Consider the following 57,671-nt stretch of genomic DNA (forward strand, 5'->3'; position numbering starts at 1 on the left):
TAGGTCATTGCCAAGCGCCAATTTAGTGGAGCGGTAGTTCAGTTGGTTAGAATACCGGCCTGTCACGCCGGGGGTCGCGGGTTCGAGTCCCGTCCGCTCCGCCACTTACAATGAAGCCTCGTCAGAAATGACGAGGCTTTTTTGTATTTTCAGAATTACACGAGCGGTAGTTCAGTTGGTTAGGCTCTTTGTTTAGAGAAAGTCGGTCTGTCACGCGTGCCGAAGGCACACGGGTTCGAGTCCCGTCCGCTCCGCCAACTTAAGATGAAAGCCTCTGCAGCAATGCAGAGGCTTTTTTCGTTTATCCGGTCTTTGTACTCGGTGTTGTGGCGTCGCGGATAAATCCGCCCCAGCTACGCGCTGATCTACACGGATGTAGAGAATGTAGAAAACGTCTGGAACGGTTTTCTGCCGTAAGCTTGTGGCTGCGCCACACTCGCCCACAAACTTAAGTGAAAAGCCTCATCTTCGGATGGGGCTTTTTGCGTTTTGTTTCCCACGACGGAGCCCTGCGGACTCCTGTCCGCTCCAGCCTTTCTTCATCCGTACTTTTGTTTACAGTCTGCTTTATGTAGATGTCGTCATACTCTATTGCTATCTGTCATAGCCTCTCTTACCTTTACCTCAATTAAATCATTCAGGGACAGACAATGAAGCTTGAAATGATCTGCACCGGCGAAGAGGTGCTGTCGGGACAAATAGTGGATACCAACGCCGCCTGGTTTGCCGATACCATGATGGATGAGGGTATTGAGGTTGCCCGCCGTATTACTGTGGGCGACAGATTGGAAGATCTGGTAGAGGTGTTTCGTGAACGTAGCTTACATGCTGATGTAATTCTGGTTAACGGTGGCCTGGGTCCTACCACTGATGACCTGTCAGCACAGGCCATGGCTGAGGCCAAGGGCGAACCCTTGGTGGAGAACACTGAGTGGCGTCAACGGCTCGAGGATTGGTTCAGCAAACACAATCGTGTGATGGCCAGGAGTAACCTCAAACAGGCCATGCTTCCAGAATCAGCGGTTATGGTGGATAACCCTGTGGGGACTGCCTGTGGCTTCAGAGTTAAGCTTAATCGTGCCTGGTTGTTCTTTACGCCTGGCGTACCATTTGAGCTTAAGCACATGATTCCCGAGCAGTTCATTCCTTTTATCAAGCAGGAGTTTCAGCTTGATACCGCCACTAAGGTAAAGAAGCTGCTGACTCTTGGTCAAGGCGAGTCCATGTTGCAGGACAAGCTGTCTGAGTTGGAACTGCCTGAAGGTGTCACTCTGGGATATCGCTCCAGTATGCCCTACATCGAGATCAAGCTGTTTGCCCGTGGTGAAGCTGCGATCGCTGCATTGGATGCTTTGGTTGGCAAGATACACTCTATTCTGGGGACAGGTGTTGTTGCTGAAGATAAGCCATCACTGGCGGAAGAGCTCCATCATCTGCTGTTGGCCAAAGGGAAAACTCTCAGTGCCGCAGAATCCTGTACCGGGGGCATGTTAACCAGTCAGTTGGTGGCCTTTCCCGGTAGCAGCGCCTATTTGATGCAAGGCCTGGTGACCTACAGCAATGAAGCCAAGGTCAAAATCCTGGGGGTGAAGCCTCAGACGCTGGATGATTTTGGGGCTGTGTCTATTGAAACCGTTGAAGAGATGGCTGCAGGTGCCAGAGCGTTACTGGACAGCGACTATGCGCTGTCCACCAGTGGTATTGCCGGCCCCGATGGCGGCACTGACGCCAAGCCTGTCGGTACTGTGGCCATTGCTCTGGCGACCCGCTATGGCGTATACAGTCAGATGATTAAGTTACCCAGACGATCCCGTGAACTTGTCAGGCAACTCAGTAGCGCCGTTGCCTACGATATGCTGCGTCGTGAACTGCTCGGCGAAGCGCCAATTGTTGATTACGACTCCATTGGCCGTTTTGCCAAGTAAGTCGTTACTCACTGTTTTATAAGCTAACAGATAATAAAAAAGCACAGTCCTTTCTATTTCGAGAGTGACTGTGCTTTTTGTTATAAGACTTAACCTGTTTGGCTGGCCAGCCATACTAAAAGCGCTTATTTAAAGCCTTACTTAAATACCAATACCAGCTTACCGGGTTTCACCTTAATCTCTTCGGTGAGATTGGCCAGCATGGCCTGGTTGGTCTCCTGACGGTTCAACACATAGACAGGCTGAGTTTCCAAAAAGCCTCTGATATATCGCATCAACTCAGGCGCGACGCCCTTGATAGCCACTTCCAGATCTCTGGGGTTGGATGCCACCTTGGTCAGCTGCAAATCTTTCAGGTAGATCCCCTGGTTGTGCTTGTCATACCAGGGCTTGGCCTCAAACTCAGCTGTCAGGGTCGCTCTCAGCGGCAGCAAAGGGTTGCTGATGGTAATGCTGGAGTCAGCCAGCACTGTCATGGTATCCGGCTTTTCACCTAAACGTACCTCAACCTGGTTTAGTTTGAGGTTGGCTGAGACTATGCCGCTGCCCTGTTTAACGTCGAAACTGATCTCCTTGTTGAGATAGTCTGTCAGTTCCTGTTGGCTGATACTGTACTGAGTGGCACAGCCGGATAAGAGCATTAATCCGGCAGCCATCAGTGGTAGTAAAACTCGCTTCATCCTGTGTTTCTCATTCCCGCGGCAACACCCGCAATAGTTAGCATCAGTGCCAATTGTACATTGTCTGAGGCATCTTCTTTACGGGTACGGGCCAGAAGTTCCGTCTGCAGGAAGTTCAATGGGTCGATATAGGGGTTTCTCAGCTGCACTGACTCACGGTTCCATGGAGTGTGAGACATCAGCTCATCTGTGCCTGTCAGCTCCATAACCGCTTCGATACCCAGCTGCAGACGCTCTCTCAGAGTAATGCCAAGATGATGCAGCGCTTGAGGGACCAATACGGTTTCATAGTAACGGGCCAGATTAGGTTCTGCTTTGGCATACACCATCTCCAACATGGAGAGACGGGTATCGAAAAATGGCCAGGCAGCCATCTCCTTCAGCAGGTCGGCTTCGCCACGTTCCATGGCACTGCGCAGTGCTTCGCCGGCTCCCAGCCAGGCAGGGAGCATAAGTCGGTTCTGAGACCAGGCAAAAATCCACGGAATAGCACGCAGGCTTTCGATACCACCATCGACTCTGCGCTTGGCCGGACGACTGCCCAGCGGCAGTTGACCCAACTCCACCTCAGGTGTCGCGGCGCGGAAGTAGGCGACAAAGTCAGGCTCTTCGCGCACTACCTTGCGGTAAGCGCCTACTGACTCATCGGCAATGCGCTGCATGCAGTCGCGCCACTCTGGCTTTGGCTCTGGTGGAGGCAGCAAGGTCGCTTCCATTACTGCCGAGGTATACAGGGCCAATGATTGAACCGCCAGTTTAGGCAGGCCAAATTTAAAGCGGATCATCTCACCCTGTTCGGTCACCCTAATACGGCCATCCACTGAGCCCGGAGGCTGGGACAGAATTGCCTGGTGAGCAGGACCGCCGCCCCGGCCAATGGTGCCACCGCGGCCATGGAACAGATTGAGCTTCACCTGAGCATCGCGGCATACCTGTACCAATTGCTCCTGCGCTTGATATTGGGCCCAGGCTGCCGCCATCACACCGGCATCTTTTGCAGAGTCAGAGTAACCAATCATTACTTCCTGCATGCCTTTGGTATAGCCTCGGTACCAGTCAATCGCCAGTAGCTCACGGATACAGTCGGCGGCATTGTTCAGATCATCCAGGGTCTCAAACAGTGGGACTACACGGATAGGGTGGCGACAGCCGGTTTCTTTCAGCAGCAGCAGTACTGACAGTACATCCGATGGCTTGCCAGCCATGGAGATAACATAGGATCCCAGAGCGCTTGCTGGTTGAGAGGCGACTTCACGACAGGTCGCCAGTACTTCTGCAACTTCGTCTGAAGGGCACCAGTCAGCAGGTAGCAATGGGCGTTTGCTGGAGAGTTCACGCAGCAAGAAGGCCTGTTTTTCGGTTTCTGACCAATGGGCATAGTCGCCCATACCCAGATAACGGGTCAGCTCAGCAATGGCATCGCTGTGACGCTCAGCATCCTGACGAATATCCAGTCTCAGCATATGAATGCCAAAACAGGCCAGACGACGCAGCATATCCAGCAGCAAGCCATTGGCGATCAGGCTCATACCGCAGTCGCACAGACTCTGATAGATCTGATTCAGCGGTGTTTTCAGATCATCTTCCTGCCAGATGATGGTAGCCATATCCACTTCAGGCTTGTGACCTTCGAGGCGCAGGTTCAAATAATCTATGGTGTTACGCAGCTTTTGGCGCAGATCTCTGAGAATGTCCCGGTACGGCTCATGGCTGTTATTGGTCAGCGCTTTGAGCTCTTCGTTGGCTTCTTCCATCGACAGTTCGTTGACCAGCAGTACCACGTCTTTCAGATACAGGCGGGCCGCGGTATGACGATTACGATCCAGTACTTCGGCGGTGACTTTTGCGGTCACGAATGGGTTGCCGTCGCGGTCGCCCCCCATCCAACTGGAGAAGCGAACCGGAGCGATATCTATAGGGATCTTTTTGCCGGTACGCTCTTCAATCTGATCGTTCAACTGACGCAAAAAGTCAGGTACAGCCTGCCACAGTGAGTTTTCCACAGTGGCCAGCCCCCAGCGGGCTTCATCCACTGGCGTGGGGCGTTCATTACGGATCTCATTGGTGTGCCAGATCTGGGCGATCAACTGACGAAGTCTCAGGTTCTGAGCCTTGCGTTCGCGATCGCTCAGTTGCTCGTTTTCCAGGTTGGTGAGGCAATCAACCACAGCGGTATATTTTTGGATAAGAGTGCGACGGGACACTTCTGTCGGGTGCGCCGTCAGTACCAGATCGATATCCATGTTGCCGAGGCATTCCAGCATCTTGTCTTCATCTATGCGGCCATTGAGCATGCGGCCCAGCAGCAGATCCACAGGATCCGGTACACAGATGATCTCGTCACAATTGCGGCTGATGGTGTGGAACTGCTCGGCAATGTTGGCCAGGTTCAGGAACTGGTTAAAGGCTTTGGCAAAAGGCACCAGTTCGTCATCTGGCATAGCGGTCAGGAGATTCAGCATCTCCTCACGAGCCGCTTCATCACCCTGACGGGATTGCTTGGCCAATTGGCGGATCAACTCAATCTTTTCGAGGAAGGTCTCACCCAGATCGCCCTTCATGGTATCGCCCAGGATCTGCCCCAACATACTGACGTTGGATCTCAGTGAGGCGTACATATCTGTCATATTTGCTCCAGAAATATCACATGCGTTGCTTAGGTTCAGGCACTGGCCTGAAGCAGGATACAATTCGCAACTGCTTTTGGTTTTCAGATCATCATACCTCGCTGCGACGCCCTGTACAGCGGCGAATGCGGTCTCAAGATTATTTCATGCAAGCGTTATAAATCAGCTCCTTAAGTAAGCTAATGGTGGGCTTGATAAAAGCGGTATCCAGATACTCATCAGGCTGGTGTGCCTGCTCTATGCTGCCCGGCCCAAGCACCAAAGTTTGGCAACCCAACTGCTTAAGGTAGGGGGCTTCTGTAGCGTAGTTAACCACTTCTGGCTGATGGCCGGAAAGTCTGGCGACATCATGTACCCATGGGGTGTCGCAATTGCCATGAAATGCTTCCGAACCTGGATATAGGTTGAAGATATCCAAAGTGCCCGGGTACTCATCCTGAATTGGGGACAGATACTGGCGCAGCAACACTTCGAGGTCTTCCAACGGAATGCCGGGAACAGGACGGATATCCATATGCAGTTCACAGCAGCCACAAATTCGGTTGGCGGCATCCCCGCCATGGATATGCCCCAGGTTCAATGTTGGGTAGGGGACACTGAATACTGATTCATTGTAGTTGGCCTTGAGGTGCTCCCTAAGTTTCAGCAACTGACTAATTGCCAGGTTCATCACTTCAATGGCATTCAGTCCTCTTTCCGGATCTGATGAGTGACCACTGCGACCGGTAATACGTATACCTTTGGCCAGGTGCCCCTTGTGCATATACACAGGGCGCAGGCCGGTGGGTTCACCGATAACGGCATAGTCCGGCTGAATGCGACCTTCAGCGGCAAAGGCCTTGGCACCGTTCATAGTGGTTTCCTCGTCGGCGCTGGCGAGAATATAGAGAGGCTTCTTCAGCTCAGTCAGTGGCAGTTCCTGCACAGCAGCCAGCACCAGAGCGAAGAAACCTTTCATATCGCAGGTCCCAAGCCCATACCAACGTCCGTCTTTCTCTGTCAGGGTGAAGGGGTCACTGCTCCAGCGAGCATCATCATAAGGGACGGTATCAGTGTGACCGCTGAGCAGTAGCCCGCCAGTGGGATTGCTCGGTGGTACTATGCTGGCCAGCAAATTGTGCTTGCCGCGGCTGTTAAATACGCTTTGTACCTGGCACTGAAACCCCAAATCTGTCAGCCACTGATGCAGGAGTTCAATAACAACCTGGTTGGATTGATCCTGCTCAGCCTCCAGTGAGCTGATGGAGGGGGCTGCGATCAGAGACTGAAAACAGCTCTGCAGATCCGGAATTTTTTTCATAGGGTCATTCCAAATAATGATAAAAATAGTTATTCACTTGTGTTGAATAATTAGTTTTCTGTGTTAGTCTGTCAACCAGATTGAATATTTACCATCTTTGAGGCTGTAAAGTGAACATGGAATTTTGCTGCCTGGCGCTGTTAAACACTGCCAGTACAAAAGCGGACTTCAACAAAGAATCTACCTTCCTGCGACGATAATCCTTGTCATCGGCACTTTGCCATGGGCTTTTGCTGTGCCCACTATTTTTTTCCTTTCTACCCTATTGATAAACAAGAAATACTAAATGAAAAACATAGCCATTATTGGGGCCAGCGGCTACACAGGTGCGCAGTTGGCAGCCCTTTTGTCTCAGGAAAGTGAGTTCTCTATCCAAGGCTTGTATGTCTCTGAGCAAAGTCAGGATTTGGGTAAGTCTTTGAGTCAGCTGTATCCGGCATACCAGACTCTGAAGCAGCCACTGAAGCCGCTGAGCAAAGAGAATAAAGCGACCATTATTGAACAGGCTGATGCTGTTGCATTGGCCACCGACCATAAGGTCAGTGCGGATTTGGTGGCCTGGCTGGCTGAGCAGGGCAAGCCGGTATTTGACCTCAGTGGGGCATATCGGTTCAACGATGCCAGCGTGTATCCCCATTGGTATGGCTTTGACCACCCGCATCCACAGCTGCTTTCCAGTGCAGTGTATGGCCTGGCTGAATGGCAAGAGGAAGAGATTGCCAAAGCCGATTTAATCGCCGTTCCAGGCTGTTACCCCACCGCATCATTGCTGGCATTAAAGCCGCTGGCAGGTTTGCTGGACAAACAGATTCGCCCGGTGATTAACGCTGTCAGCGGCGTTAGCGGTGCCGGTCGTAAAGCTCAAATGAATACCAGCTTCTGCGAAGTCAGCCTGACGCCTTATGGTGTGCTGGGCCATAGACACCAACCGGAAATCTCCAGTCAACTGGGCTGCGAAGTGATCTTTACTCCGCATCTGGGCAATTTCAAACGGGGCATTCTTGCCACCATCACCACCAAGCTGGAAGCAGGAGTTACTGCCGCTGATGTCGCTCAGGCTCTGAGCTGTTATGACGATGCTGAGCTGGTGCATGTGTTGCCGCAGAGCTTCCCCAAAGTGGACGACGTCGCTGGCACTTCTCAGTGTTTGCTCGGTTGGAAGTATGACGAACAGAGCCAGTACCTGGTGATTGTCAGTGCCATAGATAATTTGATGAAGGGGGCTGCCAGTCAGGCTTTCCAGTGCATAAAAATTCATTTTGGTAAAGTTGGTAAATAGACCGCCACTGGGCAGTCAGTCATAGGCATAGGTTGAGGAATTCAGGATGTCATCAGCGAAACAAAAAACACTGGTGTTGAAGGTTGGCGGCGCTTTGCTTGAGTGCGATATGGGTATTGCTCGTTTAATGCAGACTGCGGCCAGTTTACTGGAGCAAGGCAAGTCCTTGGTCATAGTCCATGGGGGCGGCTGTATTGTAGATAAGCAGCTGCAGCTCAATGGCATGACCACAGAAAAGAAAGAGGGATTGCGAGTGACTCCGCCAGAGCAGATGCCGATTATTGCCGGCGCGTTGGCAGGCAGTGCCAACAAATTACTGCAGTCGGCTGCCAGGGCTGCCGGGATTCACAGTGTTGGCTTGTGTCTGGGCGATGGCGATCTGCTTAATGCCGAAATCAAAGATGAGCAACTGGGTGCCGTGGGCCAGGTCACTGGCGGCAATCCGGCTTACCTGAATTTTATTCTTGCGCAGGGCTGGTTGCCCATTATCAGCTCCATTGCATTGGATATCGATGGACAGCTGCTGAACGTCAATGCGGATCAGGCAGCGACAGCAGTGGCCAAACTGGTGGATGGCAAGCTGGTACTGCTGTCCGATGTGTCAGGTGTCCTTGATGGTAAAGGCCAATTGATCCCAAGTTTGAATGCCGCCGAGATTGCTGATTTGGTGAAGCTGGGAGTCATTGAGAAGGGCATGAAGGTCAAGGTTGAAGCAGCGTTGGAAGTCGCCCAGTGGATGGGGGAGGCGGTACAGGTCGCTTCCTGGCGGGATGCGGCTCAGATGCTGGCACTGACCAAAGGCGAATTGATAGGTACTCAAATTCAGCCACAGCTGTAAGCCGGTATCGGTCAGATTGAATCACAACTTAAGAATGCAAAATCAACAGACAAGAAAAGCGTAAGGGCAAAGAGGGAGAGAGGCATGGATCACCTGCTGACATTGAAAGACTTAACTCAAAAACAGTTTCTGGATCTTCTGGCTCTTGCCAAAGAGATCAAAGCCAATCCGCAGGATTACAGTCAGGCGCTGGCCGGTAAAAGTGTGGTGATGCTGTTTGAAAAGCCTTCCCTGCGAACCCGGGTCAGCTTTGATATCGGCATTAGCAAGCTGGGCGGCCATTGCCTGTATTTGGACCAGCAAAATGGAGCCCTGGGAAAGCGTGAATCTGTCGCGGACTTTGCCGGCAATATCTCCTGCTGGGCCGATGCCATTGTTGCCCGTACCTTTAGCCACAAGACAATCGAGGGTCTGGCTGAGCACGGCAGTGTACCTGTGGTGAATGCCCTGTCAGATCTCTATCACCCCTGTCAGGGGCTGGCAGATTACCTAAGTCTGGCTGAGAACATGGATGATCTGAGTCAGCTTAAGCTGGCCTATGTGGGTGATGGCAACAATGTGACTCATTCATTGATGTTTGGCGCGGCGCTGTTGGGTGCAAAGATGACAGTGATCTGTCCTGAAGGTCATTTCCCCGATGGTCTGGTGGTCACTCAGGCTCAGGAGCTGGCGGCAAAGTACGGTGGTGAGTTGGTGCTGACCTCTGATGTCAATGAGATTGAAGGTCACGATGCTGTGTACACGGATACCTGGATCTCTATGGGCGACAACACCTCCATGGAAGAGATAGAGGGCAAATTCGCTCCGCTGCAGGTGAACGCTGCACTGATGACCAAGGCTGGTGCCAAATTCTTTATGCACTGCTTGCCTGCTCACAGAGGTGTAGAGGTAACAGATGAGGTGATGGATGGTGAAGGTTCACTGATCCTGACCCAGGCGGAAAACCGCATGCACGCTCAGAATGCTCTGCTGGTGACTTTGCTGGCGGCTAAGTAACGGCACAACACAAATAACAATATTCAGTCGGACGCAAAGACGAACGGCCCCTACAAGTAAAGGATAGAAAGACGATGAACGATAAGGTGAAAGTCAAAAAGGTAGTACTGGCTTACTCCGGTGGACTGGATACTTCGGCCATCATTCCCTGGCTGAAAGAGACCTATGACAACTGTGAGATTGTGGCCTTCTGCGCTGATGTAGGGCAGGGGGAGGAGGAGCTGCAGGGGTTGGAGGCCAAGGCGCTGGCGTCAGGTGCTTCTGAGTGTCATATCGTGGATCTGAAAGAAGCCTTCGTCGAGGAGTATATCTATCCCACCATAGCAACAGGTGCGATCTACGAGGGCACTTATCTGCTGGGAACCTCAATGGCCCGGCCGATTATCGCCAAAGCGCAGGTGGAAGTGGCCCGCAAGGTGGGCGCTGATGCCCTGTGTCATGGTTGCACCGGTAAGGGTAATGATCAGGTTCGTTTTGAGGGCTGTTTCGCTGCGCTGGCACCTGATCTGAAAGTGATCGCCCCATGGCGTGAGTGGGAAATGGTTAGCCGTGAAGATTTGCTGGCCTACCTGGCTGAGCGTGACATTCCGACCACAGCCTCTGCCACCAAGATCTACAGCCGTGATGCCAATGCCTGGCATATCTCCCACGAAGGTGGCGAGCTGGAAGATCCCTGGAATGAGCCGTCCAAGCAGGTATGGACCATGACAGTTGACCCGCAGGATGCGCCGGACGCACCTGCTTATGTGACTCTTAAGGTGGAAAACTGCCGTATAACCCAGGTGAATGGCGAAGCTATGAACCCTTATCAGGCATTGATGACACTGAATGAGATCGCCGCAGCCCACGGTGTGGGACGTATTGATATTACTGAAAACCGTCTGGTGGGCATGAAATCCCGTGGCTGCTACGAAACGCCGGGAGGTACAGTGATGTATGCCGGTCTGCGTGCCATTGAGGAGCTGGTGTTGGACAAGTCCAGCCGTGAGTGGCGCGAGCAGATCGCTGCGCGTATGGCGCACCTTGTGTATGACGGTCGCTGGTTTACGCCTTTATGTGAGTCACTGCTGGCAGCTTCAGAGTCGCTGGCTGCACTGGTAAACGGTGAAGTTGTCGTGAAGCTCTATAAGGGTCAGGCAACTGCCGTTAAGAAGCGCTCTCCCAACAGCCTGTACTCCGAAGCCTTTGCTACATTTGGTGAAGATGATGTGTACGATCAAAAGCATGCTGAAGGCTTTATCCGCCTTTACTCTCTCGCCAGTCGCATTCGTGCCCTGAACGAGAAGTAACCCAGTAAGCATCAAAAGCATAGGAGACAGTCATGGCATTATGGGGCGGTAGGTTCAGCGGTGAGAGCAGTGCTCTTTTCAAATTATTTAACGACTCCTTGCCGGTGGATTACCGCCTGGTGGAGCAGGATATTCAGGGCTCAGTGGCCTGGGCGGCAGCTCTGGTCAAGGTTGGGGTACTGACCGAAGCTGAAGGTCAGGATCTTAAAGCGGCATTGGGTGCCTTGTTGGTGGAGGTTGCTGAAGATCCTCAGCAAATCATTGCCAGCGGCGCTGAGGATATCCACAGCTTTGTGGAGCAGGCGCTTATCGACAAGGTGGGCGATCTGGGCAAGAAACTGCACACAGGGCGTTCCCGTAATGATCAGGTCGCCACAGACCTTAAGCTCTGGTGTAAGGCTGAAGGTGAGGGGATTAGCGAGCGTTTGACCAAAGTCAGATCTGAACTGATTGAGCTGGCTAAACGTGAACAGCAAGCCGTGATGCCGGGTTATACCCATTTGCAGCGCGCCCAGCCTGTAACCTTTGCTCATTGGGCGTTGGCCTATGTGGAGATGTTGGAGCGGGATATCAGCCGTCTTGATGACGCTTTGAGCCGGCTTAATACCTGTCCGCTGGGATGTGGCGCCCTGGCTGGTACAGCCTATCCGATCGACCGTTATGAGCTGGCTGCCAGTCTGGGGTTTGCAGCGCCAACCCTGAACAGTCTGGACTCGGTTTCCGACCGTGACCATGTGGTGGAGTTGTGCTCCGCTGCCTCCATCAGCCTGATGCACTTAAGCCGGATGGCGGAAGATTTGATCTTCTTTAACTCTGGAGAAGCTGGATTTATTGAGCTGGCAGATGATGTCACCTCAGGTTCATCCCTGATGCCACAGAAGAAGAATCCGGATGCACTGGAGCTTATCCGCGGCAAGGCGGGTCGGGTCTATGGCAGCCTGGTGGGAATCCTGACCACAATGAAAGCTTTGCCACTGGCCTATAACAAGGATATGCAGGAAGACAAAGAGGGGCTGTTTGACGTGATGGATACCTGGAGTATCTGTCTTGATATGACGGCGCTGGTACTCTCCGGTCTTAAGGTGAAGCGTGACAACACCAAAGCGGCTGCTCAACAGGGCTACGCCAATGCCACAGAGCTGGCGGACTATCTGGTCGCCAAGGGCATGCCGTTCCGTCAGGCGCACCATGTAGTGGGTGAGGTTGTGGTTAAGGCGATCGCCGATGGCGTGGCCATTGAGGATATGACACTGACGACACTGCAGGGCTTTGCCGATGTGATTGAGCAGGACGTGTATGAGATCCTGACGATAGAATCCTGTCTGAATAAGCGGGACGTGCTCGGCGGCACTGCACCCAATCAGGTCGCTGCCGCCCTGGCTGCTAAGGCTCGTTAATTTTGTCAATAACGCGATAAAGAAAGCGCACCTTATGGTGCGCTTTTTAATTGCGGTTTATCAGGGGGACGATCAGCGTTTGGCCTGGTCAACCTCATCTTCCCAAACAACCTTGGCTCCACGAACACCGTCAACTTTCTCGCTGAAGAGTTTTTCCAGCACGTGGCGTTTGATTTTCAGTGTTGGCGTCAGCACATCGTTTTCAATCGTCCATGGCTCATTGACGACCACCACAGCATCTACGGTTTCATGTGATTCCAGATGCGGGTTAACACTATCCAGGGTTTCTTTAAGTGACGCGCAAACATGGTCTCTCGCCTGGCTGGAAGCTCCCTCAGACAGCTGCACCAGAGCGACAGGGTGAGGCAGACCTGAACCGATGACACAAATAAGTTCAACGTGCTCATCTTGGGCCAGCATGCGCTCGATAGGCACAGGTGCAACATACTTACCTTTGGCCGTTTTGAAGTTGTCTTTCACTCGGCCAGTAATGCTGATGCATCCATCTTCATCTATGGCGCAAACATCACCTGTATGGAAGAAACCATCGGCGTCGAATGCGGCTTCAGTGGCCTCTGGCTGCAGGTAATACTCCCGCATCAGTCCCGGGCTCTTGATCATCAATTCATCTTTTTCCCCCATCTTCACCTGGCAGCCCTCTACCGGCTTACCCACGGTGCCCAGCTTATTAACGTTGAAGGGATGGTTGATGATTGAATAAGCGCAGTTTTCTGTCATACCCCAGGCTTCACAAATATCTATACCGATACTGTGGTACCACTCCAGCAGTGAAGGGGGAATCGGTGCACTACCGGAACCGTGCAAACGACATTGCTCCAGACCAAGGCCTTTTTGGATTTTGCGTTTAACCAGAGAGCTGAGCAATGGGATTTTCAGGAACAGCTCCAGCTTTTTGGCACTGCCCACTTTGGTAATAATGTTCTGCTGGAACAGACTCCACAAACGTGGCACCGAGAAGAATACGGTTGGGCGGCAGCGCTGTACGTCAGCCACAAAAGAATCCAGACTTTCCACAAAGGCGACACTGGAACCCGAGTAGAAAGAGGAGCCTTCAATGGCAACTCTTTCAGTAATATGTGCCAGTGGCAGATAGGACAAAAGTCTATCTTCACCATGGGTTTTCAGATCTCTTACGACAGTTTGGCAGGTCCAGGCATAGGCACTGAAGGTTTGCACTGCACCCTTGGGTTTACCGGTCGAGCCAGAGGTATAGATGATGGTCATCACCTGCTCAGGCGTTGGCAAAGGCGCTTCTGTCAGAGGGGTACCCAGCTCCAGTAAACGCTCCCAGCTATATTGTGCTGGCATGGTGTCGTAAGGCATAGCCAGGCGCAGAATCTCGCCCCCCACGCCATGCTCCTGATCTTTCCAGTAATCCAGCTTGCCAACGAATATCGCCTTGGCGCCACTGTGCTCCAACACATACTGGATGGTATCGGCATTGGCCGTAGGGTAGATGGGAACACTTATGTAGCCGCCATGCATCAGCGCCAGATCGGTAATAAACCATTCTGCACAGTTTTTGGAAAGCACAGCCACCTTGTCACCGGGCTGCAATCCCAAATGTCTTAATGCGCCGGCAATCTGCTGCATTTGGGTTTGAACATCCCGCCAGCTGAACTCTTTGTACTGGCCATTGATGGGTTGCTTTAGATAAATGCTGTCGCCCTGGATATCGACCCAGTGTGACAACATCTCTACCGGTGTCTTGATTGCAGTTTCCATTAGCAGGTCTCTTTGTGGTTTCTTGTTGTTTTTATTGGTATTAGCTGACTGTCAGTGTCACCGAAACAGTATGGCGATTTTTGTGATCGACCGCAAACTTTTGGTCTGACCAGATGAATTCGGGTTAGTCTGCAGCGAGCCAATAATAGCTTGTATATACAAGCTGATGGGTCAGACCTCTGTAGGCTGTACCTGCCTCATCTGTGCCCACCAATCATCATCTGCGGCTATCTGGCCATGTTCATCCAGCTCAGGGTAGGGCAGTGATTTTCGACGGCAGGCTTTGGCATAGATGGGGTGACCATTTTCAAACAGCATTTTATGGCAGTAGGCGTCATCCAACTTACGTTGGCCATACATACCGGCGGCAAGACGCTGACTCTGGGCTTCATACATCAGCAGGGCTGCTGCGACGGAAACATTGAGTGATTGCACCATACCTACCATGGGAATAGTGATGTGGTAGTCGGCACGGCTGGTGGCGCACTCGCTGACGCCGTCTCTCTCATGCCCCAGTACAAAGGCGGTGGGCTTGGTGTAATCCAGCTCTCGATAGTCGACGGCATCCGGTGTCATACCTGTAGTGACTATCTGCATGCCCTGACCCTGAATCACATCCAGCGCCTGATGAATGTCCTGGTACTTGTGGGTCTTTACCCATTGCTGACTGCCGGAAGCGGTATTACCTGAAACCCACATAGCGGGATCGGGCCAAACAGCGTGGACTTGATGGATACCAACGGCATCTGCGGTTCGCACCAGGGCGGCGATATTGTTGTTCTTGTGGACCTGATCCAGACATATGGTCAGATCAGGCTGCCGGTTGTCCAGCATCTCGTTGATGCGGGCGAAGCGTTCCGGGCTCATGACAAAATCCTTCTAAACGACAGATAAACAAAAGGGCGCCAATGCGCCCTTTAAATATACAGTATTACCTACAGCTCCATCACGCCGTCCATTTCGACCAGCGAGTCCTTCGGTAGTTGCTTTACACCAATGGCGGCGCGTGCAGGATAAGGCTGCTGGAAATAGCGGCCCATGACTTCATTGACAGTGGCAAAGTTGCTCAGGTCTGTCATAAAGATATTCAGCTTAACGATATCGGCCAGCGAGCCTCCGGCGGCTTCGCAAACGGCAGTCAGGTTTTCAAATACCTGTACCACCTGAGCTTCAAACTCGTCGGAGACCATCTGCATGGTAGCGGGATCCAGCGGAATTTGACCGGACAGGTAGACGGTTGAACCGACTTTAACCGCCTGGGAGTAGGTGCCGATAGCCTGGGGAGCCTTGTCAGTTGCGATGATGATCTTTTCTGCCATTGGATATTATCCTTGTTATCAACGGTTTCGAGAGGTACGCAATACTTCCGGTAATACCCGGATCCGGCGCATTACGTTGGCCAGATGGACCCTGTCATGAACAGAGATCCTCAAATTAATCAGATAGACACGACCGTCGCGCTCTTCCGTGCTCAGGTTGTGAATATTGGAGCCTTCGGCGGCAATAATTGAGGTGATCTTGGCCAGTGCGCCCTGATGGTTAACGATCTCAATACGCAGGTTGGCCTGATATTCTGCGCCGTCCACATTGTCCCACTGCACTGGAATATACTTTTCCGGCTCCAGCTGGTAGCCACGAATGTTGGCGCAGTTTTCCATATGCACCACCAAACCTTTACCTGGGCTCACGTGGGCAATCACAGTATCGCCGGGAATGGGGCGGCAGCAGTTGGCAAAGGTCACCAGCATGCCTTCAGCGCCACGGATCGGCATCAGGTTTTGCTCGCCTTTTGACTCAGGCTCAGACTTACCAAGTAAACGTTGGGCGATCACTACGCTCATGGCGTTGCCCAGCCCGATATCCGACAGTAACTCTTCAAAGGTCTCGTGTTTGGTTTCAGCTACCACCTTGGTGATCTGCTCTGGGTCGATCTCTTCCAGTTTCACTCCATCCAGAGCGTGGTTGAGCAAACGTTTACCCAATGCCACAGCGTCGTCGGCAGTCAGGCTCTTTAGCAGCTGACGTATCTTGGAGCGGGCTTTGGCAGTCACCACAAAGTTCAGCCAGGCCGCGTTGGGGCGACTGTGCTTGGAGGTAATAATCTCGACTGTCTGACCACTTTTGAGCGGCTGACTCAGCGGATAAGCCTGACGGTTGACCCTGGCGCCGACACAGGAGTTACCCACATCGGTATGAACTTCATAGGCGAAGTCCACGGGGGTCGCACCCAGAGGCAGTTCAAGGATGCGGCCGTCCGGCGTAAATACGTAGATCTCTTCCGGGAAGAGTTCAGTTTTAACGTTTTCCACAAATTCGTAGGAGTTGGTCGCGCTTTGCTGCAACTCCAGCAGGCTCTGCATCCATTTACGGGCGCGAACCTGAGTAGTGGTACCTTCCTCTGCCTGTGGACTACCGTTTTTATAGATCCAGTGAGCAGCAACCCCTTTGTCGGCCATCTGATCCATATCTTCGGTACGGATCTGAATTTCAATAGGGATACCACGGGAGCCAATCAGCGAGGTATGCAGTGATTGGTAACCGTTGGCTTTGGGGATGGCGATATAGTCTTTGAAGCGTTTCAGCTTGGGCTTGTACAGGCTGTGCATGGCACCCAGTACCCGATAACAGGTATCAACGCTGTCGACGATAATACGAAACGCATACAGATCGGCAATCTCGGTGAAGGACAGCTCTTTGTGACGCATCTTGTTGTAGATGGAAAAGAGGTTCTTCTCCCGGCCCTTAACATCGGCTTTGATACCGTTGTCTTCCAGGCGGGTGACAATCGCGTCGTAGATATTGTCGATGATCGCTTTGCGATTGCCACGGGCACTGGTGAGTGCACCTTTGAGTGCGCGGTATCGCATGGGGTAATAAGCCTGAAAACCCAGGTCTTCCAGCTCATTTTTAATATTGTGAATGCCAAGACGGTTGGCAATGGGGGCGTAGATCTCCAGCGTTTCTCTGGCAATACGGCGACGTTTGTCAGGGCGCAGAGCGCCGAGGGTGCGCATATTGTGAGTGCGGTCAGCCAGCTTGATCAGAATGACCCGGATATCCTGGGTCATGGCCATCACCATCTTGCGGAAGTTTTCCGCCTGGGCTTCTTTCTTGTCGCGGAATTTCAGCTTATCCAGTTTGGATACGCCTTCCACCAACTCTGCCACCGAGGCACCAAAAAGCTCCGCTAAATCCTGAAAGGTTACGGAGGTATCTTCAATGGTGTCGTGTAATAGAGCGGCCATCAGCGTCTCATGGTCGAGACGCATTTCGGCCAGGATGCGGGCTACCGCAACCGGATGGGTAATATAAGGTTCGCCACTGGTACGCATCTGCCCTTCATGGGCATCTTTTGCCACCTGATAGGCCTGCTTGAGTAATTCAACTTGCTCGGGCTCTAAATACCCGGACGCAGACTCCTTGAGACCTTCAAACAGATACAAGCAGCTCTCCTTACATTACAAAAATTACAGCGAACGGCCTTCTGCGATTGCGGTAACAGCAGCCAGTTCGGCAGCTTCGCGTTCACGTACACTCTGACGCTCATCTGCATCCAGAGTCTGGGCGTTAACCAGGCCCAGTTCAATTTCACGCAGGGCGATAACAGTAGGCTTATCGTTCTGCTCTTCAACCATTGGGTCTTTACCCTGAACGGCGATTTGGCGAGCGCGACGCGCTGCAACCAGGATCATGTCAAAACGGTTGCCGATTTGCTTAGCGGCGTCTTCAACAGTTACGCGAGCCATGTATTGAAACTCCAGTATTTTCGGGTGGAAAAAATGACGCAAAATTGTACATGAAGGCAGTTATTCTGCCAACAGATCATTAAGCATACCACTGTGGGTGCGGATCTGACCAGCGGCTGTCAATCGCTGACTGCGAATGATAGTGCGTAAGTCATTCAAAGCTGTCTCAAAGTTATCATTAACTATGATGAAGTCATATTCAGCATAGTGGGACATTTCAGAAACTGCCTGGGCCATACGACCGGCAATCACCTCTTCGCTGTCCTGACCCCGACCGGTCAAACGGCTTTCCAGTTCAGCGCGGGAAGGTGGCAGAATAAAAACGCCAACGGCTTCCGGCATCAGGGCTTTTACCTGCTGGGCACCTTGCCAGTCGATATCCAAAAAGACATCAATGCCCTGGGCCAGAGTTTGCTCAATCACTGTGCGCGAGGTGCCGTAGTAGTTACCGAAAACTTCAGCCCACTCGTAGAAGGCACCTTCTTCAATCAGTGATTTGAATTCTTCTACCGATACAAAGTGATAGTGTTGACCATCGACTTCACCCGGACGGGGCTGGCGAGTGGTATGGGATACAGACACCTGCATATCCTTCGGCTTGTCAGACAGCAAAGCCGAAATCAAAGAGGATTTTCCTGCTCCACTGGGGGCAGAAACAATAAACAAATTACCACGCGCGCTCATAGCCAATATCCGCTATCAAAATTAAAGAATAAATTCAGAATAGCCAGATATTATAGCTGGGTGAGTGGCCCCAGTACCAGAGTTTGACGCAGGCTTATTGGCATCGGAGTGAGCTTTGCCCTTGCTCTGGAGTGAAATTGCCTGATAACCGGGGTCAAATCGCTAATTGATTGACGGGCTGGGCTGACAGCGTCCAAGGGATGTTTTAAGCTGCCAGCAATTCGAATAAAAGGAGTGATAGCTTGTTCAGGTCGTTGTTTTGTCTGAAGGGGACTGACACCCGTAGTCGTTTTCTTGCCATTTGTGCTGCGTGCTGGGCCTTGTTGTTAATTCTGCCTGCATTGTTTGGCATCTCTCCATTATTGCTGATCCTGGCTGCGCCACTCTGTTTTGTCATCTTTGCCGCCAGCCAAAGAGCAGGCAGCAAGGCTTCGGTGTATGGTTTGGTGTTAAGCGGCCTGTATCTGCTCGCCTGGGTTTTGATGGTATTTGGTGTTGCCTCGGGTGCATTGATTACCGCTGTGGTTGCTGCCGCGCCCACTGTTTTGATTACCAGACAGACTTTAGCTGTGATTAAAGGGGCTGAGCAGGGATATTTGGCACCGGGGAAAAATGTACCGACATCGGCTGGCCGCAGGCGTCGTGAACCTGTATTTGGTGAAGCCGGTGATGAGTATGCAGAAGATTTTACCGCCTGTGCCGATGATGCCATTGAAGATGAAGTTGATGCCGTCCGCAGAGAAAGGCCGACACCGGCAGATCCAATTGCAGAACTGAAGGCTCTGTTCGCCGCCAACCCCAGATTGCTTCCCGGCGCTGCGATAGCCGTGGCTGCCGTGATAATCCTGTCAGCGGCGGTCTCTCTCTGGCCTCAAGGTGCTGAAGAGACTCAGATGGATGAGATCACTGTGCAGCAACCCACTGAGCCAGCTGCAGCCAGAGATGAGGTTAAGCTCCCGGATGGTTTCTCATTGGGGCTGGTGGACGGCCGACTGGTGATGAGCTGGTTGGGTGATAAAGGTGAAGCGGGTGAGCTATGGTCTCTGGCCAGCGCCAAAGGTGATGAGCGCTGCTCCGTGCTGAAGTTCAATAATGGCAGCGAGTATCGCCCGGTGTCAGTACTTATGACAGCTGACACTGTTACCGAAGCCTGGTTCTCTCCGCTGGATGCCAGGGCAGTTATTCAGGATGTGGCGATGCGGGGCAATGCTCAGCTGTGTGGTTACAAGTTTTCTTTAAAGGGCACTCAATCAAGATTGGAAGCCCACAGGGCTTTTGCCCCCTATCTGTAAATGCTTTAAACTTCCCGCCTTAACTGAATCAACAGCCGCTTTATGCGGCTGTTGTGTTTCAACAATAAAATTAAAACGAAATTCCAAATGCGCAATTCAGCAGAGCTTACTCTGGTCATTATGGCTGCCGGTATGGGCAGTCGCTTCGGCGGCGATAAACAGTTGGCCAACCTTGGCCCAAATGGCGAAACCATGTTGGAACTGTCGCTTCAGTCTGCCTATAAGGCTGGTTTTCGCCGCAGTGTGTTGGTGATCCGTCCTGAGCTGGAATCAACCCTGTCTGCTCAGTTGGCAGAGGTGATGCCTGCTGATTTTGACTATCACTTCTGCTATCAGAAGCTTGATGATCTGCCGGTCACTGTGGATATCAGCCACAGAAGCAAGCCCTGGGGTACAGCCCATGCACTTTATGCCGCCCGCCATTTGGTGGAAGGGCCGCTGGCGGTGATCAACGCAGATGATTACTATGGTGACTCAGCGTTTACGGCTCTGGTGAATGGTTTGAGCGCCACGGATGACTGGCTGATGGTTGCCTACCCACTGAATCGCACTTTGTCGGAATTTGGCGGCGTTAACCGTGGTGTTTGTCAGGTGGCTGATGAGCAGCTGACCAGCGTCGCCGAATGGCTGGATATCCGCCAGGAGAGTGCTGTTCTGAAGGGCGAGCTGGATGGGCAGCGTTTGGAAATCAGCAAGGATGCACCTGTGTCCATGACCTGTTGGGGCTTCAAAGCCAATATCTTCCCCATGTTGGAGTCGGCATTGGCAGAGTTTGCCAACACGTCCGCCCATCTTGAGAAGTCTGAGTGTTTTCTGCCAACGGTAGTGCAATCAGCCATAGATAAAGGTCAGGTTGTCAGAATTGCCGTGGCACAGGACAACTGGCTGGGTGTGACCTATCCGGAAGATGCCAGCTGGGTAAAACAAAAATTAATGGAGTTAGCCGGTGAATGAGTTTGTATGGCAGCAGGTTCTGCCTCACTTTGGAATGACCAGAGACGAAGCCAACCAGGATGCCAAAGTAGCACCACTGGGCAATGGCCATATCAATGATACCTTTCTGGTGCGTTCCGAGACCGGTGACTTTGTTCTACAGCGCCTGAACACTCAGGTATTCCCAACGCCATGGGGATTGGTGGGTAATGCTGGCATTATCAGTGAGCACCTGTGTGCCAAGCGCGACAGTGGTGACTATCAGTTGCAGGTGGTGTGCCCTCATAAATGCAGCAACCAGGAACTGGGTGTTGATTTGGGTGAGCAGGGGTTCTGGCGTGCCATCAGCTATCTGCCATACAGCCACAGCATCGAAGTGGTTGAGTCAGCTGAACAGGCAGAAGTTGCGGCGCACGCCTTCGGCCACTTTGCCCGTAGCCTGAGCGATCTGGATGCCAATCAAATCCACGATGTTATCCCTAAATTCCATTTCCTGCCGGGCCGGATTGAAGCCCTGAGGGAGGCTGCCGAAAAGGATCCTTTGGGTCGGGTTGAAGCCTGTCGCGAGTGGGTAGAGTTTGCGCTGGGCCAGACAGGTCTGTTTGATGAGTTGCGGGAACTTGAGCCCAAACTGCCCCTGCGTATTTGTCATAATGACACCAAAATCAATAACATGCTTTTTGATAAGCGGGATATGAGCGCGATGGCGATCATTGATCTCGACACCTGCATGAAAGGTCATCTGATGTATGACTTCGGTGATATGGTGCGTACCTTCTGTTCGCCGGAAGCTGAAGACTCAACAGCGCTGGACAAGGTGCTGGCCCGTCCTGAAATCTTCGCTGCGCTGGCGGCCGGTTACACTAAGGCTATGGGTGAAGTGCTGACCGAGGCTGAACGTCAGAGTTTGTGGCTGGGTGCCCGTATTATGCCTTTGATGATTGGGGTGCGCTTCCTGACGGATCATCTGTTGGGTGACACTTACTTCCATATTCATCGCGATAACCACAATCTGGATCGCGCGGCCAACCAGTTTAGCCTTTATCAAAGCCTGCTGAGCCAACAGGATGTGTTGAAGCCTATGTTAGGCTAGCTAAAATTAGCGGTATCAATCAAAAAGCCCCGCAGGTATTGCCTGCGGGGCTTTTTTGTCTTTGACTATTCGGGTTAATCAGCCAGTTTTTTGAAGATCAATGAGGTATTGATACCGCCGAAGGCAAAGTTATTACTCATAATGCAGTCGGTTTGCAGTTCACGGCCTTCACCACGGATATAGTCTAGATTGCCGCAACGTTCGTCGATATTGTTGAGGTTCAATGTGGGGTGGAACCAACCGGTGTGCATCATCTCCAGTGACAACCATGCCTCAATGGCTCCACAGGCGCCCAGGGTATGGCCCAGGTAGCTCTTGAGTGAACTGATAGGGGCATTGTTGCCAAAGATATTGGCGGTGGCATTACTCTCGGCAATATCGCCTTTTTCTGTGGCTGTGCCATGGGCGGATACATAGCCAATCTCAGAGGGGGCAACCTGAGCCTGTTTCAGTGCCATCTCCATACAGATCTGCATGGTTTCCATTTGAGGCTGAGTCACATGGGCTGCATCACAGTTGCTGGCATAGCCGATGATCTCTGCATAGATTTTTGCACCCCGGGCTTTGGCGTGCTCGTACTCTTCCAGAATCAGGCTTCCCGCACCTTCGCCAATGACCAGGCCGTCTCTTTCCGTGTCCCATGGACTGGGTGTAGTACCCGGTTTTTCGTTTTTCAGGCTGGTGGCAAACAGGGTGTCGAATACCGCAGATTCTGTTGGGCACAGCTCCTCTGCGCCGCCAGCAACCATCACGGTTTGATAGCCGTGTTTAATGGCCTCATAGGCGTAACCAATGGCCTGGCTACCCGAGGTGCAGGCGCTGCTGGTGGGAATAACCCGACCTTTCAGACCGAAGAACAGGCCGACGTTTACCGCCGTGGTATGAGGCATCATCTGCACATAAGTGGTGGCAGTAATGGCACTGGTTGTTTTGTCGTTGAGCATGACACCAAATGCGCCAATAGCGGGAGTACTGCCTGTGGAGGAACCGTAGGCAATCCCTGTTTCACCATTGGTCAGTACCGGATTTCCCATCAGGCCCGACTGCTCCAGCGCCTGCTCGGTCGCCAGCGTCGACAGTTGAGAGACACGGCCCATGGAGCGAATCTTCTTACGGGTGTAATGGGCTGGCAGAGAGAAGTTCTCGATCGGTGCGGCGAGTTTGGTATTCAGGCCGTCATATTGCTCATAGCTTTCCATGTAGCGGACAGCGTTTTCACAGGCTCGCAAACGGGGCTCGATATCGGCCCAGCTGTTCCCGAATGCAGTGACCCCTGACATACCTGTGACGACGACACGACGACTCATACCAAACCTCCGTTGATGGATATAACCTGACGGGTGACATAGGCTGCCACATCTGACATCAAATAACTAACCAGACCAGCAACCTCTTGCGGTTCACCCATACGACGCAGGGGAACCAGAGGCAGAGCGTGTTCTTTCACATGCTCATCGACCATACCTGTGTCGATAAGCCCGGGGGCAACGCAGTTAACGGTAATTTTACGCTTGGCCAACTCAAGTGCCAGCGACTTGGTAGCGCCAATCACACCGGCTTTTGCGGCGCTGTAATTGGTTTGTCCACGGTTACCGGCAATCCCGGATACCGAGGCCAGGGTCACTATGCGACCGCCTTTACGAAGCTGGATCATCGGCATTACACAGGGGTGCAGCACGTTATAGAAACTGTCCAGGTTGGTATGCACCACGCCATCCCACTCTTCGCCCGTCATTGCCGGGAAGGCGGTGTCTTTGGTCAGGCCTGCATTGTTGACCACGCCATAGTAGGCACCATTTTCGCCGATGTCAGCTTCCAGTCTAGCCTTACATTGCTCACGGTCAGCTATATCAAACTGCAGCAGATTTGCATCACCACCTAATTCACGAATACTGGCCTGAGTCGCTTCTGCACCGGCTTTGTCACCCATATAGTGAACCGTGATATGAAAGCCATCTTTGGCCAACTGAATCGCGATGGCTTTACCTATGCCTTTGCTGGCTCCGGTAACCAGAATTCGACGTGCGCTGCTCATTTTCTCGCCTCTCTTGTCTCTTGCATTGCTTTGAGTTTTTCTTCTGAGGGTACGTAGGCATTAAGCTGACTGCTGGCCAGCACCTTGCCGTTATTTTCTATGCGACAACTGAATACCGCCATGCCATTGTCTTCCATCAGGCGTTCCGCTTTGATATCCAGCAGCTGCCCCTGGGTAAATGCCTGAACCTCACTTTGATAACGGCGGCTGCCGAGCAAAAAGCCGATAGGTGGTTGCTCACCTTGCTGTCGGGCACGAAAACCTGACCAGGTGGCAACGGTTTGCGCCATCAGCTCTATCCCCACCCAGCCGGGAATGGATCTGGAATCGGCATCAAAAAAGGTGTGCGATGGGGTGACTTCCAACTGGCAGTAAACATGCTCTTCACCGGCATCAAGCACCCTGTCTATCAATATCATGGGGGCTTGATGGGGTAGTAGTTCAGCCACGGGTGGCATCTTGTGGGAATACTCAGTCATTGGGATATCCAAAAATCAGGCTGATATTATTGCCACCAAAGGCAAAAGAGTTACTTAAAATTGCTGGCTTTGACAGCTTTTGACCATCTGACACCAGAGTGATATCAGCAATATCGTCACCAACTGGCCCCCTCAGGTTCTGTTTGGGCAATGTCAGGTCATGCTGTAGCAGATGCCAACAGATAGCGGCTTCAGTGGCGCTGGCCGCGCCCAGGGTATGACCTGTCAGCTGCTTGGTGGAACTTACCGGAACGCTGGCACCAAACAGTCGGGCAATGGCCTTGGACTCCATGGTGTCATTGAGTGGCGTAGCCGTGCCGTGAGCATTGATATACCCGATATCAGAGGGCCCCAATCCGGCATCATCCAGCGCCTTTTGCATTGCTTCAAAGGCGCCTTTTCCTTCTGGCTCAGGTGCTGATATGTGGTGCGCATCGGAACTGTCACCCGCTCCCAGTAACTGCAACGGCCTGTCGCTGTCATCCCTGCTTTGGGTGAGCAGCATAAAGGCAGCGGCCTCACCGATATTGATACCGTTTCGCTGTGCCTCAAACGGGCGACACAGTTCTGTGGACAGGGCTTCCAGTCCGTTAAAACCGTTCAGGGTGAGACGGCACAGGGTATCGCAACCACCGACAATGACAGCATCAGCCATTCCGGATCGCAGCAGGTTACGGGCAGATAAAAATACCCTGCCACTGGATGAGCAGGCAGTGGAGACAGTGTAAGACGGCCCGCTTGCCCCGGTGGCGTCAGCCACAAAATCATTCAGATTGACCAACTCCTGGCGGTAATAGTGATAGCCATGTGGAAACTCGCCCTGTTCCAGATAGTGAACAAATGCCTGCTCACCATCAGAAATTCCTGAGGTGCTGGTTCCCACCACAGCGGCGACACGGGCTGCGCCATATTTGTTGATGGCATTGGTGATCAATGGCTGCAACTGACTCAACGCAGACCAGGCCAGCTGATTATTACGGGTATGAAAGTGTGGGTTGTCAGCTTCAATCTCAGGCAGGGGATCACTAATCCGCCCAACTACTGTGGGTCTGCCGTTATTGAGTATTTCAGCCTCATGGGTCATGGCTGGATTGATGCCAGTTGCCAGACAGGCGTGTATCTCTTTATCGGTTTTGCCCATGGCCGAGTGGAAGCCACAACCATGGATATAGATGACATGTTTGTTCAGCATCTTATGCGTCATTATCCTTTCCCTGGCTCAGAGTTTTGATGGTTATTTGCAGCCCAAGCTGTTTGTCCCTGAACACTATCGGGCCTGCCAGTTTCTCTGTTCTGCTGTATTCAATCTCAATTTGAGGTTGGCCATTGCTATCCAGTAACTCTCTGGTCAGTCCGTGCTGGACCAGTCTCCAATTCACTGAGGCCAGCTCGGTTTCCCAGGCTTTCAGAGGCCAGAGGGTCAACATCAGGTTAAGTGCCACCTGCTCGGGTTCAGGCAGTGTGGTACCCAGACCCGGCATCACGGCAGTAGTGATCTGTCCCTTTTCATAGGTCAGGCTGAGAATACGACTGCCCCAGGAGGAAAAGCCTGCTAAAGCCAGCTTCTCAGGGGTGACTTCAAGTTGCACTGGCAAGGTACGGGACTGCTGTTTGCCATCCTGTTGCCAACTGACAGTGATCAGTTGAGAAGCCGTCAGTGTGCCACCGTAAGAGGCGGGAGAGGGCAGAGCCACAAAAGTGTCTGCAGCCAGTCGCACCTTATTGCCATCATCACTCGGTTTTGGCGATAAACTGCAGCCACTGAGCCACAGAAGTGCCAGCAACAGCAGGCTTTTGCAGAAAGCGGCAAAGTTAAGCACCTTCTCTCCTTGTCGATAAGTTCTTCATGGACACAGGTGCCAGGAACCAGGCCACTATAATACCCGTCAGCACTGTGATGCCAAAACTATGGATAGCCATGGTATGGCTCAGTGCCAGCAGGCCAAATGACAGTAGAGTGGTCGCGGCGGACAAACTGATTGCCAACAGGGTACTCTGACGGGCGGGTGTGGCCTGGGAAGCTGAACCCGCCAGCTCTTTATGACGACTCTGCTCGGCGAAAAACAGGCTGTAATCTATGCCGATCCCCAGGATCAGAATCACCGCCAGCAGGTTAAACAGGTTCAGCGGCAGACCGGTAAGGTTGGTCACCGCCAGTCCGGCCACTGAGGCAACGACCGTGGGCAGAATAACCCAGCAAGCCTGACGCCAGCCAAAGCGAACAGTCAGCAAGCCGTATATCAGTCCAAATGCCAGTAACAGCAGTTCAGTCACCCTGATTCGGTATTCTCCAAACAGCGAGGAGATTTCATCGGCTTTATCCAGAAAGCTGATATCCCCATTGTTTGCCGCCAGTGCTTTTATGGCCCTTGCATCATTCACTCCACTGAGCAGCACTACCGAGGCAAACTTTCCTGCGCTGTCCTCTCCCAGTTCTTGCTCCCCCAACCAAAGGAAGCGCAGTGCGTCTGAAGCCGGAGAGGCCAGAAATTCAGTCAGGGTCAGAGGGGCGAACTGCTCAGGTGCAACCGGCGCTTGTTTCATTCCCAGAGTCGCTGCCAGTTTGTCTCCCTGAGAGCGGTAAAGTTGGGTAATCAACTCAAAGTTCAGCTTTTGTTGAACCTCCGCAGGCACGTAGGTTCCCAGACTGGTAAAACTGGTCAGCTTGCCTTCGGCTTTCAGCCCCTGCAGTTGATGATCTGTTTGCGACAGTGCCGTTAGCAACGCCTGCTCTGATCGGGCTCTCAGTAGCAGCATCTGTTGAGTGCTGCCCATGCCGGTTACCGCTTTAATCTCAGCTTCCTGGGTCTGAAGCCCTTCAGGCAGAGCCTGGAGCTGACGGATGTCATCATCATAGTGAACATGGTAAAGCCCGAATAACGCCGCCAGCAGTATTGCCGAAGGCAGCAGATATCTCAGCCCGGGCTTTTGCCAAAAGGCCAGGGCTGCATTCAATAGCCTGAGCTGGGGCAGTGGCGCATCGTGCACTTTTGACGCCGCCAACAGAGGGTACCAGCACACTACAGTCAGGTAAGCGCCGGTCAGCCCTATGGCAGAGAAGAGTGCCAACTGCTGCAACCCCGGGAAGGGCGCGACCAACATACTCAGATAACCTACCAGGCTGGTGATTAGGCCAAGAGTAATGGCAGCGAAGATATGTTTAAGGCCTGCAACAGGGTTCCAGCGACTGCCAGCCGCTAATCTATCGGTGAGATAGTGGAAAGCGTAGTCGATGGACACACCGATAAGGCTGGCACCAAACACCAGGCTGAACAGATGCACCTTACCAAAAATCAGCAGACATGCCGCCAGCGCACACAACAAACCGCTGCCGATGGAGACCAGCGCCAGGGTCATCGGCAACGCAGAGCGGTATACGATCAGCAGCAGCAGGATCACCCCCAGCAAAGAGCCCAGGCCTATTGTGCTGATCTCATCTTTAGCGCTTTGGGTACCAAAAGCAGCGTAGAAAAGCACGCCGGTATGCAGCACCTGTGCCTGCTGACCATTAAAGTCGGTATGGGCAATTGTCTGTTCCAGTAAGGTCAGTTCAGGCAAACGAGCCTGCAGCGACGGCGAATAGGGGGAGCCAGACAGCCGGGCGGTGATCAACACATAGCTGTGTGCCTGGCCATCAGGCGCTGTTTGTCTGGAGATCAAAAAGCCATTATCGAGGCGGAATTGGCCGGCTTGTTGCCCCAAAGACTGCAGATAATCGCGGAACAATAAAAAAGGATCGTTGCTCAGCTCGTTGGCCGTGACCCCTGAAAAAGGATTGTAGACCGACTGCACCACTTTTTGAGTCTGAGTCGCCGGTTGGCTGCTCAGCCTTTGTTGTTGCTCTGGCGTCAGCAGGCTAAATCTGTGGGGATAGAAGAGTTTGCCCCAGGCCTGCTGCTGGGTTTCAGTGATTTTTCCCTGAATATCCGTGAGCCAGTCTAGGCTTGTGAGTTGCTCACTGAACTGGCTTGCAGCTTTGACTGCAGTGGCGTCATCAGGGGCTTTAACCAGAAACAGCAATTTGTCTTCCATCGCACCAGCTATTTGCTCAAAGGCTTTCTGGGCGAGGGGATCCTGTTGGTTTTGTGGCAGCAGTTTTAGAATATTGGTCTCAATGGGCGATTGCCCCTGACCGGATATCAGGGGCATAAATCTGACTGCCAGTACGGCAATGGCGAGCAGCAAACAAGCCAGCCAGATAACGGCTGCCAGCCTGGATGCTTTGCCGTGATGCAGCTCAGAGGGCAAAGACACTTTGCTCTTCCTGAGTCAGCGTTGATGGATGAGATTGGTCAGTGAAACTGATGCGGGTGGAGTCACCTCGCAGCTCTGTGAGTTCCAGTTTATCCAGGTTTTCATCACCTTTGAGCACAATGGATGTAAACACCTGCGTCAGTGGCGGAGTGCGGGGGGTTAGCGCCAATGTCCAATTGTCTGCGTCTCCGCTCAGGGCAACATCAAACTGCTCCTGCAGCTTTTGCGTGTCTCCCTGAAACAGGGACAGAAACAGATGGCTGAAATAGAACACCATAGGGTTCTCATCGGCATTCATCAGTTGTGGCGCTTCAGTGCCAAACTGCTGACTCAACTTGTTTTTGGTTAAAACAAGAGAGACAGGGAAAGGCTGGGTTTGCTGCCACCAAAGTCCTTGCTGGCGCGACAACACAAAATGACCGGATGAGCTCAAAGGCTGGCTGAACATAGACAGGTTACGCACCTGCTCAAAATCACCTTTAACCAACTCATGGGCTGCCAGTGTCTGCTGCAGCTGTTGCAGTGTGATGCCTGCCTGTTCGGTTTCTGTGTTGGCTGCCGTTGCCGCAAAAGTTGGGGCGGTCAACAGAGCCAGAGGGATAACCAGTGCGGTCAGCAGCCTAGTCAGTGTCATATTGGAAAGCCTCCAGCTTATCCAGAAATACTCTTGGCGACGCCAGCAGCATCTCCCTGTCCTTGATGCTGACCGCCACCTGCATGGTATGGGCTTTGGTCATTCGCTCGCCGGTTTCTCCATCATAAATCACATAATCCACCCGCATGCGGTTCTCCCACTCATTGAGTGTGGCGGTGACTCTGATCCTGTGATTAAAGGGGATGGAGCGGATATATTTTACCCGCGTGTCTATGATGGGCCACATATAGCCGGAATCCATCATGTCCAGATAGCTGTAATGGATCTTTTCCATCATTACCCGGCGGGCTTCCTCAAAATAGCGGAAGTAGTTGCCGTGATAGACCACACCCATAGGGTCGGCATCCTGAAATGAGGTGATCATGTCCACCTCGGCACTGAGCACTTTGGCCATAGGCTCCTCACTCATTAATACAAACTCCAGTGACGTTGCTCAATACGTGCCATAAAGTGGCGCAGATCCGCTTCCAGTGGCCTGTCCTCCACCACGGGTTGGAACTCCTCCAATACCTCCGCCACCATGGCTTTCATCGCCGGGCTGAAATGCTCTTCGTTCAACTCATGGTGACGCTTGCGCAGGACGATGGCCTGTGTCGCTGCCAGTAATGATGCTGATGTCACCTGCTCGGTCAGCTGTAGTACCCGCAAACAGTCCCGGGCAGCAATGGTACCCATGCTGACTTTGTCCTGATTGTGACATTCGGTAGAGCGGGAGAATACGCTGGCCGGCATGGTGTGTTTCAGGGCTTCAGCTGTCCAGGCCGATACACCTATCTGCACGGCTTTAAACCCGTGGTTGATTGGCTTGCGTTCGCCTTCGGCGCCGGTCAGGTTAAATGGCAGACCGTTGTTGAACTTGTAATCCATCAGCTGGGCCATCTGTCTGTCCAGCAGGTCTGCAATATTGGCGATGGCGGTTTTCAGCGTATCCATCGCCATGGCGATATGGCCACCATAGAAGTGACCGCCGTGAAGCACCCGCTCATTCTCACCATCGATAATCGGATTGTCGTTGGCGCTGTTGAGTTCATTCTCAATCATATGGCGCAGCCAAGGCAGACTGTCCTGCAGTACCCCAATCACATGGGGAGCACAACGCAGCGAATATCTGTCCTGCAGTCTGTCACTGTTGCGTGGTGGGCGATCAGCCTGAAGATCCGATCTCAGCCAGGCGGCAATTTGCTGTTGCCCCGGATGCGGTTTCACAGCAAACAGGGCTTCATCAAAGTGGAAATCATTGCCCTGCATACCCAGGGTCACCATGGCGGTAATTCTGGTCGCGAGCTGGGCCAGGTATTCGGCTCGTTTGTAGGCGATACAGGCCAGGGCAGTCATTACTGAAGTGCCATTCATCAGTGCCAGACCCTCCTTGGGGCGCAGCACAATGGGGGAGATCTTCAGCTCGGCGAACACCTCTTCAGTGGGACGATATTGCCCTTTGTAAAACACTTCCCGCTCGCCAATCAAAGCTGCCGCCACATAGGAGAGTGGTGTCAGGTCGCCGCTGGCGCCCACCGACCCCTCTTCGGGAATACGGGGAGTGATATCCTGATTAATCAAAGTGACCAGTTGTTCCAGCAGTTCCATGCTGACGCCGGATACGCCCTGACTGAGGGAGCAGAGTCGGGTCGCCAACACAGCGCGAGCCTGTTCTCTGGACAGGTTCTTACCCAGGCCGCAACCATGAAATCGGGTCAGGTGCAGTGGCAGGGTTGGGACAAGATCAGTAGGGATACCGACAGTACAGGAGTCACCATAGCCTGTGGTCACGCCGTAAATCACACCGTCCTCTTTCAGCAGGCGGTCCAGAAAGGCCACGCCCCGGTTTATCCGGCCAACAAAGCTGTCGCTGTGATTCAATTCGGCACCGGCGCCCTCACTGATGGCGACGACATCTTCAATGGTGAGGCGGTTTTCACCGAAGAGAATACGGGTGTTACTTGTCATTGTGTTGTCCAGTTAACTGCCAGAAATTATAAAAGTTGTACCACTGCATCGGGGCTTTCAGGGTGTAATGCTCCAGCCTGGAGGCATAGTCGCCGACGACCTGAGTCAGCGCCTGCTCTCTGTCTTTGCGGGGCAGAGTCAAAGGATCCCTGAAGGGTTCAAAATACACATTGAAATGGGGTTCGCTGCGGCTGTCATCTCTCAGGCCAAACAGCAGAAAAACCGGTGCTCTGAGCGCTGCAGCCAGCAAAAAAGGTCCCTGAGGGAAGGGCGCTGGCTGGCCGAGGAAATCTGCCCACACCACTCTCTCTTCCTGAGTTGCCGAAGTGCGGTCGCCGACCACAACCACACACTCGCCATCATCCAGTTTTTGCTTCAGCAGGATAGCGGTGGAGGGCCCCAGGCTCTGCACCTGAATCAGATTTACGCCTGCTTCCGGGTTGATAGCTTCCATCACATTGTTGAACTGCTCGGCGTGTTGGGTAAATACCAGCGCATTGATTTTGATATCTGTATTCTGTCGAGACAGCGCCCGGCATAATTCAAGGTTGCCCAGATGGGAGCCCAACAGCAGCATGCCCTGTTTGCCCTCGGCCAGCCGCTCGAAATGCTCCTGACCGTGAATCGTCAGGTTGTCAGGTTTAAAGTCCCCTTGCCAGGCTGCCAGTTTATCCAGCATGGTTTCGCCGAATGACAGTTGATGCCGGTAACTGCTGAGGTTATCCGGTAGCTCAAGGTTTTGGCTGTCGGCGTACTGAGTTAAATGCGCCAGAAACTCTTCCGAGGCGGTGCGTGCCTGCTTGCCTGTCAGGTGGTAATAGCCGATAACGGGTTTCAGCATCAGGCTGAAGGCACGTCGCCCCAGAAGGCGATAGATCCACAGCAGGGTTTTGATACCCAGTATGGTTCCCCGCTCTTTGGTGGTGGACCAATGGGTTTGCTGAGGCTTGTTCTGTGATTTGAATTTTCTGGCAAGGAGTTTGGGTATGCGTGGCAGCATGCCGAAAAACAGCCTGGTATGCATAGCCGAGATTTTAACGTTGTCCCAAAGGGCATCAAAGTGAGAGATGCCGCCCTCGGGGTAAATCACCCGGGTGGGAATAAAGCGGATATCCGTTCCGGCCCAGTACATTCGCACCAGAATCTCGATATCAAAATCCATTCGTTTGCCAATCTTGCAGCGATTCAGCAACTGAACCGTCTGTGCCAGAGGGTAGGCGCGAAAACCACACATGCTGTCTTTGATATCCAGCGACAGAGTCTCAATCCAAACCCAGATATGGGTGGCGTATCGACCGTAGAGGCGGGACTTGGGGACAGATTCATCATAAACAGGCTGGCCTGAAATCAGACTTTGAGGCTGCTCCTGTGACAACGCCAATAATCTGGGGACTGTCTCCAGATCATGCTGACCATCCGCATCAATTTGGATGGCATGGCTGAACCCTTGAGCATAAGCCTGTCTCAGGCCCGCCATCACAGCGCCGCCTTTGCCCTGATTTTCCGCCAGAGTCACCAGGGTGACATCACTGGCCTGGCCAAGTTGCTCCAGTACCTGTTTGGTTGCCGACTCGCTGCCGTCATCCACAAGCACAAAGGGCAACTGAAATTGACGCAGAGAAGCCAATACTGCCTCGACAGTATTGCCATGGTTATAACAGGGGATCAGAAAGCAGGGGCGGTACTCGCTCATGCATTGGGCTCCAGTTTAATACGTCCGGAAGAATGCATACCCAGGGGTGAACTGTAGCTGAATGTCAGCTTTTGTTTGTCTTCGGCCCAACTCAGTTCCAGCGTGACTCTGGCGCCCGGGGTGATCGGCTCCTGGAATTTGATCACTTCCATACCGGCAAATCTGCCATCGGTAGACAGTAACGCTGCGGCAAAACGTATCGCCCAGTCAATTTGAGTTACGCCGGGCAGCAGGGCGAACTGAGGAAAATGGCCCTGAAAATCCAGCAGATCTGCATCGGGCTGGAGTTCAATTCTGGCTGTGTTTCCCTGCACATCTGAGTGCAATATCTGAGGGAGGACTCTGACCATCCTATTTTTCTCTTTTTCCTGGTCTGAAAACAGTTGCACCAAAGCCTGGTACAGTCGTTTGCCCTGACTGTTCACCGGGATCTGCTCAACAATCCTGAAACGACGTGGGATCCCCACAGGCTCAAGATAGCTTCTTAATCTACTGCGCAGTGCCAGATTAAACTTGCCTTTGCCCAGCTTGGCTATTTCAGCTTTACCTGAGTCACTCAGGCTGATCACGGCAGCAATGGACAGGCGCTTACCATCGTCCAGTGGCAGAGCGGCAGCTTCTTCCAACCACTCCAGATTGGTGAGGTGGCGCTCCACTTCGGTCAGTGAAATACGCTTTTCTTCAATCTTTACTACCCGGTCTGTTCGGCCCAGCAAACGAAATTGATGATCGCCAATCAGTTCTGCTCTGTCACTGGTGTGGTACCAACCCTGTTGGCAATCTTCTGCTGGAATAAAGCTGGATTTCAGTACTATGCCAGCGTCGGCAGCAAGACGCATCCCGTGGCCGGGAAAGAGTTGCCATGGAGTTGTTAGCTCTCGCTGCTGTCTGAACGCGATGCCGCCGGTTTCGGTTGAACCGAATATCTCCATTGGCCTCAGGTTGAACAGTCGCTGGCAATCATCGGCTGCCGTTAACGGCAGGGGACCACCGGAGGAAAACATCATCCGGTATTTATCCTGAGCGGCTTCGTTACCCAGACGTTTAAGCAGTGCAGGACTGCTGATAAGCCAGGTATTTGGGGCGGCTTCGGCCATTACCTGCTCGGGGTAAATCAGGTTTTCTGCTGCAAATGGACGCTCTGCACACAGGGGCCAGAGCAATCGGAATAGCAGGCCATATATGTGCTGATGAGAAACCGTGCTGGCCACCCGGCAGCCGGTCAACTGGTTTCCCCAAAGCAGGTGCAGCTGCTGAATTTCAACATCCAGCAATCCCAGGTGTTTGTGAATGGCTTTTGGCGTACCACTGGAGCCGGAAGTGAACAGGGTCAGCCGAATGGATTCAGGGGTTAAGCAGGCTAATTGAGCCGTTGTTGAATCAGAGTGAGTAGGCAACTGAATCTGCAATGTCGCGGGCAGGTTGGCGTCGACAGGCTGGTCATACAGCAGGGCATCGAAATGTTGACTTATCTCCTCCAGCGCACCGGCCTGATAATTACCCGGCAGCACCAGATGTTTGCCGCTGTGGCAGCAGGCAAACAGGGCTACGGCAAACTGATAGCTGTTGTCAAAACACAGGGCCCAGCGGGATTCGGTTCGCTGCCTGAGCTGATGGGTCAGATTGCCGACATCGGCTTTAAACTGGCTGCCGGTGATGACACCTTCTGCGCCCCACGCCAGCTCGCTGTTGTCAGCAAGTGCCATGGGCAGCTGAGCGACGGAGTAACAGGAGATCAGGCTGTTTTCTTTTTTACCCATTGGCGTACCAAATACTCGCAAACGAATAGTGTTCCTGCCAGCAGATAACTGATCAGGCCATTGTAGAGGGTCCAGATATGCAGAGGCATAAAACAGGTTGCCAATGCTATGCTGCCGTTGATGGCAAAAAAGCCACACCAGACGGCGGTGACTTTACGCGTGTATTGCACACCGCTATCGGGAAGGTCTGGTTCCTGGAGCCTTGCAAACCTTTCAATAATGGTTTGTTTTTGTTTAAAACTGGCGGCAAATAACCCCAGCATCAACACGTTGACGACAACCGGATAAAAGGTAAACCAGGACTGCTTTTGGAACACGTATCCCAGTGTTACCAGGACCAACCCCGCGCCACCACTTATCCAGGCCAGCGTTTTCAACTCTGCAAGACGGGCGTTGTTGCCCGCCAGGATCCGCAGGGCGAATATGCCCGCCATGACGGCGGCAATAATGCCTATATCAAAGTGTTGCAGGCCAAAGTAGACAGCAAGAGGGTAGGCCAGCAAGAGGATTGCTGACACTATTGTCAGCAAAGGCATCAGGCTTCCTGCATCAGCACGATCAACGCATCGACAATGTCGTTGACGGTTCGTACTGACTTAAAGTCTTCCGGTTTAATCTTTTTGCCGGTTTGATTTTGCAGGTGCACCACCAGGTCCACGGCATCAATACTGTCCAGATCCAGCTCCTGATACAGTTGGGCTTCAGGAGTAATATCGGCAGCATCCAGCTCAAACAGCTCTACCAGAGTGTTTTGAACCTGCTCGAATATTGCTTGTCTGTTTATTTCAGTCATGATAATCGCTTGTTTCTTATGCTTTATTTTCGGTGATGTAGTTTGCCAGACTGGCTACGGAGGCAAAGTGCTCACGGGTCTTGGTATCGTCGGCGTCAATCACTATGTTGTATTGCTTCTTCAGTGCCAATCCCAGCTCCAGAGCATCGATAGAGTCCAGACCCAGACCATCACCAAACAGAGGCGCTTCAGTTTCAATATCTTCCACCTGAATATCTTCCAGGTTCAGAGCCTCAATAATCAGTGCTTTAATCTCGTTATGTAATGTTTCCACTTTATCCTGCTTCTATATGTTCTGTGTTGGTTGCCCGGGCTCAGGAAAAAGGTGCTGAGCCATATAGCGGTTCAGTTCTCTGGCTGCATTGGCCGGAGAATCAGTATTCAGGAAGTCGCTAATGGCAATTTTACCTTTAACTTCCACCTTAAAAAATGGCTTACGATCCGGAACCTGATACCACATCTTCTCCTTGGTCAAAAAACTCGGGGAGACAGTGATATGAATCAATCTCAAATCGGTTTCTGTCCGTACTGCAATCTGTGCCGCTCCGCGTTGCAGTTTTGAGCTGACACCGGGCGTTGTACGGGTGCCCTCGGGAAAAATGAGTAATACATTGCCACTATTCAGTCTGTCGCTGCAATCGCCGAAAAGGCTATCCGGAGCTTGATTGGGGATATATCCGGCGGCTTTCACTATGCCTTTGATGAAAGGATTGTGCCAAATGGCAGCCTTAACCAGACAATCGCACTGGGGCAGGCATGACGCGATCAGCACATAGTCAATCAGGCTGGGGTGATTGGCAACTATGATGCAGTTTCTATCCTGCTGTAGTATCTCAGCGCCGATAATCTGATAATCGATACAACCGGTGAACTTCATGGTGCGGCAGAAAAAATCGAAGTTTTTCTGAATAATGTTCTGCACCTTCATTTCCCGCGCCGTCTGATCTTTGATGGAGCGTGTTATCAGCGGGAAAACCACGAAGGTCAGGCACAGGCCTCCGAGGCCAAACAGGGCAAAGCAAAAGCCTGTGGCCAGAATGCGGCGCAGCTTGTCCAAACGCTGAGTTAAGCTCAAACCGCTGGCCATTAACGACTCCAGCGCCAGCCGTTTCTTGAGCCCGGGATACTCCATGCAGAACTGGCATCACAAAGACCCTGAATGACACTGATGGCCTGAGGGGCTGTAAGTTGAGTATGAGTCAGAGGCTCCTGCTCGACACTAACCTCATCACCAGCAGTCATCAGCATGCCAAAGGCATAGCCGGAGTGCTCTATTGAGTCGAATCTGTCATAGGGAGTCGGCATGGGCTCATCAAAATCTACCAGTAACACAGTGTGGTCCGGGTGGCAGGCGAGGTAAGCGGTGGCTTCTATCAATCCGGCATGCAAAGAGTCTTCGCCGGCGCTGACAGATGTTACGGGCACCGCATGACCGGCAGCTATGGTGTAAAGGCCAGAGGCCGTGTTGTGCACAGACTGAGAGAAAGCCATGGGGGAAGCATCTTCACCTTTGAGTATGGATTCCACCAGAGTCACGGTTCTTGGCAGTTCACTGTGGCGACTACTGAATACCGCATAGTTCGGTGTGACCTCTTTGGTCAGTGTCAGGGCTGTCTGTACCGCCATTTTACTGAGAGAACTCATGCGGCGACGCATCATGGGAGGGATAAGATCGCTGGGTATAGCCTGGGTTGAAGAGGACGAATCGTCATCTTTATTATGGCTATGCCAATCTTCCGGACTGGACTTGCCCGGAGCCACTGCGTGCCAGTTTTTTATACAGAATTGAATCTTGCTCATAATTTACGACAGTGAATGCTTCCCTATCCTTGCCAATAACAAAACCGAGAGTATTGTTAGTCAGTCGTTAGATCTGCAAAGAATATATGATTTTCTGGCTGCAACACAATTCAATCAGTGTAGTTTGCGCCGTTATCAGGAGGATTTATGAAGACGGTCAAGTTGATAGCAATAGCTCTAGTGCTCACATCTGTTACCGCATGTGGCAGGATGCAACCGGTTAAAAACGTTCAATCAGCGCCAGTTACCTTTAATTTGACGTTAGAACAGGTAAAAACCGCAATTTTGCAGTCGGGAATCGACCGCGGTTGGGTGATGAAAGAGGTGAGTCCCGGAGTGATCCGCGCCGAGATTTTTGTACGCTCTCATCATGCTGTAGTCGACATTGATTACAACGACAAATCTTATTCCATCAATTATGTGACGTCTGACAACCTGAAATATGCCAATGGCAAGATCCATCGAAACTATAATCGCTGGGTAAATAATCTGGACGTCGATATTAAGCGGGCATTGGCGAAAGTCGCCATCTGATATGCCGCTTTCCTAAGGTAGTAGTGTGCTTCAATTTTCAAAAGATCCATTCAATGCGCTTCAGGCCAAGACTGAAGCGCAAAAACTGGCGTTTGCGCCTGTCGTGTTTCACTGTGCCCGTACTTTGAGAGATCTCGGCATTCTTGCTGCGCTGGACAGTGCCGGTGAGTCAGGAATGAATGCTGACTCCCTGAGTCAGCAAACCGGAGTCTCGGAGTATGGCGTTAAAGTACTGCTGGATATGGCCCTGAGCGCAGGTATAGTGCTCTGGCGTGAAGAGTGCTATGTGCTTGGAAAACTCGGTTACTTCCTGCTCCACGACGGCATGACCCGGGCCAATATGGATTTCACTGCTGACGTTTGTTACGCGGCAATGATGCACCTGACTGAGTCAATTACCGAAGGCAAGCCTGCGGGCCTGAAGGAGCTGGGTGACTGGCCGACCATCTATGAAGGCTTGTCACAGCTGCCGGAGAAAGCCAAGGAGAGCTGGTTCCAGTTTGACCATTTCTATTCGGACAGATCTTTCCCTGTGCTGCTGGAGCGGGTCTTTGCAAACAAGCCTAAAATGCTGGTGGATATCGGCGGCAACACAGGTAAGTGGGCAATGCAATGCTGTGCCCACGATTCGGACGTACAGGTCACCATAGTGGATTTGCCGCAGCAGCTGGCGATGGCCCGCGAAAACGCAGAGGCCAATGGTTTCGGTGAGCGTATCCATGGCTGGCCTGCCAATATGCTAAACCCAGAGCAAACGTTGCCTGCCGGGGCGGATGTATGGTGGATGAGTCAGTTCCTGGATTGCTTCTCGCCCATGGAGATACTGCAGATCCTGAAAAAGGTTCGAGCCACCATGGAGCCGGAAGCGACGGTATATATTCTGGAAATGTTCTGGGATGCACAGAAGTACGACGCTGCTTCATTCTGTTTGAATGCCACTTCTCTGTACTTCACCTGCCTGGCCAACGGTAACAGTCGTTTCTACCGCAGCGAGGACTTCTTGCAACTTGCTGCCGAGGCTGGATTTGTAGTGGCCTCCCGCACCGATGAAATCGGCCTGGGCCACACTTTGCTTGAGCTGAAAGCAGGTTAATCCTGTATTCAACCCATTTTCTATCAGGGTTTTAAAGTCAGGCTTTGGGAAGATGCCCCCGAGCCTGACTGTTGCATGCTGACGCTCATGCCTGCGGTTTGCTCCAGCCAGGCTACAACCTGCTGTTGATTTTGCGGATAGGCTCGGGTCATACCTCTGGCATGGGCACAATCATCCAATGCCATCATGGCCTTGTCGCCCGGCAGGGCTTCAAATATCTGCTCACCATAAGTGAATGGCACAATCTTGTCCTGTTTGCAGTGCACCACCAGTGCCGGCATTTGCGGCAGGTATCTGGCGTCATCCCCCGCAGCATATTCATCGCGCATGATGACATGGGCAAACCAGGCATAGAGCCCGCCCAGTGGGAAGTTACTCAATACATGGCTGGCGACCTGGGTGTAGCTGGTGAAGCCTGAATCGATAATAATGCCGTCCAACCTGAGTTGACTGTCCGCCATGGCCCGTATCAACAAGTTGGCACCCGTAGAGGTTGCCACTGCGTATACAGGTAATCCGGTTGCTGCGCTGAGCTGGTTGGCCAGTTTCAGCATGGACCGACTGTCTGCCACCGCCGCCACATCGGTGGACTGACCCTCAGAGTGACCGAATCCAGAGTAGTCGAATACCAACACATCAAAACCATGCTCTGTCAGCCAATCCACTTTCTCCTGAGTCTGCTCCATATGCCCGCTGTTACCATGGAAGTGCAGCACTATCCCCTTGATTTGTCCCTTTCCCGGCAGTAGTAGGCTGGCAATCCGGTTGCCGGAGTCCGATTCAAGCATGGTGATATTAGTGTTGAAAGAGGTGGGGGATTGCGGAGAGAAGAAGGCCTGGTTGGCGCATCCCTGCAGAAAAAGGATCGATGTCAGCAGAATGATTTTCATGGCGTCGCAATCAAAGTTGATCTTATTCATGGTTACGCCAGGGGAGTGGGAAAGGATCGTTTTGATTGGAATAAACTCCTATGCCGATTGAGATAGGCATCTGCTACACTGGCTCGTCTTATCGTCAGCGGCAGGCTCAAAGTCGATCGCAGATGTTGGAAAGCGCAGTAAACAGGGAGTTACAGTGGAGCAAAAACGCGTTGTAATTATTGGTGCCGGCCCTTCCGGCAGTGTGGCGGCAGCCTTGTTGAAGCAGCAGGGTATAGATGCTCTGATCCTGGAAAGAAGCAGTTTCCCTCGATTCTCCATAGGTGAAAGTTTGTTGCCCGCCTGTATGAGGGTGCTGGAAAAAGCCGGATTGGTTGATGCGGTTAATCAGGCCGGATTTCAGTTTAAAAACGGCGCCGCTTTCCGTCGCAATGGCAAATACACTGCGTTTGATTTCACCGATAAATTCTCTCCCGGGCCGGGTACCACCTATCAGGTACAAAGAGCAAACTTCGACAAAGTCCTGGCCGATGAGTCCGCAGCCCAAGGCGTTGAGATCCGCTACCGTCACTGGCTGACTGATATCAGCTTTGCCGATGGTAAAGCGCTGCTGTCCGTTGCAACCCAAGCGGGTACTGACTACCAAATTGAAGCTGACTTTGTGCTGGACGCCAGTGGCTTTGGGCGTGTGTTGCCCAAGCTGCTGGAACTGGAACAGCCCTCATGTCTGCCCGGGCGCAAAGCTGTATTCACCCATATCAAAGACGGCATAGTTTCAGCGGAGCACCCTGAATACGACAGAGATAAGATCCTGATCTCCGTGCATCCAGATAACCATGATGTCTGGTACTGGCTAATTCCCTTCAGCAATGGCAGCTGTTCCCTTGGCGTAGTGGGGGAGCCAGAGTTTTTCGATACCTACAGCGGCGATAACCTGGATGTACTCAAAGCCATCACCTTTGAAGAGCCTGGGCTGGCAGCGCTGCTGGATAAAGCTGAGTTCTGCAACCCGGCCGGTGAGTTGGGGGGATACTCCGCCAATGTCAAAAGCCTGTGGGGTAAACACTTTGCCCTGCTGGGGAATGCTGGTGAGTTTCTCGACCCAGTGTTCTCTTCCGGGGTGACTATTGCCATGGAGTCCGCCGATTTAGCAGTATCTGCTTTGATACGCCAGCTCGAAGGGCAGAATGTGGATTGGCAGCAGGAGTACGCTGAGCCTTTGATGAAGGGAGTCGATACCTTCCGCGCTTATGTACAGGGTTGGTATTCAGGTGAACTGCAGGATGTGATCTTCTTTGACCGCCCGGATCCCGGTATTAAGCAGAAGGTCTGTTCCATACTCGCGGGCTATGCCTGGGACAGCGATAACCCATTTGTCGCTCAACCGGAAAGACGCCTTAAGACGCTGGCTCAGGTCTGCAACCCGTCTGCTTAAATAGCAGATAAAAAAGGAGAGCCGAGGCTCTCCTTTTTAACATCTGTAATGGATTATCTGACTATTACTGTAATGCTGTCGATGGATGCAGGATCCAGTTTTGGCTTTGGCAGTCCCAGAGCACGCACTTTGGCGACACCCGCATCGGTCACACCGCCTTCAAACTGAGGCTGAGGGTCTCCCGGGTAGATAACCGCTTTGCTGCCCGGGTTCCAGTCCTGGAAGAACTGGCTGAGGTCAGTCTGTGCGGCATAAGAGGCGCAGAGCATCAGCTTGTCACTCTGGCCAAGATTCTGACCATAGCACTGGTTTTCCCCTTTTAGTTCAAACTCGCCATCGTTGGCATTGCGGCTCAGACGGTGCATCAGCTTGAACAGGTTCCAGCCCTTCATACCCTGAGTGTTATCATCATAGTAAGCAGGCAGCTTGCCTGGATACCAGGTGTTGATATCAAACTCAGTTTCAGCCCACTCTTTCAGCTGGGCGAACATCACCAAGCGCTCACCTGCACCACCCATAGCCCAGGCATGGCCTTGCTCTGCGGCCACAAAGTCAGGGGCAATGCGAATATCCTGCTCAACCCGGCTCATCTTGCCGTGGTGCTTGTCCTGCATGTATAGCGCCAGCAGGTTGTTCACCACTTCAGTCGCACCCTCCACATTGAACGGTGCTTCAGCGGCATTGTGGCCAACCTCATGCCACAGTAACCAGGAGTTCAGCGGTGCCAGCTGAATGTTACGACTTTCAGTGTTAAAGCCTGAGTTCATCACAGGGTAGCCCGAGTGAGCCGCTCCTATGCTGATTGCCACATCATTGACAAAGTGGTGGCGATTGGCCGGAATGCTGATATCTGTGGCTTTGCGGTTGGCCTGGCCATTCAAGCCTTCATCTCTGGCATAGAAGTCATTCAGATCGTCTGCAAAGGTATCCAGCTCGGCAGCGAATCTGGCGATGACACCGTCATAGTTGTCAGCATTCAGGTTGGCCTTTGGCGCAGTATAAATAAAGCTGTTTGATACCACTTCACCTATGGGAGCAGGCGAATCAACCGGGTTGAGCCAGCGGCCGGAAGACAGTTGGTACAAAGGTGCATCAACCGTATCTGTGAGGCTAACCTGCACCATATCTTTAGCACTGCCCTGAACATAGATCAGACCGCCATAAGGCACAGTCATGGTGTGAGTGTTACCTATGGTGTCTGAATTCAGGGTAACGCTTTGGGTCATGCGAGGTGGACGCTTCAGGCCCAGCTCATGCTTTTCACGACCTGTCAGGTCATCCGCCAGCGCCACAGTAATAGTCACAGGTGCCTGCGTTCCCTTAACCGATACTGTAAATGGCTGGTGGGCTACAGCCCACTGACCGGTTGGCTGACGGTTACCGGCAAACCAGGCGGCGGTATTATTGCCCAGCGTCAGCGTGAACTCATCACCACCAACAGTGCCTGTGGCTTCACCCGGGAATTGACGGATATCTGTTTTGATATCCAGATCCCAGAAGGTGCGGCCCAGCATCAGGCGGGTCAGTGGTTTCTCCATATAGTTCAGCGGATAGCTTGGGTTCATGTAACCCGCATACTGGCCCTGAGCTTCACCCAGGATCATCTGGTTGCTCAGCAGTTGCTGTTTCAGATCTGCCGGGCAGGAGGTGCCGCCCTGTGCGCGATCATCACTGTAGCAGTTGAGGAACTCGGTAAAACGCTTAAAGCCCAGCTCATCATTGGCACCTGACTCGTAGCGATAGTCCAGGTTGTTCCACAACCACACAGACATATTCTGGTAGATGCGGTTCAGATCTACGCTGGACAGACGTTCACCCTGCTTACCTTTGGTGCGGAAGTAGAGCTCGTGCTGATACAGGCGTTCGATATTGGTGCCTAAATCTGCCGCTTTAACCATGGCGCGGGCCTGAGCATCACCCAGATCCAGCTCGGTATAGCGTGGAATGAACATGCCACCGGTAACCGGGATACCGTTGCCGGGGCGGTACTCCAGACAATTGATCTCATAGTGATAGTTGGGGTCTTTACATTCACTGTATGCCTGGGTGCCATCAGCCTTGGTGAAGGCGGCCAGTACCCGGGCTTTTTCTGCGGCGATCTCGGCGTCTGTTTTACCTGCTTCATCGATAAATGCCGGATGATTGACTGGCTGACCTTCGGCATTGGTACCTGGCCAGGTAGCAACTTCCAGCTTTGGTTTGTCATCAGGCTTGTTTTGCTCCTGATACAGCCACACCACTTTGCCATTTTCATCAATGCGATAGGGCAGAGCGGGCGTGCCATCGTCGCCTTCAACTGCTGCATAACGCTCAATCACCCAGATGCCTTCGCTGCGCTGGCTTCTGACCCGATCCGGGTAACCACCACTCGGGCCATTACCGTTGGCCATCACAGATCCACCCATGCCGAAGGCGATTCCTGCGCTGTCCAGCAGACGAGACACAGCACCTGCATCCTGAGTATTCTGAATGGTTTCCATCAGCATGATGTTGCCACCTTTGCTGACATAATCGATCAGTGCAGTGGCATCGTCCTGACTCAACTTAGGACGGCTCAGATCGGCGCGCATTGGCAGATCATAATGGTTGCCATTAGGGTCGATCAGGTATTCAAAACCGTTGATAATCAGCAGTGGCATGGTTTGCGGGTCCAAACCGGCGAAGCTGCTAACCTGCTCAGTGGTCACGCCAAAGGTATCGGCGATAACAAAATTTTCCTGCTCACCGGCAACCTGGCCGTGACGCTTAAAGTAAACGTGAGGAATATTGGTACCCACGGTAAAGCCGCTGTCTTTGCCCGTCAGATATTTGAAGCTGTTCTGGAAGAAGTACTTCATATCATTGCTGTCACTGTTTAAGCGACACTGACCGGCGTCATCTATGCCACCGTGCCAGCTGAAGCCATTGGGGCAAACCAGTACTGAGTTGTATCTGGCATTACCCATTACCATCACCTTGCCCTGACCGATTTCACCAATGCTGATAAAAGGCAGGTTGAAGGTGGCAGTCTCTCCGCCGACCAGCTCTGGCACCACAGTCGATGGTGCTTCGGTAATGTACGCCAGGGTATCTTTGTCCCAGGCCTTTTTGGCACCGAATGGCAGCCAGTAGTTGTTGTCGTTACGGGACATCACCACTGGGAACGCGGTATTGGCAATGTTCACGGCAGCCTGACCTCGGGCGTTACCTGTGCTGCCGTAGAAGTTGGTGCTGTCGTGGAACACGTGGAAATGCTCAACCGGTTTCCAGCCATTGGCCTGTGCTTCCGGGCTGCTGCCCCATAGCTTTTGAACGTCAGCCAGGATCTGGCCGCTTTCATCTGTGCTTTGCTGTTTTACGCTTGCCTGACGCAGCAGAGCACCAGTGTCATCGCACTGGTTTTGGCAAAGCTGTTGGTCGATGATTGCCGCCTGTCCCTGCTTGAACTGCGCAGTGAACTCAGCCGGGATCACCTGAGTGGTGCCATTGCCGAGGTCCAACTCTCTGGCTTCACTGGTCAGCGACAGTGAGATGATCTCATTGATGACGTTAGGGTACTGAGCAAATACCTGAGTGACCTGAGTCGGTAACTGCCAGTGGCCTGACTGTTCAGAGGCATAGCGTTTTATCAGAGCTTCGGCGTTATTGCCTTTATCACCTTCAGCCAGTTGCTGCAGGGTAAAGCTCTGTTGGTTGCCGCGCACAGTGCCCAGTTCAAAGGTGTCGATACCAAAGCTGACACTGTCGCCCCAGAAGAACTCAAATTCACCCTGATCATTAGTCACACCACGGCCGCTGCGACTGAAGTAGCTGACCCCGGATACCGGCTTGCCCTGACTGTCAGTCAGCGTGGCTATGGTTGGAATGGTCTCTTTTGGCTGGTACTGATAGTTGGACTCAGCATCGGCAGCGACAAAACCGGCATTCAGATCCGGTGACGCGCCGGGAGTCACTTCCGGTTTGATGTCCGGTACGTGAGTGGATGGCTGCTTGTCGGTCTGACTGTCATTGGCCTGCTGTTCGAGCAGCCCGGCAAACTCTTCTGTCGACATATCCAGATCGTGGCGATAGTGGTTTTCAAACTTAAGCGCCTGCAAGGTGTTCAGCTCAAGATCCACTATGTCACCTCGGTTGACACCCATAGTGTTGATCAGAGTGACCGCATTGTTGGCCGCTTGCGAGTTATCAACAAACTCATTGGCCTTGGTCAGATACAGAGTCTTGCGTTGGGTTGGCGTCGCTTCGCGGGCAGCAGGATCAGGCTGCACATCGCTGAAGCTGGCCAGTGTCAGGCTTTGATATTCACAGCTGACATCATCGCCGACTTTAATTTCGAAGTTGGACGCGCTCTGACCATTACAGCTTACGCTGCTGCCGAGCACCAGATTACCGTTCAGAGACAAACTTGCAGCCAGAGTTTGCGGAATTTCCGGTTCAGGAATATCCGGCCCGGGAGGTGGCGTTGTTGGCGCGTCATCACCGCCGCCACAACCGGCCAGCAGTGTCAGTAAAGACAAAGCGACTAAAGACTTTTTCATGATTTTCCTTGGTATGAAGACGGCCAGTGCCGTGGCTCAGTTCATGGGTAGCTATCTGTATAAAGCGGATGTTGAAAGATTGAACTTGAGCGAGATATCGGGAAGTGGCGGGATTTTACATTGGGGTAGTAGTTATCACTACAAATCATGGTGTTAAATTTTTTGTTGCAACCGGGATTGGGGGCAAGGTATTTGACACTCTGTTACAGAAATGCAGCTAGGCAGGGCGTATTGCCCTGCCTGATGACGGCTTATGGTTTTGCGTTATTGATAAACCGGATCGTTACTGGCTATCAGTGGGATATCTGAAATCAGCTCCGCCCAGCAGGGGGGAGTCATAAAGTTCTCGACGGGCAGACCAAAGTACTTTGGCTGCTGTTTTGCTTCTGTTTCCGCGCGTCTTTGTTCTTCTGTATTTTGCTTGTCCATCATTCCCTCCCGTTTGGTGGCGTACAAGCCTGTGATACCGGAATAACGAAAGAACCATGCCATGTTTTTAGTATTTAAAAATCAGCAGGATATCCGCAGTGCTTATGGTGATTGGTTTTTTTGACGTGTCAGTGACAGGTTAGTGTCATTTGTTGGGCTGGTTAGTGAATAAGTGCTGGTCGAATATGCTGTTTTGTGGGTGGAGTTTGGTGTTTTCGGGTGTTAGTGTGGGGTAATGGGTCAATGGTGTGCCACTACAGAGTAGGATGCTCGAGGAGGGGAATATGTTCGATGGACAAACCCTTAACTTCAGACCTGCGGCGTTGCGTCAGGCGCAACATCGCCAGGTACTGACTTCAACCCTTATTTTTCACCCTGATCTCTCTATGGTTGGGGCCTACAGCCAGCTCACTGCCAGTCAGGGGAGCTGGGCATTAAGTCGACTTGAACCGGGGTTTCATCTCTCCGGCGGCGCGGTGCGTCCGCTGGCAGACCCCTATGTCAGTCGCTCTGGGCTGAACCTGTCCAAATGTTCTGGTGGCTGGCAATTGGATTGCCGTAATAGCAGTACTCAGGTGACAGACCTTAATGGCCACACAGTAGACTACCTGCAGTTGAGTGACGCTGACCTGAGCGACGGCGTGGTACTGACGCTGTCAGGCCGGATAGTCGTGTTACTGCATTACGCCTCACCTAAAGAGCCTGTTGCTGTGGACTCTGTGCCCGGCCTGTTGGGGGGCAGCGATAATATGAGTCAGGTCAGAAGCCTGATCTCCAATGTGGCTGACCTGAAGTTACCTGTGCTTATCCGTGGTGAATCCGGAACTGGTAAAGAAGTGGTGGCCAATGGCATTCACAACGCTGGCCAGCGACGAAACAAACCCTTTGTCAGTGTCAATATGGCCTGTATCCCCAGAGAGCTTGCCAGCAGCGAGTTGTTTGGCAGTGTTAAAGGCGCTTTTACCGGAGCCTCCAGCAGGGATGGCAGCTTTCAGCAGGCAGATGGCGGTACTCTGTTTCTGGATGAGTTGGGAGAGGCACCCCTTGAGGTGCAAACCACCTTACTCAGAGCGCTGGAAACCGGGGTTGTGCAGGCTGTGGGCAGTGAAAAGCCCAGACAACTGGATGTGCGCTTTGTTGCGGCCACTGATGCCAATCTGGAAAAGCTGATTGGCGCCGAGTCCTTTAAGTTACCTCTGTTGCAACGCCTGTCAGGCCTGGTGATTGAGCTGCTTCCTCTGCGTGAAAGGCCTGAAGATTTCGGTGTACTGTTCAGCCATTTCCTGTGCAACGCCCTGATTGAAACCGGACAGGAGCATAAGCTGCTGCATGCTGAAGCTGACAGCTTTGGTTATTGGGCATGGTTGTTTGCCCGCTGTGCTCAACTTAACTGGCCGGGTAACGTCAGGCAGCTCAGACACACGGCCAATCAATTGGCATTGGGATTAATGACCTGTCACAGGCTTGAATCATTTGACTGGTATGGTTTTGTTGAAGGTATTGCCAACGAATTACAGATTAAAGATGAGGTCCCGGCCGAGCATAAACCCGCGGTGGAGCTGCCCAAGGTGGCCCGTCGTAAGCCCAGAGATATTGAGGATGATGAGATTATGCAAGCTCTGTCAGCCAGCGACTGGCAGATAAAAATGGCGGCTGATGCTCTGGGAATTTCCCGTGCCGCACTCTATTTACGAATAGATGCCAGTCCCGCACTGCAGCGGGCCAGCAAGCTGTCGGAAGGTGAACTGCAAAAGTGTTTTGAGCAGTGCGATGGTGACCTTGAGTTGATGGTTGAAAGGCTGCAGGTATCAAAACAGGCGCTTAGAAGACGTTTGAATGAAATAGGAGTGGATTGTCCCTGATGCAGGCGCAGCCGGAATCTATCGGTCCTTATCTACTTGAAACAGAACTTGGCAGCGGCAGTCATGGACGGGTTTATAAAGCCTGGGATCCCAGGCTTTCCCGCTGGGTGGCGATTAAGCTGCTTTATGATTTTCAGGCGGATTCACTTACTTCAGAGGCAAAGCTCCTCGCCGAGCTGAATCACCCCAATATTGTGGTGGTTTATGACCTGCTGACCCATCATGGTATGCCGGCGTTGGTGATGGAATATCTGCCCGGAGACAATCTGGCAGCCCGTTTGCAACGTCAGGGAGCTTTGCCCTGGCAGCACGCCCTTGAACTTACCCGCCAGATTGCGGCAGGTCTTGATGCCGCCCACAGCCGACAGATTATTCATGGCGATCTCAAACCGGAAAACCTGATTTTTGATCAGCAGGACCAACTTAAAATCGGTGATTTTGGTATTGCCCGCCGTGAGTGGCAGCCAGGACAGGCGTTCGGTAGTTGTCTGAGTATCAGCCCTGAACAACTGCGAGGCGAGGCAGCCGGTAAGCAAAGTGATCTTTATGCCGTAGGCTTGCTCTTGTATCGCATGCTGACAGGCGAGCACCCCTTTGAACAGGAGGATGAGCAGGCGGACATGTTCGCCCGTATGCTTAACTCACCCTGTCCCAAGGTGGACGGCGTGCCAGAGTCGGTTAATAACTTACTGGCCAGTTTATTGTCTCCTGAACCTGCCAACCGACCAGCATCAGCGGCGGATCTGGTGCAGCAGCTCAGCCCATCTCCGGTCAGTCAGGATCCAACCTTACTTCATCCCCCGGTTATCGTTGCTCCCCAGCCCCGCCGCATCAGCCCCTGGTTTTGGGGCGCTGTCGCGAGCATGTTGGTATTGGTGGCGGGCTGGTGGTTTTGGCCTGTCACACCCACATACGTGTTGGCACCCAGGCCCCAGATAACCGCAGGTGAGGATATTGAGGATCTTCCTCTGATCCGTGCCGCCGTATACCAGGGGATAACAGAAGCTCTGACCCGACAGCAGGACACCAGACTGATTGAACTGCCGGGCGGAATCGCCCCCTCAGAGCAGGACTGGACCCGGGCACTTAAGCAAACCGCCGCTGATCAGATGCTGATCAGTGAGCTGGCCTGTCAGCAGGATGAATGTGCCCTGACGCTCAGCCATGTCGATGCCGAATCCAGATTGATCAAGCGGGATACTCTCAGGTTTCCCACTGAAAACCTGCTGTTTATCGGTGACTATGTGCAACGTTATTGGCAGGTGGACCAGAGCGAACAGGCTCAGGCCAGCAATGAAGCTGATTACCGCAAATTGTTGACCCTGCATGAGTCTTATCAGGCCAAAGAGATAGGGCGCAGGGATTACTTGAACTTGTTGGAGCCCTATGGCTGCCGCTTTCAGCTCAGTTGTCGAGAACTCTTGCGCTTGTACAAACGGGAAGCCAGGAGTCAGCGTCAATCTGAATGGCTCGATAAAGCTGATGCTCTGCTGGACAGTGCCGACTTCGGTTTCCAGCCCAGATTTTTGGATATAGATGCGATTTATCTGGCTCTGCTTCGCAGCGACTTTGAAGGTGCTGATAAGCTGCTTAACTCTCTCGAGGGGCTGTTTTTCACTGATGATCTGGTTTTGGGGTTAAGGGCGCGTTGGTACTTTGAGCAAGGGTTTGATGTTAAAGGTCTTGCCATGATGGCAAGGTTGGCAGAGCAGCGTCCATCGGCACTGAACCGATTTAACTATGCTCTGATGCATTATCGTCTGGGGCAATACGAAGAAGCGACTGATGTATTGCAGGTATTGAGCTCGGACATGCCACAATACACAAAGGCCAGAGAACTATTGGCGGATATTCTGTTTGCTCAAGGACGTTGGGTGGAGGCGGAATCTCAGTTTAGAACACTTCTTAAAATCCCTGAACTACAAACATGGCCAAATTACGTGAACCTTGGTTTGTCACTGATGATGCAATCGAAACTCCATGAAGCTGAGGTTGAGTTAAAAAGTGCATACGTACTAGCACCTAATAATCCCACCGTGATGATGAACTTAGCTGATGCAAGCTTCTTACAAAACAAATATAGTGAATCTCGTCTGCTGTACACTAAAACTCTGGAGATTTATGACGTTGAACCTCCCAGGGAGGCAAAAGACTATTTGACTATTGCGCAGGCCCATGCACGTCTCTATCGCTCTGAAGAAGCTAACCTCGCATTGTTAAAAGTGCTGAAAGATGCGCCGACAGATCCGTTGACGAGTCTTAACATAGCTCTTGTTTATTTGTTTCTAGGTGATAAAGAGGTTTGTTATAGCTATTTAGAACACTCAATTGAAGCGGGTTTGCCCTTAAACTGGCTGAACTCTCCATGGCTTGCCTCCCTTGAGGGGGACCCAACCTTTGAACGAATGAAAGCTGGAGACATGGCTCGAGTAGATTGAGAGGTTGATGCAGGCCCAGTAAAGAGGCCTGCATAATAAGCTCTTCAGTTACACCTCGTCCCAATCTCTTCCTGCCATAATCGGATCATGTGAAAAGTAGATCTGTCCATTGGGATCCTGAACCACAAATCTAAATCCAACCTTGTTGCCATCGTGTGGACCGTATTTCCCATCCGGATGCCGCCAAAATACCGAAGGGCGAACCTGGATCTGTAGCAGATAAGGCTCTACCAATTTGGTGGCCACTGCATCCTGATATTCTATGGTACGGTTGCCGGTGACAAACAGCAGCCCATCAAATACCTGGCGCTTTTCCACCGAGCCAGCCGGGGCAAACTGCAGATCGTTATACTTGTCCTCCAGCTTGACCAGAATATCTATAGGGTCATGCAGTATGGTTTCTATGTATTCAAGTTGGAACTCGTTATACATCAGCCGCCAACTGTCTGGATCTTTGGGGTGACCTATATTCAGCACCAGATTTGGGGTGGTATTTCCATCCTTGGGGCAATTATCCAGCACCAGCTTGGTGACAGTGTCCGATTTCAGATGTGTCGTCATGGCTTCCCTCCTGATTTAGTTCATCGCGCTTTTGGCTAACACTTTATTTGCGAGTAGTTACAACTCCCGTGCCAACATCTAAAAATGGCGAACTACCTGGGGATTTTTCATTGTACTGGTGTAATGGTCTAAGTAATAGGCGTGTTATGTTACAAACTGACATGTCACTTTTGGTTTTTGACATGCTGTCAGTCATAGACTGGAAGGGAGCTAACTGGGGTATATACTCATCTAGCAATGAAGGTTGCTTTATATGGACGGAGAAAATAAATAGCAGGCCTGAGAACAGTGCCTGCTATTTTAGATTTCTATCTTGAGATTAGGCTGGCTCATCCCAATCTCGTCCAACAAGAACAGGATTGGTGCTGTCTTGATCGCCATTTTCATCAATCACAACTACTTCACCATCTTCGGTGATCACAACGGTTGGGGTGTCGTCATCATTGGCAATGGCAGGGAAGGTGAAAAGGGCTGCAATAACGACCGCTAATAGGGACTTTTGCATTTGTTCAATCTCCATAAAAAGACACATCTAGGTTTTGAATTGGTGAGAAAGGATTAATCTTCATCCCAATCACGCCCAACAAGAATTGGATTGGTGGTGTCCTGGTCGCCATTTTCATCAATCACAACCACCTCACCATCTTCGGTAACCACAACGGTTGGAGTGTCATCTTCATTGGCAAAGGCAGGGAAGGTGAATAGGGTTGCAAAAACTAACGCTAATAGGGACTTTTCCATTTGTTCAATCTCCATAAGAAAGGCACTTCTTGATTTCTACATAATTGAGTGACAGTTAAACTTCATCCCAATCACGCCCAACGAGAACAGGATTGGTGGTGTCCTGATCGCCATTTTCATCAATCACAACTACTTCACCATCTTCGGTAATTACAACGGTTGGAGTGTCGTCATCATTGGCAAAGGCAGGGAAGGTGAATAGGGCTGCAAAAATTAACGCTAATAGGGACTTTTCCATTTGTTTTATCTCCATCTAGAGTGAGTAAATTGAAGTGGAAGGATTAAATCTCATCCCAATCACGACCTCCTAGAACTGGGCTGGGAGTGTCTTCATTGCCATTTTCATCAATCACAACCACCTCACCATCTTCGGTAATTACAACGGTTGGAGTGTCATCATCATTGGCAAAGGCGGGGAAGGTGAATAGAGCTGCAATAATTAACGCTAATAGGGACTTTTCCATTTGTTCAATCTCCATAAGAAAGGCACAGCTTGGTGTCTAGGTAACCGAGTAAGAATCAATCTTCATCCCAATCACGTCCAACAAGAACAGGATTGGTCGTGTCCTGGTCGCCATTTTCGTCAATCACAACTACTTCACCGTCTTCGGTAATCACAACCGTTGGGGAGTCATCATCATTGGCAAAGGCGGGGAAGGTGAATAGAGCTGCAACAATTAATGCTAATAGGGACTTTTCCATATGTTCTATCTCCATTTTGAAAAATCAGAAACCGGCAATCTTGTTACGTTGACCACGTGCTTAACAGCGCGGATTTCTGGTTAACTTTGTGGCGTGGTCGACTTGGTATACTGGTGTCCGGGTTGCTTGGCTGGCAAGCGATTGAAGCCGTTCCTTGAGGAGTTTGAACTATTGCACTAGGCCTTTCTGGTTCATCCTATAAGCGTTAAATTTGTTAAGGATCGAGTTTGCTGGATCTCAGGTTATTGTTTCTTGGGAATACTCTGTCGCTGAGATAGACTGCCGCCACTGATTGACTGATAGATACAAAAGATAAAAGACTGCTATGCCTTATCAATGGATCCTGTTCGACGCTGATGAAACCCTGTTCAGTTTTGACGCCCTAAAGGGGCTTAAGCTGATGTTCTCTCGCCATGGTGTCGACTTTACCGATGATGATTACCGCGAATATCAGGCGCTGAACCAGCCGCTGTGGCAGGCCTATAACGCAGGTGATATCGATGCCACCACGCTGCAAACCAGCCGCTTTACTGCCTGGGGTGACAAGCTGGGCACCACGGGTCAGCAGCTGAACTCTGACTTTTTACAATCCATGGCCGATATTTGCGCGCCACTGCCTGGCGTGCGTGAGCTGGTGGACTCGCTCCATGGCAAAGCCCATCTCGGCATTATCACCAATGGCTTTACCGAGCTGCAGCGTATCCGTTTGGAGCGCACCGGCTTTGCCGATGCCTTTGAGCTGCTGGTGATTTCCGAAGAGGTGGGCATTACCAAGCCCAATGTGGGCATTTTCCACCACGCGCTGGAGAAGATGGGACAGCCGGATAACAGCAAGGTGCTGATGGTGGGGGATAACCTGCACACAGATATTCTGGGTGGCATCAATGCCGGACTGCACACCTGCTGGTATAACCCACACCAGCAACAGGGTGACGAGACTATCGCCCCAACTATGGTGACTGCCCATCACGATGAGTTAAGACAATTACTGGTGGCGTAAGCCAGGGTTTGTTTTGGTCAGGTCAACAAACTGAGGTTTTCAGTGCGTCTTTGAAGCGTCTGGATACCGGCAGTCGTTGACCCGACTTCAGCTCCAATTCGGCATCTCCACTGGGTATAGGCTTAATTGAGCGTATCAGCGCGAATTTGACCGCATAGCTGCGGTGAATACGAATAAATCCCTTTGATTCAAGTTGCTGCGTCAGCTTGGTGATAGTCGCCCGCATTGGGTATACCTGATCTCCCGTGTGCAGATTGACATAGTTCCCTGACGATTCAAGCCACTCCACATCATCGAGTTGTACAATAAACTCCCGACCGAGTTTTTTTACCAATAGCTGCTCAGGCGTAGATTCAGTCCCAGAAGCGTGAGGACTGTTGATCGGCGGTTCGTCCGGCACCCGGGCTTCCCCAAGTAACTGCTGTAGCAAATAGTGATAAAGCTGGTAGGCAACGACCCAAAAAAAGAAGCCCCAGATATCTTTTCTCAGCTCATAAATCAGCTCAAACCAGCTGAAATTAAAGTTGTACTCCAGACCTTGCAGCCCATAAATCAACTCCCGCAGCAGCACCATAATGCCGATATGGCCCAGACTGAAAACCACGCCTCCGATTGTCAGCAACATCAAGGCGAACAGGGGCGTCTGCATGCTGAACTGAGGACGTCTTAATAACCAGAACACCAGAGGCAGCATCAGCAGAGTGCCGGTGGCGCTGGTCATTTCCCATACCCATGGCTCCCAGCTGGCAAACTCGACAACGCCCCTGCGGGTCTGTTCCATCAATACTGAACTGGCATTGATGCTGTTATTCACCAATACATAGCCAATAGCCAGCAGCGCGCCGATTGCGCCTGTATGACGTTGCCAAATCCGTTGCAGTTCCATTTGTTTTCCGGGCACAAAGTGTTGATTTAACCTAGCAGCCGACTTCATCACAGTTCAACACCTTGTCCCTGAGCATCTCCGTTTGTCACTTAAAACCGACCATCCATCACTTTTGGCTGGCCGAATGATTTCTGTCAGCCAGTATGGCGAGAAACACAGGAGGTGATATGAATAACCCAATGATCCCACAGGAACGCCGCTATGATTTGGATTGGCTCAGGATTCTGGCGTTTGCCGGTCTGATCCTGTTTCACACCGGCATGCTGTATGCCGAGAGCTGGGGCTTTCACTTTAAAAGCCACTATCTCTCATCTGAGCTGGAAAGCCTGATGTTAATCTTCTCTCCCTGGCGAATGCTGCTTATCTGGTTTGTCTCGGGGGCAGCCAGCTATTTCCTGTTCGAGAAAGCCAAAGGTTGGCGACAAAGAGGAGCCTTATCTGTAAATCGCAGCATTAGCCTGTTATTGCCTCTGCTTACCGGCTTGTGGCTCATTGTGCCAGTGCAACTTTACGCCCAAATGAGCCAGGAAGCGGGTCTGCAAATGGGGTATGGCGAGTTTTTTCTGGCATTTCTGGACTTGCAACACCCATTGTTCAGTGACTATCAGTCTGGCGTTTGGCCCCATGTGGATGTGAATCACCTTTGGTATTTACGCACCCTGTGGGTCTATAGCTTGATATTGATTCTGGTGGCACCGCTACTGACAAAGTGGCGTATGGGAGCGGTTTTGGCTGGCGGCTTTAGCCGTGGATTCTGGCCAATGGTATTGCTTGTGGTGGTGTTGATGGCCACTATCCGTGGGCATTTCAGTGGCGACAGCATCAGAGAGTTGCAAGGAGGTGTTTGGTTTCTGTTTGGCTTTTTACTCGCTGGGCAGGTGGCATTCCGGGATGCTTTGGTTCACAAAGGTCCTTTGCTTGGAGGTCTGTTCACCCTGAATTTGCTGTTGATTCTTGCCGGTTACAACGGCTGGCTGGCGGCTGATGACGCAGACTATATGGGCGTGATTAGACTGGCGGTGTACTCATTGCAGCAGGTCTTGGGGGTATTGTTGATGTTGGCGTTGGCAGCGCGGTGGCTCAACTTTGATCATCCCTGGCGCAGGCCACTGAACAATGCGGTTTATCCAAGCTATCTGGTGCATCAAAGTTTGATTATTGGACTGGCCTTTGTGGCCGCCGACCAAGGTATGAGCCTGGTGGCAGAGTTACTTCTGGTGATTGGTGGAACCCTGGCAGGCTGTGTGTTTGTGTGTTGGCTGGGGATGAAAATCAGCTGGCTTAAACCCTTTATTGGTATGAAATGGCAGGAAAATAGCGGCAGACAAGTGACTTTACCTGCGCTGTTGGCGACACTGCTCATCCTGCCGCTGGCATGGGAGATTCTGGTGTAGCGAGTGTGCTTTGAACTCAGCCATCTTGGTTTTGTAACGACAGCCATCGGCATACATCTGCAGATACTTAGCGTCATTCACCTTTAGTCGCTTTGTTACCTTGCTGGGTAATGAAAAAGCCCGCTCTCATGAGCGGGCTTGGTTTGTGTCACATATCGGTCAGTTATTCACTGAGACCTTTTTCCACACTTCGCCCAGCACTTCTCCGCCGGTTCCGTCCATTTCTGCCCAGTCGGCTTCTTCCATATAGGTTTTAACAGAGGCGTAGTCGCCGGACATCTCTACCAGACCCATATAAAAGCGCAGTGCGACAGTGTCATTTTCATCAGTGACTTCCAGCACGACCTCGTCCTGATCTGTCATGCTCCAGGTAAATGACTCTGTGGCATCTTCGGTACCGTCTTCGTTATAGTCAGTGAAGCTACCCACGCCCTCGGCATCGAATTCCACCAGAGTTTCCAGCGTGCCATCAGGCTCATAGATCTTATACTGGCTGCCGGTAACGCCCTCTTCGGTAAATACTGCGGTATTGTCACCGCGGCAATCACTCGTCAGACTGCGGAACTCAGTCAGGGTTTTCAGGGTGGAAAGATCAGGTCGATCATTCTCATCATCCCAATCTGAATCACCTGTAGTACAGGCGCTCAAAGCTGGCGGCTCAGTGCCGGGGTTCAGCAGGCTCAGATCCACATTATCTATGATGTCGTTCTTGGCGGTGACATTGAAAATCACCTCGTCATCAAAACTGGTACCAGCCGGAACAAAGTCACCCTGACGCACCGCGCCCTGATACTCAGACAACAGATACTCGCCATCGTCGTCTCTGTTGCCAAACTCAATCACATCGTCCGGCAATGCCATCAGTGCCAGCGTGACTCCGGATACTGTCTCCTGACGCCAGGTTCCTGTGCCATATGCGTGGGCTGATTGCACATACTGACCTGTGCTGTCTTCACGCCACTTCACCAGGTAATAATTCACCACGCCGCCTTCGACCAGCTCAGCCAGAATATTGTCCTGACCATCCCAGGCAACATAAGGCCCAACCAGGTTTTCAATGCTGCCATCTGAGGCGGTGGCTGAAATCAGTGAAGCCAGGGTGATAGCCGGGCCATCTTCGCTATCCGCTGTACGTGACCAAACACTGTTACACAGGCCTTCGACCATCTCATCCTCAGGACAATCATCCCAATAGTAGAGTGAGTAAAGGTCGTTGACTGTGGTCGCTTCAATCTCAAAGGCTTTGGCACCTTCGGCAAAAGTCTGCGCCTCAGGAATCACTTTGTGCCACACCCAGGTGTTCTCGTGATCTTGCAACAACAGCTTGGTATTCAAGCCTTCCAGAGCAATCTCTTCGGCACTCAGCACTTCGCTGTCTCCGGGGAAATCTTTGTTGGTCAGAGTGATGGTGCCATCTTCGCCCAGCGTGGTGATCTCAAATTGATCATTCACCAGTTGCCAGCCATCCTCACCCAACACCAGATCCTTGTAAGTGTTGGTAGACTCGACAAACTCTCCGTCCATCAGGCTGTATTCCACTTCTGTGGTGGTCGTGGTATCGGCGTCATACATAATGCTGCCGTAATCCAGGTACAGGCCGTCGGTGTCATAGTTACCGTCAAACCAGAAAATACCTGTATCACTGACTTCAGCGACCAGATTGGCTGCCGCAGCATTGGCCTGAGCATTCATCACATCAACCTGATCTTCCAGAGTGTCACCATCGACGCCCGTGGATTCGGTCACGGTATCAGACTCTGCTACTGCATCCGGGTCAAAGTCATCACCTGCAGCTTCCACTTCATCAACAATGGTATCCAGCGAGTCGACAACGGTATCGACAATCAGGGTCAGCAGATCATCTGCGGAGATATTGGCTGCATCGGCAGCTTCCTGAACCGTAGCCAGATTGTTGGCCATTACCCTGGCGGTCACCTGAGCAACCTGGTGCATCTGAGCA

General features: G+C 52.1%; 52 protein-coding genes and 1 tRNA gene (1 of these 53 running past the window's edge). 17 read left to right on the forward strand and 36 right to left on the reverse strand.

Annotation, left to right across the window (positions count from 1 at the left end; all coding sequences use genetic code 11):
- Positions 1-27 precede the first annotated feature (27 nt).
- Positions 28-104, forward strand: a tRNA-Asp gene (locus L2725_RS21995).
- 546 nt (positions 105-650) lie between these two features.
- Positions 651-1,925, forward strand: a complete 1,275-nt coding sequence (locus L2725_RS22000; protein ID WP_249250944.1) for a CinA family nicotinamide mononucleotide deamidase-related protein — start codon at positions 651-653, stop codon at positions 1,923-1,925.
- A gap of 137 nt (positions 1,926-2,062) precedes the next feature.
- Here L2725_RS22000 and L2725_RS22005 read toward each other — a convergent pair whose 3' ends face one another.
- The 3 genes from L2725_RS22005 to argE form a co-directional block, all read right to left on the reverse strand.
- Positions 2,063-2,605: a YceB family lipoprotein gene (locus tag L2725_RS22005; protein WP_249250945.1), complete on the reverse strand. Its 543-nt coding sequence runs from the start codon at positions 2,603-2,605 to the stop codon at positions 2,063-2,065.
- The gene (gene ppc, locus L2725_RS22010; protein ID WP_248937792.1) at positions 2,602-5,232 is read right to left on the reverse strand and encodes a phosphoenolpyruvate carboxylase; all 2,631 of its coding nucleotides are present in this window, start codon (positions 5,230-5,232) and stop codon (positions 2,602-2,604) included. Before ppc ends, L2725_RS22005 begins: the two co-directional genes overlap by 4 nt.
- A gap of 139 nt (positions 5,233-5,371) precedes the next feature.
- Positions 5,372-6,532, reverse strand: coding sequence for an acetylornithine deacetylase (argE, locus tag L2725_RS22015; RefSeq protein WP_249250946.1), 1,161 nt, complete (start codon positions 6,530-6,532; stop codon positions 5,372-5,374).
- A 286-nt stretch (positions 6,533-6,818) separates the two neighbouring features.
- On the opposite strand from argE, the gene argC reads away from it, so the two are divergent.
- From argC to argH, 5 genes are all read left to right on the forward strand, one after another.
- On the forward strand, positions 6,819-7,811 hold the full coding sequence (argC, locus tag L2725_RS22020) for an N-acetyl-gamma-glutamyl-phosphate reductase (RefSeq protein WP_249250947.1): 993 nt from the start codon (positions 6,819-6,821) through the stop codon (positions 7,809-7,811).
- A gap of 46 nt (positions 7,812-7,857) precedes the next feature.
- Positions 7,858-8,649: an acetylglutamate kinase gene (gene argB / locus L2725_RS22025; RefSeq protein WP_249250948.1), complete on the forward strand. Its 792-nt coding sequence runs from the start codon at positions 7,858-7,860 to the stop codon at positions 8,647-8,649.
- A gap of 84 nt (positions 8,650-8,733) precedes the next feature.
- Complete coding sequence (locus L2725_RS22030) at positions 8,734-9,645, forward strand: ornithine carbamoyltransferase (protein WP_249250949.1); 912 nt, start codon at positions 8,734-8,736, stop codon at positions 9,643-9,645.
- 74 nt (positions 9,646-9,719) lie between these two features.
- Entirely contained in the window at positions 9,720-10,934 is a 1,215-nt protein-coding gene (locus tag L2725_RS22035; RefSeq protein ID WP_115138882.1) for an argininosuccinate synthase, read from the forward strand.
- A gap of 32 nt (positions 10,935-10,966) precedes the next feature.
- A complete protein-coding gene (gene argH, locus L2725_RS22040; RefSeq protein ID WP_249250950.1) occupies positions 10,967-12,331 on the forward strand; it encodes an argininosuccinate lyase in 1,365 nt (454 codons plus the stop codon).
- Between the two features lie 72 nt (positions 12,332-12,403).
- Here argH and L2725_RS22045 read toward each other — a convergent pair whose 3' ends face one another.
- From L2725_RS22045 to gmk, 6 genes are all read right to left on the reverse strand, one after another.
- Complete coding sequence (locus L2725_RS22045; protein ID WP_249250951.1) at positions 12,404-14,077, reverse strand: AMP-binding protein; 1,674 nt, start codon at positions 14,075-14,077, stop codon at positions 12,404-12,406.
- Positions 14,078-14,248: 171 nt separating this feature from the next.
- The gene (gene trmH, locus L2725_RS22050; protein ID WP_249250952.1) at positions 14,249-14,944 is read right to left on the reverse strand and encodes a tRNA (guanosine(18)-2'-O)-methyltransferase TrmH; all 696 of its coding nucleotides are present in this window, start codon (positions 14,942-14,944) and stop codon (positions 14,249-14,251) included.
- A 68-nt stretch (positions 14,945-15,012) separates the two neighbouring features.
- The gene (locus tag L2725_RS22055; protein WP_115138878.1) at positions 15,013-15,396 is read right to left on the reverse strand and encodes a RidA family protein; all 384 of its coding nucleotides are present in this window, start codon (positions 15,394-15,396) and stop codon (positions 15,013-15,015) included.
- A gap of 18 nt (positions 15,397-15,414) precedes the next feature.
- A complete protein-coding gene (spoT, locus tag L2725_RS22060) occupies positions 15,415-17,520 on the reverse strand; it encodes a bifunctional GTP diphosphokinase/guanosine-3',5'-bis pyrophosphate 3'-pyrophosphohydrolase (protein WP_115138877.1) in 2,106 nt (701 codons plus the stop codon).
- 24 nt (positions 17,521-17,544) lie between these two features.
- Positions 17,545-17,823, reverse strand: coding sequence for a DNA-directed RNA polymerase subunit omega (rpoZ, locus tag L2725_RS22065; RefSeq protein ID WP_115138876.1), 279 nt, complete (start codon positions 17,821-17,823; stop codon positions 17,545-17,547).
- A gap of 60 nt (positions 17,824-17,883) precedes the next feature.
- Positions 17,884-18,507 carry a guanylate kinase gene (gene gmk, locus L2725_RS22070; RefSeq protein WP_115138875.1) on the reverse strand — a complete coding sequence of 208 codons (624 nt, stop codon included), beginning with the start codon at positions 18,505-18,507 and terminating at the stop codon, positions 17,884-17,886.
- Between the two features lie 242 nt (positions 18,508-18,749).
- On the opposite strand from gmk, the gene L2725_RS22075 reads away from it, so the two are divergent.
- The 3 genes from L2725_RS22075 (at position 18,750) to L2725_RS22085 (ending at position 21,825) form a co-directional block, all read left to right on the forward strand.
- Positions 18,750-19,799 (forward strand): hypothetical protein, encoded by a 1,050-nt coding sequence (locus L2725_RS22075; RefSeq protein ID WP_249250953.1) that lies wholly within the window; start codon positions 18,750-18,752, stop codon positions 19,797-19,799.
- An 87-nt stretch (positions 19,800-19,886) separates the two neighbouring features.
- Positions 19,887-20,753: a nucleotidyltransferase family protein gene (locus tag L2725_RS22080; protein WP_249250954.1), complete on the forward strand. Its 867-nt coding sequence runs from the start codon at positions 19,887-19,889 to the stop codon at positions 20,751-20,753.
- Positions 20,746-21,825: a phosphotransferase enzyme family protein gene (locus tag L2725_RS22085; protein ID WP_249250955.1), complete on the forward strand. Its 1,080-nt coding sequence runs from the start codon at positions 20,746-20,748 to the stop codon at positions 21,823-21,825. The genes L2725_RS22080 and L2725_RS22085 overlap by 8 nt, the downstream gene beginning before the upstream one ends.
- 74 nt (positions 21,826-21,899) lie before the next feature.
- Here the strand turns inward: L2725_RS22085 and L2725_RS22090 are convergent, their stop codons facing one another.
- From L2725_RS22090 to L2725_RS22165, 16 genes are read right to left on the reverse strand one after another with little or no spacing between them, the layout of a single operon-like run.
- Positions 21,900-23,132, reverse strand: a complete 1,233-nt coding sequence (locus L2725_RS22090) for a beta-ketoacyl-ACP synthase (RefSeq protein ID WP_249250956.1) — start codon at positions 23,130-23,132, stop codon at positions 21,900-21,902.
- The gene (locus tag L2725_RS22095) at positions 23,129-23,860 is read right to left on the reverse strand and encodes a 3-ketoacyl-ACP reductase FabG2 (protein ID WP_249250957.1); all 732 of its coding nucleotides are present in this window, start codon (positions 23,858-23,860) and stop codon (positions 23,129-23,131) included. The genes L2725_RS22090 and L2725_RS22095 overlap by 4 nt, the downstream gene beginning before the upstream one ends.
- Positions 23,857-24,339 carry a hotdog family protein gene (locus tag L2725_RS22100; RefSeq protein WP_249250958.1) on the reverse strand — a complete coding sequence of 161 codons (483 nt, stop codon included), beginning with the start codon at positions 24,337-24,339 and terminating at the stop codon, positions 23,857-23,859. The genes L2725_RS22095 and L2725_RS22100 overlap by 4 nt, the downstream gene beginning before the upstream one ends.
- A complete protein-coding gene (locus L2725_RS22105) occupies positions 24,332-25,543 on the reverse strand; it encodes a beta-ketoacyl-[acyl-carrier-protein] synthase family protein (protein ID WP_249250959.1) in 1,212 nt (403 codons plus the stop codon). Before L2725_RS22105 ends, L2725_RS22100 begins: the two co-directional genes overlap by 8 nt.
- Positions 25,533-26,159 carry a DUF3261 domain-containing protein gene (locus L2725_RS22110; protein WP_249250960.1) on the reverse strand — a complete coding sequence of 209 codons (627 nt, stop codon included), beginning with the start codon at positions 26,157-26,159 and terminating at the stop codon, positions 25,533-25,535. Before L2725_RS22110 ends, L2725_RS22105 begins: the two co-directional genes overlap by 11 nt.
- The gene (locus L2725_RS22115) at positions 26,152-28,593 is read right to left on the reverse strand and encodes an MMPL family transporter (protein ID WP_249250961.1); all 2,442 of its coding nucleotides are present in this window, start codon (positions 28,591-28,593) and stop codon (positions 26,152-26,154) included. Before L2725_RS22115 ends, L2725_RS22110 begins: the two co-directional genes overlap by 8 nt.
- Complete coding sequence (locus L2725_RS22120; protein WP_249250962.1) at positions 28,577-29,227, reverse strand: outer membrane lipoprotein carrier protein LolA; 651 nt, start codon at positions 29,225-29,227, stop codon at positions 28,577-28,579. Before L2725_RS22120 ends, L2725_RS22115 begins: the two co-directional genes overlap by 17 nt.
- Positions 29,214-29,657, reverse strand: a complete 444-nt coding sequence (locus L2725_RS22125) for an acyl-CoA thioesterase (RefSeq protein ID WP_249250963.1) — start codon at positions 29,655-29,657, stop codon at positions 29,214-29,216. The genes L2725_RS22120 and L2725_RS22125 overlap by 14 nt, the downstream gene beginning before the upstream one ends.
- Positions 29,657-31,195, reverse strand: a complete 1,539-nt coding sequence (locus L2725_RS22130; protein WP_249250964.1) for an HAL/PAL/TAL family ammonia-lyase — start codon at positions 31,193-31,195, stop codon at positions 29,657-29,659. Before L2725_RS22130 ends, L2725_RS22125 begins: the two co-directional genes overlap by 1 nt.
- Positions 31,185-32,888, reverse strand: coding sequence for a glycosyltransferase family 2 protein (locus tag L2725_RS22135; RefSeq protein ID WP_115138865.1), 1,704 nt, complete (start codon positions 32,886-32,888; stop codon positions 31,185-31,187). Before L2725_RS22135 ends, L2725_RS22130 begins: the two co-directional genes overlap by 11 nt.
- Positions 32,885-34,648, reverse strand: coding sequence for an ApeI family dehydratase (locus L2725_RS22140; protein WP_249250965.1), 1,764 nt, complete (start codon positions 34,646-34,648; stop codon positions 32,885-32,887). The genes L2725_RS22135 and L2725_RS22140 overlap by 4 nt, the downstream gene beginning before the upstream one ends.
- Complete coding sequence (locus L2725_RS22145; protein ID WP_249250966.1) at positions 34,624-35,184, reverse strand: COG4648 family protein; 561 nt, start codon at positions 35,182-35,184, stop codon at positions 34,624-34,626. Before L2725_RS22145 ends, L2725_RS22140 begins: the two co-directional genes overlap by 25 nt.
- Positions 35,184-35,441, reverse strand: coding sequence for an acyl carrier protein (locus L2725_RS22150; protein WP_115138862.1), 258 nt, complete (start codon positions 35,439-35,441; stop codon positions 35,184-35,186). Before L2725_RS22150 ends, L2725_RS22145 begins: the two co-directional genes overlap by 1 nt.
- A 16-nt stretch (positions 35,442-35,457) precedes the next feature.
- Positions 35,458-35,715 (reverse strand): phosphopantetheine-binding protein, encoded by a 258-nt coding sequence (locus L2725_RS22155; protein ID WP_115138861.1) that lies wholly within the window; start codon positions 35,713-35,715, stop codon positions 35,458-35,460.
- A 12-nt stretch (positions 35,716-35,727) separates the two neighbouring features.
- Entirely contained in the window at positions 35,728-36,528 is an 801-nt protein-coding gene (locus tag L2725_RS22160) for a lysophospholipid acyltransferase family protein (RefSeq protein WP_249250967.1), read from the reverse strand.
- Positions 36,528-37,241: a beta-ketoacyl synthase chain length factor gene (locus L2725_RS22165; RefSeq protein WP_249250969.1), complete on the reverse strand. Its 714-nt coding sequence runs from the start codon at positions 37,239-37,241 to the stop codon at positions 36,528-36,530. The genes L2725_RS22160 and L2725_RS22165 overlap by 1 nt, the downstream gene beginning before the upstream one ends.
- A 147-nt stretch (positions 37,242-37,388) precedes the next feature.
- Between L2725_RS22165 and L2725_RS22170 the strand changes: the two genes are divergently transcribed.
- Together L2725_RS22170 and L2725_RS22175 are read left to right on the forward strand one after the other, a co-directional pair.
- Entirely contained in the window at positions 37,389-37,775 is a 387-nt protein-coding gene (locus L2725_RS22170; RefSeq protein ID WP_249250971.1) for a hypothetical protein, read from the forward strand.
- A 25-nt stretch (positions 37,776-37,800) separates the two neighbouring features.
- Positions 37,801-38,868, forward strand: a complete 1,068-nt coding sequence (locus L2725_RS22175) for a methyltransferase (protein ID WP_249250973.1) — start codon at positions 37,801-37,803, stop codon at positions 38,866-38,868.
- 23 nt (positions 38,869-38,891) lie between these two features.
- Here L2725_RS22175 and L2725_RS22180 read toward each other — a convergent pair whose 3' ends face one another.
- Positions 38,892-39,788, reverse strand: coding sequence for an alpha/beta hydrolase (locus L2725_RS22180; protein WP_249250975.1), 897 nt, complete (start codon positions 39,786-39,788; stop codon positions 38,892-38,894).
- A 154-nt stretch (positions 39,789-39,942) separates the two neighbouring features.
- Between L2725_RS22180 and L2725_RS22185 the strand changes: the two genes are divergently transcribed.
- Positions 39,943-41,181 carry an NAD(P)/FAD-dependent oxidoreductase gene (locus tag L2725_RS22185; protein WP_249250977.1) on the forward strand — a complete coding sequence of 413 codons (1,239 nt, stop codon included), beginning with the start codon at positions 39,943-39,945 and terminating at the stop codon, positions 41,179-41,181.
- A 53-nt stretch (positions 41,182-41,234) separates the two neighbouring features.
- Here L2725_RS22185 and L2725_RS22190 read toward each other — a convergent pair whose 3' ends face one another.
- Positions 41,235-45,698: an SslE/AcfD family lipoprotein zinc metalloprotease gene (locus L2725_RS22190; protein WP_249250979.1), complete on the reverse strand. Its 4,464-nt coding sequence runs from the start codon at positions 45,696-45,698 to the stop codon at positions 41,235-41,237.
- A 264-nt stretch (positions 45,699-45,962) separates the two neighbouring features.
- Positions 45,963-46,190: a hypothetical protein gene (locus tag L2725_RS22195; RefSeq protein ID WP_249250980.1), complete on the reverse strand. Its 228-nt coding sequence runs from the start codon at positions 46,188-46,190 to the stop codon at positions 45,963-45,965.
- A 221-nt stretch (positions 46,191-46,411) separates the two neighbouring features.
- Here L2725_RS22195 and L2725_RS22200 point away from each other — a divergent pair, with 221 nt between their 5' ends.
- Both L2725_RS22200 and L2725_RS22205 read left to right on the forward strand, forming a co-directional pair.
- On the forward strand, positions 46,412-47,989 hold the full coding sequence (locus tag L2725_RS22200) for a sigma 54-interacting transcriptional regulator (RefSeq protein WP_249250981.1): 1,578 nt from the start codon (positions 46,412-46,414) through the stop codon (positions 47,987-47,989).
- Entirely contained in the window at positions 47,989-50,427 is a 2,439-nt protein-coding gene (locus L2725_RS22205; protein WP_249250982.1) for a serine/threonine-protein kinase, read from the forward strand. Before L2725_RS22200 ends, L2725_RS22205 begins: the two co-directional genes overlap by 1 nt.
- Before the next feature lie 48 nt (positions 50,428-50,475).
- Here L2725_RS22205 and L2725_RS22210 read toward each other — a convergent pair whose 3' ends face one another.
- The 6 genes from L2725_RS22210 to L2725_RS22235 form a co-directional block, all read right to left on the reverse strand.
- The gene (locus L2725_RS22210) at positions 50,476-50,988 is read right to left on the reverse strand and encodes a hypothetical protein (RefSeq protein WP_249250983.1); all 513 of its coding nucleotides are present in this window, start codon (positions 50,986-50,988) and stop codon (positions 50,476-50,478) included.
- Positions 50,989-51,307: 319 nt separating this feature from the next.
- The gene (locus L2725_RS22215) at positions 51,308-51,493 is read right to left on the reverse strand and encodes a hypothetical protein (protein WP_249250984.1); all 186 of its coding nucleotides are present in this window, start codon (positions 51,491-51,493) and stop codon (positions 51,308-51,310) included.
- A 53-nt stretch (positions 51,494-51,546) separates the two neighbouring features.
- Positions 51,547-51,729: a hypothetical protein gene (locus L2725_RS22220; RefSeq protein WP_249250985.1), complete on the reverse strand. Its 183-nt coding sequence runs from the start codon at positions 51,727-51,729 to the stop codon at positions 51,547-51,549.
- A gap of 55 nt (positions 51,730-51,784) precedes the next feature.
- The gene (locus tag L2725_RS22225) at positions 51,785-51,967 is read right to left on the reverse strand and encodes a NusG domain II-containing protein (RefSeq protein WP_249250986.1); all 183 of its coding nucleotides are present in this window, start codon (positions 51,965-51,967) and stop codon (positions 51,785-51,787) included.
- Positions 51,968-52,010: 43 nt separating this feature from the next.
- On the reverse strand, positions 52,011-52,193 hold the full coding sequence (locus L2725_RS22230) for a NusG domain II-containing protein (RefSeq protein ID WP_249250988.1): 183 nt from the start codon (positions 52,191-52,193) through the stop codon (positions 52,011-52,013).
- Between the two features lie 55 nt (positions 52,194-52,248).
- Entirely contained in the window at positions 52,249-52,431 is a 183-nt protein-coding gene (locus L2725_RS22235; protein ID WP_249250989.1) for a NusG domain II-containing protein, read from the reverse strand.
- A 325-nt stretch (positions 52,432-52,756) separates the two neighbouring features.
- Here L2725_RS22235 and yjjG point away from each other — a divergent pair, with 325 nt between their 5' ends.
- Positions 52,757-53,431, forward strand: coding sequence for a pyrimidine 5'-nucleotidase (yjjG, locus tag L2725_RS22240; RefSeq protein WP_249250990.1), 675 nt, complete (start codon positions 52,757-52,759; stop codon positions 53,429-53,431).
- A gap of 22 nt (positions 53,432-53,453) precedes the next feature.
- On the opposite strand, the gene L2725_RS22245 is transcribed toward yjjG, so the two are convergent.
- The gene (locus L2725_RS22245; RefSeq protein WP_249250991.1) at positions 53,454-54,317 is read right to left on the reverse strand and encodes a LytTR family DNA-binding domain-containing protein; all 864 of its coding nucleotides are present in this window, start codon (positions 54,315-54,317) and stop codon (positions 53,454-53,456) included.
- Positions 54,318-54,484: 167 nt separating this feature from the next.
- Here L2725_RS22245 and L2725_RS22250 point away from each other — a divergent pair, with 167 nt between their 5' ends.
- Positions 54,485-55,711 (forward strand): acyltransferase family protein, encoded by a 1,227-nt coding sequence (locus L2725_RS22250; RefSeq protein ID WP_249250992.1) that lies wholly within the window; start codon positions 54,485-54,487, stop codon positions 55,709-55,711.
- Between the two features lie 159 nt (positions 55,712-55,870).
- On the opposite strand, the gene L2725_RS22255 is transcribed toward L2725_RS22250, so the two are convergent.
- A protein-coding gene (locus tag L2725_RS22255; RefSeq protein ID WP_249250993.1) for a hypothetical protein crosses the window boundary here: on the reverse strand, positions 55,871-57,671 show its 3' portion. Its footprint extends 551 nt past the window's final position; the window shows 1,801 of its 2,352 coding nt (coding positions 552-2,352); its start codon lies off the right edge, out of view; its stop codon occupies positions 55,871-55,873.

It is taken from the genome of Shewanella corallii (assembly GCF_023349125.1).
GTDB classification, from domain to species: Bacteria; Pseudomonadota; Gammaproteobacteria; order Enterobacterales; family Shewanellaceae; genus Shewanella; species Shewanella corallii.

Excerpts from the sequence above, each read along its gene's own strand:
- L2725_RS22000 (WP_249250944.1), top strand. The coding sequence starts at position 651 with ATGAAGCTTGAAATGATCTGCACCGGCGAAGAGGTGCTGTCGGGACAA.
- L2725_RS22005 (WP_249250945.1), bottom strand. The coding sequence starts at position 2,605 with ATGAAGCGAGTTTTACTACCACTGATGGCTGCCGGATTAATGCTCTTA.
- ppc (WP_248937792.1), bottom strand. The coding sequence starts at position 5,232 with ATGACAGATATGTACGCCTCACTGAGATCCAACGTCAGTATGTTGGGG.
- argE (WP_249250946.1), bottom strand. The coding sequence starts at position 6,532 with ATGAAAAAAATTCCGGATCTGCAGAGCTGTTTTCAGTCTCTGATCGCA.
- argC (WP_249250947.1), top strand. The coding sequence starts at position 6,819 with ATGAAAAACATAGCCATTATTGGGGCCAGCGGCTACACAGGTGCGCAG.
- argB (WP_249250948.1), top strand. The coding sequence starts at position 7,858 with ATGTCATCAGCGAAACAAAAAACACTGGTGTTGAAGGTTGGCGGCGCT.
- L2725_RS22030 (WP_249250949.1), top strand. The coding sequence starts at position 8,734 with ATGGATCACCTGCTGACATTGAAAGACTTAACTCAAAAACAGTTTCTG.
- L2725_RS22035 (WP_115138882.1), top strand. The coding sequence starts at position 9,720 with ATGAACGATAAGGTGAAAGTCAAAAAGGTAGTACTGGCTTACTCCGGT.
- argH (WP_249250950.1), top strand. The coding sequence starts at position 10,967 with ATGGCATTATGGGGCGGTAGGTTCAGCGGTGAGAGCAGTGCTCTTTTC.
- L2725_RS22045 (WP_249250951.1), bottom strand. The coding sequence starts at position 14,077 with ATGGAAACTGCAATCAAGACACCGGTAGAGATGTTGTCACACTGGGTC.
- trmH (WP_249250952.1), bottom strand. The coding sequence starts at position 14,944 with ATGAGCCCGGAACGCTTCGCCCGCATCAACGAGATGCTGGACAACCGG.
- L2725_RS22055 (WP_115138878.1), bottom strand. The coding sequence starts at position 15,396 with ATGGCAGAAAAGATCATCATCGCAACTGACAAGGCTCCCCAGGCTATC.
- rpoZ (WP_115138876.1), bottom strand. The coding sequence starts at position 17,823 with ATGGCTCGCGTAACTGTTGAAGACGCCGCTAAGCAAATCGGCAACCGT.
- gmk (WP_115138875.1), bottom strand. The coding sequence starts at position 18,507 with ATGAGCGCGCGTGGTAATTTGTTTATTGTTTCTGCCCCCAGTGGAGCA.
- L2725_RS22080 (WP_249250954.1), top strand. The coding sequence starts at position 19,887 with ATGCGCAATTCAGCAGAGCTTACTCTGGTCATTATGGCTGCCGGTATG.
- L2725_RS22090 (WP_249250956.1), bottom strand. The coding sequence starts at position 23,132 with ATGAGTCGTCGTGTCGTCGTCACAGGTATGTCAGGGGTCACTGCATTC.
- L2725_RS22095 (WP_249250957.1), bottom strand. The coding sequence starts at position 23,860 with ATGAGCAGCGCACGTCGAATTCTGGTTACCGGAGCCAGCAAAGGCATA.
- L2725_RS22100 (WP_249250958.1), bottom strand. The coding sequence starts at position 24,339 with ATGACTGAGTATTCCCACAAGATGCCACCCGTGGCTGAACTACTACCC.
- L2725_RS22105 (WP_249250959.1), bottom strand. The coding sequence starts at position 25,543 with ATGACGCATAAGATGCTGAACAAACATGTCATCTATATCCATGGTTGT.
- L2725_RS22120 (WP_249250962.1), bottom strand. The coding sequence starts at position 29,227 with ATGACACTGACTAGGCTGCTGACCGCACTGGTTATCCCTCTGGCTCTG.
- L2725_RS22125 (WP_249250963.1), bottom strand. The coding sequence starts at position 29,657 with ATGAGTGAGGAGCCTATGGCCAAAGTGCTCAGTGCCGAGGTGGACATG.
- L2725_RS22130 (WP_249250964.1), bottom strand. The coding sequence starts at position 31,195 with ATGACAAGTAACACCCGTATTCTCTTCGGTGAAAACCGCCTCACCATT.
- L2725_RS22135 (WP_115138865.1), bottom strand. The coding sequence starts at position 32,888 with ATGAGCGAGTACCGCCCCTGCTTTCTGATCCCCTGTTATAACCATGGC.
- L2725_RS22140 (WP_249250965.1), bottom strand. The coding sequence starts at position 34,648 with ATGGGTAAAAAAGAAAACAGCCTGATCTCCTGTTACTCCGTCGCTCAG.
- L2725_RS22145 (WP_249250966.1), bottom strand. The coding sequence starts at position 35,184 with ATGCCTTTGCTGACAATAGTGTCAGCAATCCTCTTGCTGGCCTACCCT.
- L2725_RS22150 (WP_115138862.1), bottom strand. The coding sequence starts at position 35,441 with ATGACTGAAATAAACAGACAAGCAATATTCGAGCAGGTTCAAAACACT.
- L2725_RS22160 (WP_249250967.1), bottom strand. The coding sequence starts at position 36,528 with ATGGCCAGCGGTTTGAGCTTAACTCAGCGTTTGGACAAGCTGCGCCGC.
- L2725_RS22165 (WP_249250969.1), bottom strand. The coding sequence starts at position 37,241 with ATGAGCAAGATTCAATTCTGTATAAAAAACTGGCACGCAGTGGCTCCG.
- L2725_RS22170 (WP_249250971.1), top strand. The coding sequence starts at position 37,389 with ATGAAGACGGTCAAGTTGATAGCAATAGCTCTAGTGCTCACATCTGTT.
- L2725_RS22180 (WP_249250975.1), bottom strand. The coding sequence starts at position 39,788 with ATGAATAAGATCAACTTTGATTGCGACGCCATGAAAATCATTCTGCTG.
- L2725_RS22190 (WP_249250979.1), bottom strand. The coding sequence starts at position 45,698 with ATGAAAAAGTCTTTAGTCGCTTTGTCTTTACTGACACTGCTGGCCGGT.
- L2725_RS22195 (WP_249250980.1), bottom strand. The coding sequence starts at position 46,190 with ATGGCATGGTTCTTTCGTTATTCCGGTATCACAGGCTTGTACGCCACC.
- L2725_RS22200 (WP_249250981.1), top strand. The coding sequence starts at position 46,412 with ATGTTCGATGGACAAACCCTTAACTTCAGACCTGCGGCGTTGCGTCAG.
- L2725_RS22205 (WP_249250982.1), top strand. The coding sequence starts at position 47,989 with ATGCAGGCGCAGCCGGAATCTATCGGTCCTTATCTACTTGAAACAGAA.
- L2725_RS22210 (WP_249250983.1), bottom strand. The coding sequence starts at position 50,988 with ATGACGACACATCTGAAATCGGACACTGTCACCAAGCTGGTGCTGGAT.
- L2725_RS22215 (WP_249250984.1), bottom strand. The coding sequence starts at position 51,493 with ATGCAAAAGTCCCTATTAGCGGTCGTTATTGCAGCCCTTTTCACCTTC.
- L2725_RS22220 (WP_249250985.1), bottom strand. The coding sequence starts at position 51,729 with ATGGAAAAGTCCCTATTAGCGTTAGTTTTTGCAACCCTATTCACCTTC.
- L2725_RS22225 (WP_249250986.1), bottom strand. The coding sequence starts at position 51,967 with ATGGAAAAGTCCCTATTAGCGTTAATTTTTGCAGCCCTATTCACCTTC.
- L2725_RS22230 (WP_249250988.1), bottom strand. The coding sequence starts at position 52,193 with ATGGAAAAGTCCCTATTAGCGTTAATTATTGCAGCTCTATTCACCTTC.
- L2725_RS22235 (WP_249250989.1), bottom strand. The coding sequence starts at position 52,431 with ATGGAAAAGTCCCTATTAGCATTAATTGTTGCAGCTCTATTCACCTTC.
- yjjG (WP_249250990.1), top strand. The coding sequence starts at position 52,757 with ATGCCTTATCAATGGATCCTGTTCGACGCTGATGAAACCCTGTTCAGT.
- L2725_RS22245 (WP_249250991.1), bottom strand. The coding sequence starts at position 54,317 with ATGGAACTGCAACGGATTTGGCAACGTCATACAGGCGCAATCGGCGCG.
- L2725_RS22250 (WP_249250992.1), top strand. The coding sequence starts at position 54,485 with ATGAATAACCCAATGATCCCACAGGAACGCCGCTATGATTTGGATTGG.